The 48,838-nt window shown below is 64.9% G+C and carries 50 protein-coding genes and 1 riboswitch; of the genes, 19 read left to right on the forward strand and 31 right to left on the reverse strand.

Translation table 11 applies throughout. From position 1 onward, the window contains the following. Positions 1–63: 63 nt before the first annotated feature. The 5 genes from Q1L59_RS04355 to glnA all read right to left on the reverse strand — a co-directional run bounded on the left by Q1L59_RS04355 (position 64) and on the right by glnA (position 5,478). A complete protein-coding gene (locus tag Q1L59_RS04355) occupies positions 64–558 on the reverse strand; it encodes a toll/interleukin-1 receptor domain-containing protein (RefSeq protein WP_300328552.1) in 495 nt (164 codons plus the stop codon). 225 nt (positions 559–783) lie between these two features. Continuing rightward, a complete protein-coding gene (gene ntrC / locus Q1L59_RS04360) occupies positions 784–2,220 on the reverse strand; it encodes a nitrogen regulation protein NR(I) (protein WP_300328554.1) in 1,437 nt (478 codons plus the stop codon). A 66-nt stretch (positions 2,221–2,286) separates the two neighbouring features. Next, positions 2,287–3,357: a nitrogen regulation protein NR(II) gene (glnL, locus tag Q1L59_RS04365; RefSeq protein ID WP_300328557.1), complete on the reverse strand. Its 1,071-nt coding sequence runs from the start codon at positions 3,355–3,357 to the stop codon at positions 2,287–2,289. 19 nt (positions 3,358–3,376) lie between these two features. Then, positions 3,377–3,880 carry a DUF4124 domain-containing protein gene (locus tag Q1L59_RS04370; RefSeq protein ID WP_300328559.1) on the reverse strand — a complete coding sequence of 168 codons (504 nt, stop codon included), beginning with the start codon at positions 3,878–3,880 and terminating at the stop codon, positions 3,377–3,379. 182 nt (positions 3,881–4,062) lie between these two features. Beyond that, a complete protein-coding gene (gene glnA, locus Q1L59_RS04375; protein ID WP_300328562.1) occupies positions 4,063–5,478 on the reverse strand; it encodes a type I glutamate--ammonia ligase in 1,416 nt (471 codons plus the stop codon). Positions 5,479–5,769: 291 nt separating this feature from the next. On the opposite strand from glnA, the gene Q1L59_RS04380 reads away from it, so the two are divergent. The 3 genes from Q1L59_RS04380 to tpx all read left to right on the forward strand — a co-directional run bounded on the left by Q1L59_RS04380 (position 5,770) and on the right by tpx (position 8,112). Next, positions 5,770–6,219, forward strand: a complete 450-nt coding sequence (locus tag Q1L59_RS04380) for a rhodanese-like domain-containing protein (RefSeq protein WP_300328565.1) — start codon at positions 5,770–5,772, stop codon at positions 6,217–6,219. Between the two features lie 117 nt (positions 6,220–6,336). Next, positions 6,337–7,434, forward strand: a complete 1,098-nt coding sequence (gene nadA, locus Q1L59_RS04385; protein ID WP_300328568.1) for a quinolinate synthase NadA — start codon at positions 6,337–6,339, stop codon at positions 7,432–7,434. Positions 7,435–7,608: 174 nt separating this feature from the next. After that, the gene (gene tpx, locus Q1L59_RS04390) at positions 7,609–8,112 is read left to right on the forward strand and encodes a thiol peroxidase (protein ID WP_300328571.1); all 504 of its coding nucleotides are present in this window, start codon (positions 7,609–7,611) and stop codon (positions 8,110–8,112) included. Positions 8,113–8,185: 73 nt separating this feature from the next. Here tpx and Q1L59_RS04395 read toward each other — a convergent pair whose 3' ends face one another. Then, positions 8,186–9,106 (reverse strand): cobalamin-binding protein, encoded by a 921-nt coding sequence (locus tag Q1L59_RS04395; RefSeq protein ID WP_300328574.1) that lies wholly within the window; start codon positions 9,104–9,106, stop codon positions 8,186–8,188. Between the two features lie 209 nt (positions 9,107–9,315). Between Q1L59_RS04395 and Q1L59_RS04400 the strand changes: the two genes are divergently transcribed. Next, positions 9,316–10,797, forward strand: coding sequence for a cobyric acid synthase (locus tag Q1L59_RS04400; protein ID WP_300328577.1), 1,482 nt, complete (start codon positions 9,316–9,318; stop codon positions 10,795–10,797). A gap of 366 nt (positions 10,798–11,163) precedes the next feature. On the opposite strand, the gene cobU is transcribed toward Q1L59_RS04400, so the two are convergent. Both cobU and rpiA read right to left on the reverse strand, forming a co-directional pair. Then, positions 11,164–11,784, reverse strand: a complete 621-nt coding sequence (gene cobU, locus Q1L59_RS04405; RefSeq protein ID WP_300328580.1) for a bifunctional adenosylcobinamide kinase/adenosylcobinamide-phosphate guanylyltransferase — start codon at positions 11,782–11,784, stop codon at positions 11,164–11,166. 90 nt (positions 11,785–11,874) lie between these two features. Next, the gene (rpiA, locus tag Q1L59_RS04410; RefSeq protein WP_300328582.1) at positions 11,875–12,564 is read right to left on the reverse strand and encodes a ribose-5-phosphate isomerase RpiA; all 690 of its coding nucleotides are present in this window, start codon (positions 12,562–12,564) and stop codon (positions 11,875–11,877) included. A 375-nt stretch (positions 12,565–12,939) separates the two neighbouring features. Between rpiA and Q1L59_RS04415 the strand changes: the two genes are divergently transcribed. Genes Q1L59_RS04415 through Q1L59_RS04435 form a run of 5 tightly spaced genes read left to right on the forward strand, consistent with a single transcriptional unit; the run spans position 12,940 to position 18,100 of the window. After that, complete coding sequence (locus tag Q1L59_RS04415) at positions 12,940–14,388, forward strand: TolC family protein (RefSeq protein ID WP_300328585.1); 1,449 nt, start codon at positions 12,940–12,942, stop codon at positions 14,386–14,388. Beyond that, complete coding sequence (locus tag Q1L59_RS04420) at positions 14,385–15,602, forward strand: efflux RND transporter periplasmic adaptor subunit (protein WP_300328587.1); 1,218 nt, start codon at positions 14,385–14,387, stop codon at positions 15,600–15,602. The genes Q1L59_RS04415 and Q1L59_RS04420 overlap by 4 nt, the downstream gene beginning before the upstream one ends. Beyond that, the gene (locus Q1L59_RS04425) at positions 15,602–16,312 is read left to right on the forward strand and encodes an ABC transporter ATP-binding protein (RefSeq protein WP_300328590.1); all 711 of its coding nucleotides are present in this window, start codon (positions 15,602–15,604) and stop codon (positions 16,310–16,312) included. The genes Q1L59_RS04420 and Q1L59_RS04425 overlap by 1 nt, the downstream gene beginning before the upstream one ends. Continuing rightward, complete coding sequence (locus tag Q1L59_RS04430) at positions 16,306–17,526, forward strand: ABC transporter permease (protein ID WP_300328593.1); 1,221 nt, start codon at positions 16,306–16,308, stop codon at positions 17,524–17,526. Before Q1L59_RS04425 ends, Q1L59_RS04430 begins: the two co-directional genes overlap by 7 nt. A gap of 46 nt (positions 17,527–17,572) precedes the next feature. Then, entirely contained in the window at positions 17,573–18,100 is a 528-nt protein-coding gene (locus Q1L59_RS04435; protein WP_300328683.1) for a gamma carbonic anhydrase family protein, read from the forward strand. 19 nt (positions 18,101–18,119) lie between these two features. Here Q1L59_RS04435 and Q1L59_RS04440 read toward each other — a convergent pair whose 3' ends face one another. Together Q1L59_RS04440 and pyrE are read right to left on the reverse strand one after the other, a co-directional pair. Further along, positions 18,120–18,752: a hypothetical protein gene (locus Q1L59_RS04440; RefSeq protein ID WP_300328596.1), complete on the reverse strand. Its 633-nt coding sequence runs from the start codon at positions 18,750–18,752 to the stop codon at positions 18,120–18,122. A 1-nt stretch (position 18,753) separates the two neighbouring features. Further along, positions 18,754–19,392: an orotate phosphoribosyltransferase gene (gene pyrE, locus Q1L59_RS04445; RefSeq protein ID WP_300328599.1), complete on the reverse strand. Its 639-nt coding sequence runs from the start codon at positions 19,390–19,392 to the stop codon at positions 18,754–18,756. A 43-nt stretch (positions 19,393–19,435) separates the two neighbouring features. Between pyrE and Q1L59_RS04450 the strand changes: the two genes are divergently transcribed. From Q1L59_RS04450 to Q1L59_RS04465, 4 genes are all read left to right on the forward strand, one after another. After that, on the forward strand, positions 19,436–20,257 hold the full coding sequence (locus tag Q1L59_RS04450) for an exodeoxyribonuclease III (protein ID WP_300328602.1): 822 nt from the start codon (positions 19,436–19,438) through the stop codon (positions 20,255–20,257). 180 nt (positions 20,258–20,437) lie between these two features. After that, the gene (locus Q1L59_RS04455; RefSeq protein ID WP_300328605.1) at positions 20,438–20,758 is read left to right on the forward strand and encodes a DUF883 family protein; all 321 of its coding nucleotides are present in this window, start codon (positions 20,438–20,440) and stop codon (positions 20,756–20,758) included. Between the two features lie 13 nt (positions 20,759–20,771). After that, positions 20,772–21,185, forward strand: coding sequence for a phage holin family protein (locus Q1L59_RS04460; RefSeq protein ID WP_300328608.1), 414 nt, complete (start codon positions 20,772–20,774; stop codon positions 21,183–21,185). After that, the gene (locus Q1L59_RS04465) at positions 21,166–21,468 is read left to right on the forward strand and encodes a YqjK-like family protein (RefSeq protein WP_300328611.1); all 303 of its coding nucleotides are present in this window, start codon (positions 21,166–21,168) and stop codon (positions 21,466–21,468) included. Before Q1L59_RS04460 ends, Q1L59_RS04465 begins: the two co-directional genes overlap by 20 nt. A 116-nt stretch (positions 21,469–21,584) precedes the next feature. Here the strand turns inward: Q1L59_RS04465 and Q1L59_RS04470 are convergent, their stop codons facing one another. The 8 genes from Q1L59_RS04470 to Q1L59_RS04505 all read right to left on the reverse strand — a co-directional run bounded on the left by Q1L59_RS04470 (position 21,585) and on the right by Q1L59_RS04505 (position 29,152). Next, a complete protein-coding gene (locus tag Q1L59_RS04470) occupies positions 21,585–22,337 on the reverse strand; it encodes a uracil-DNA glycosylase family protein (RefSeq protein ID WP_300328614.1) in 753 nt (250 codons plus the stop codon). Continuing rightward, complete coding sequence (locus Q1L59_RS04475; RefSeq protein WP_300328617.1) at positions 22,304–23,563, reverse strand: AmpG family muropeptide MFS transporter; 1,260 nt, start codon at positions 23,561–23,563, stop codon at positions 22,304–22,306. The genes Q1L59_RS04470 and Q1L59_RS04475 overlap by 34 nt, the downstream gene beginning before the upstream one ends. After that, entirely contained in the window at positions 23,563–24,186 is a 624-nt protein-coding gene (metW, locus tag Q1L59_RS04480; protein ID WP_300328619.1) for a methionine biosynthesis protein MetW, read from the reverse strand. Before metW ends, Q1L59_RS04475 begins: the two co-directional genes overlap by 1 nt. Beyond that, positions 24,183–25,310, reverse strand: coding sequence for a homoserine O-acetyltransferase (locus Q1L59_RS04485; protein WP_300328622.1), 1,128 nt, complete (start codon positions 25,308–25,310; stop codon positions 24,183–24,185). Before Q1L59_RS04485 ends, metW begins: the two co-directional genes overlap by 4 nt. Positions 25,311–25,374: 64 nt before the next feature. Further along, a riboswitch (SAM riboswitch) is annotated at positions 25,375–25,453 on the reverse strand. 26 nt (positions 25,454–25,479) lie between these two features. Continuing rightward, a complete protein-coding gene (gene ptsP / locus Q1L59_RS04490; protein ID WP_300328624.1) occupies positions 25,480–27,228 on the reverse strand; it encodes a phosphoenolpyruvate--protein phosphotransferase in 1,749 nt (582 codons plus the stop codon). Positions 27,229–27,234: 6 nt separating this feature from the next. Then, on the reverse strand, positions 27,235–27,504 hold the full coding sequence (locus Q1L59_RS04495) for an HPr family phosphocarrier protein (protein ID WP_300328627.1): 270 nt from the start codon (positions 27,502–27,504) through the stop codon (positions 27,235–27,237). 25 nt (positions 27,505–27,529) lie between these two features. Then, positions 27,530–27,919 (reverse strand): PTS fructose transporter subunit IIA, encoded by a 390-nt coding sequence (locus Q1L59_RS04500; protein ID WP_300328629.1) that lies wholly within the window; start codon positions 27,917–27,919, stop codon positions 27,530–27,532. 78 nt (positions 27,920–27,997) lie between these two features. After that, complete coding sequence (locus Q1L59_RS04505; protein WP_300328632.1) at positions 27,998–29,152, reverse strand: FAD:protein FMN transferase; 1,155 nt, start codon at positions 29,150–29,152, stop codon at positions 27,998–28,000. Between the two features lie 261 nt (positions 29,153–29,413). On the opposite strand from Q1L59_RS04505, the gene Q1L59_RS04510 reads away from it, so the two are divergent. The 6 genes from Q1L59_RS04510 to Q1L59_RS04535 all read left to right on the forward strand — a co-directional run bounded on the left by Q1L59_RS04510 (position 29,414) and on the right by Q1L59_RS04535 (position 37,327). Then, positions 29,414–33,292, forward strand: coding sequence for a DUF3683 domain-containing protein (locus Q1L59_RS04510; protein WP_300328635.1), 3,879 nt, complete (start codon positions 29,414–29,416; stop codon positions 33,290–33,292). A 130-nt stretch (positions 33,293–33,422) separates the two neighbouring features. After that, a complete protein-coding gene (locus tag Q1L59_RS04515) occupies positions 33,423–33,869 on the forward strand; it encodes an HIT family protein (protein WP_300328639.1) in 447 nt (148 codons plus the stop codon). A gap of 48 nt (positions 33,870–33,917) precedes the next feature. Then, entirely contained in the window at positions 33,918–35,495 is a 1,578-nt protein-coding gene (locus Q1L59_RS04520) for a hypothetical protein (RefSeq protein ID WP_300328642.1), read from the forward strand. Positions 35,496–35,546: 51 nt separating this feature from the next. Next, positions 35,547–35,972 carry a DUF971 domain-containing protein gene (locus tag Q1L59_RS04525; protein WP_300328645.1) on the forward strand — a complete coding sequence of 142 codons (426 nt, stop codon included), beginning with the start codon at positions 35,547–35,549 and terminating at the stop codon, positions 35,970–35,972. 22 nt (positions 35,973–35,994) lie between these two features. Beyond that, positions 35,995–36,735, forward strand: coding sequence for a bifunctional demethylmenaquinone methyltransferase/2-methoxy-6-polyprenyl-1,4-benzoquinol methylase UbiE (gene ubiE, locus Q1L59_RS04530; protein ID WP_300328648.1), 741 nt, complete (start codon positions 35,995–35,997; stop codon positions 36,733–36,735). Then, positions 36,719–37,327 (forward strand): hypothetical protein, encoded by a 609-nt coding sequence (locus Q1L59_RS04535; protein ID WP_300328651.1) that lies wholly within the window; start codon positions 36,719–36,721, stop codon positions 37,325–37,327. Before ubiE ends, Q1L59_RS04535 begins: the two co-directional genes overlap by 17 nt. Positions 37,328–37,376: 49 nt before the next feature. Here the strand turns inward: Q1L59_RS04535 and Q1L59_RS04540 are convergent, their stop codons facing one another. The 13 genes from Q1L59_RS04540 to mnmG all read right to left on the reverse strand — a co-directional run bounded on the left by Q1L59_RS04540 (position 37,377) and on the right by mnmG (position 48,634). Next, positions 37,377–37,802: a F0F1 ATP synthase subunit epsilon gene (locus tag Q1L59_RS04540; RefSeq protein WP_300328653.1), complete on the reverse strand. Its 426-nt coding sequence runs from the start codon at positions 37,800–37,802 to the stop codon at positions 37,377–37,379. A gap of 68 nt (positions 37,803–37,870) precedes the next feature. Then, positions 37,871–39,271 carry a F0F1 ATP synthase subunit beta gene (atpD, locus tag Q1L59_RS04545; protein WP_300328656.1) on the reverse strand — a complete coding sequence of 467 codons (1,401 nt, stop codon included), beginning with the start codon at positions 39,269–39,271 and terminating at the stop codon, positions 37,871–37,873. A 37-nt stretch (positions 39,272–39,308) separates the two neighbouring features. After that, positions 39,309–40,172, reverse strand: coding sequence for a F0F1 ATP synthase subunit gamma (gene atpG, locus Q1L59_RS04550; RefSeq protein WP_300328659.1), 864 nt, complete (start codon positions 40,170–40,172; stop codon positions 39,309–39,311). An 18-nt stretch (positions 40,173–40,190) separates the two neighbouring features. Continuing rightward, positions 40,191–41,729, reverse strand: a complete 1,539-nt coding sequence (gene atpA, locus Q1L59_RS04555) for a F0F1 ATP synthase subunit alpha (RefSeq protein ID WP_300328661.1) — start codon at positions 41,727–41,729, stop codon at positions 40,191–40,193. 10 nt (positions 41,730–41,739) lie between these two features. After that, the gene (locus Q1L59_RS04560) at positions 41,740–42,276 is read right to left on the reverse strand and encodes a F0F1 ATP synthase subunit delta (RefSeq protein ID WP_300328664.1); all 537 of its coding nucleotides are present in this window, start codon (positions 42,274–42,276) and stop codon (positions 41,740–41,742) included. Positions 42,277–42,280: 4 nt separating this feature from the next. Further along, positions 42,281–42,751 (reverse strand): F0F1 ATP synthase subunit B, encoded by a 471-nt coding sequence (locus Q1L59_RS04565; protein WP_300328667.1) that lies wholly within the window; start codon positions 42,749–42,751, stop codon positions 42,281–42,283. 42 nt (positions 42,752–42,793) lie between these two features. Further along, positions 42,794–43,054, reverse strand: coding sequence for a F0F1 ATP synthase subunit C (gene atpE, locus Q1L59_RS04570; RefSeq protein ID WP_300328686.1), 261 nt, complete (start codon positions 43,052–43,054; stop codon positions 42,794–42,796). Positions 43,055–43,139: 85 nt separating this feature from the next. Then, entirely contained in the window at positions 43,140–43,913 is a 774-nt protein-coding gene (gene atpB / locus Q1L59_RS04575) for a F0F1 ATP synthase subunit A (protein WP_300328688.1), read from the reverse strand. A 14-nt stretch (positions 43,914–43,927) separates the two neighbouring features. After that, positions 43,928–44,413, reverse strand: coding sequence for an ATP synthase subunit I (locus tag Q1L59_RS04580; protein ID WP_300328670.1), 486 nt, complete (start codon positions 44,411–44,413; stop codon positions 43,928–43,930). Between the two features lie 19 nt (positions 44,414–44,432). Next, positions 44,433–45,272: a ParB/RepB/Spo0J family partition protein gene (locus tag Q1L59_RS04585; protein WP_300328673.1), complete on the reverse strand. Its 840-nt coding sequence runs from the start codon at positions 45,270–45,272 to the stop codon at positions 44,433–44,435. Continuing rightward, positions 45,269–46,081 carry an AAA family ATPase gene (locus Q1L59_RS04590; protein ID WP_300328677.1) on the reverse strand — a complete coding sequence of 271 codons (813 nt, stop codon included), beginning with the start codon at positions 46,079–46,081 and terminating at the stop codon, positions 45,269–45,271. The genes Q1L59_RS04585 and Q1L59_RS04590 overlap by 4 nt, the downstream gene beginning before the upstream one ends. Position 46,082: 1 nt before the next feature. Further along, a complete protein-coding gene (gene rsmG, locus Q1L59_RS04595; protein WP_300328680.1) occupies positions 46,083–46,730 on the reverse strand; it encodes a 16S rRNA (guanine(527)-N(7))-methyltransferase RsmG in 648 nt (215 codons plus the stop codon). Then, a complete protein-coding gene (mnmG, locus tag Q1L59_RS04600) occupies positions 46,730–48,634 on the reverse strand; it encodes a tRNA uridine-5-carboxymethylaminomethyl(34) synthesis enzyme MnmG (RefSeq protein ID WP_300328691.1) in 1,905 nt (634 codons plus the stop codon). The genes rsmG and mnmG overlap by 1 nt, the downstream gene beginning before the upstream one ends. Between the last annotated feature and the right edge of the window lie 204 nt (positions 48,635–48,838).

Here is a 48,838-nt window from a genome sequence, read left to right on the forward strand (position 1 = left end):
ACTTCTTCCTCGCGAAAAAGAGATTCAGTCATCGCCAGAAACCGTCCGTAGTTGACATTGTCATTATACCCTGCGTCCCACGTTCCCGGAGGGTAGGCTCGGGATTTTTTCACAGCCTCTCAGACTGTCCTGCAGATGCCGCGTGTGGCGCAGACTGTTGAGTCGCTTCAGTTTCACATTGAGTTCAGAAGATCTTCTTTCCCAGTGGTGAAGATAGCGAAGACGGTCGTCTGCGTTGTAAAGAGGTGTTCCCGACAAGACGACAGGATTCACCCGCGCGCGAAAACCCGCTTGATCATGTTTGGCAAATTGATCATAGATCTGGCACAGCTCGTACATGCAGTATTCCGACGTGAAGTACGCCTCGCTGAGCACCAGAACAATATGCCCGGCGGCGCCGATCTCGTCCATGAACTGGCGGATCGAGTCGCCGTATTTCATTTCCTTCCGGTCGTAGCGCGGTTTCATTCCGCGTGCGGCGCAAGCCTCAGCCAGCTTTTCGACCAGCGGCTTCTGCGCTTCCTCTTTCCACGCGTACGAAACATAGACGCTGACCATCGAAACCCTCCCCCGGATCTGTCGGCAAGTGCATGGGCGGGGTCCACGGGGCGGCGCCGGGCGGGCGGCAGCGCCAGCCGGGCGAGTTCGTGGGGAACCCGTTCACCGGGTCAAGTATCAGCGGTGGCCGCGCGCAAGTCAAACACGCGCCGCGCGGCTGGATCGGGCGCGCCGAAGACGGTGGACGCGGACACGGCGGACGTGCCGGCGGCGCCCGCCAGCGCCTCAGGGCGGCGGGCCGGTCTCGCGCTCGTCGCCGCTGGCCGCGCCGGGCGCTTCGAGCTTCAGTTCCTGAATTTTCCGGGTGATCGTGTTGCGGCCGATGCCGAGCGCCTGCGCGGCTTCGATGCGGCGGCCGCCGGTGCGCAGCAGCGCGCGGCTGATCAGGATGCCTTCGAAGGTCTGGATCAGCTTTTCGTGCACGTGACCGGCCTGCGCGGCGAGCAGGCGATCGACTTCGTCGGCGAGGGCGCCTTCCCAGTCGTTGGCGCGCGCGCCGGGGGCGACGGTCTCGCGCAGGTCGGGCGGCAGGTCGGCGAGTTCGACGAGTTGGCCGGGCGCCATCACGGTCAGCCAGTGGCAGAGGTTTTCGAGCTGGCGAACGTTGCCCGGGAAATCGAGCCCGCAGAGCTGGCGCAAGGCTCCTTCGGAGAAGCGCTTGGCTTCGACGCCGAGTTCCTGCGCGCTTTTCTGCAGGAAATGGCGGGCGAGCAGCGGAATGTCTTCGCGCCTTTCGCGCAGGCTGGGCAGGCGGACGCGGATGACGTTCAGGCGATGGAAGATGTCTTCGCGAAACAAGCCCTGGCGGACGCGTGCTTCGAGGTCCTGGTGCGTCGCGGCGATGATGCGGACGCGGGTTTTCAGCGGCGAGTGACCGCCGACGCGGTAGTAGTGGCCGTCGGAGAGGACGCGCAGCAGGCGCGTCTGCAGTTCGGCCGGCATGTCGCCGATTTCGTCGAGGAAGAGCGTTCCGCCTTCGGCCTGTTCGAATCGCCCCTGGCGCTGCGTCGCGGCGCCGGTGAACGCGCCGCGTTCGTGGCCGAAGAGTTCGGATTCGAGCAGGTCGCGCGGAATCGCCGCGGTGTTGATCGCGATGAACGGCTTGTCGGCGCGTGAGCTGTGGCGATGCACGGCGCGCGCGACGAGTTCCTTGCCCGAACCCGATTCGCCGGTGATCAGGACGGTGGCGTTCGACTGGCTGAGTCGGCCGATGGCGCGAAAGACTTCCTGCATCGCCGGCGCCTGGCCGAGGATCTCGGGCGTCAGTCCGGCTTCGCTCTCCGCACCAATCTGGTGCATACTCTCGCCGATCGCGCGCCGTATCAGTTCGATCGCCTGATCGACGTCGAAGGGTTTCGGCAGGTATTCAAAGGCGCCGCCCTGAAAAGCGGCGACCGCGCTGTCCAGATCGGAGTACGCGGTCATGATGATCACCGGCAGCGAGGGAAAGCGCTGGCGGAAGATCTGCAGCAGTTCGAGCCCCGACTGGCCGGGCATGCGGATGTCGGAAACAAGGACCTGCGGCGCGCCGCCGGCGTCGAGCTGGGCCAGCGCTTCACCCGCCGAGGCGAAGCTGCGGAAAGGGATCTTCTCGCGCGTGAGCGTTTTTTCGAGGACCCAGCGAATTGATTTGTCGTCGTCGACGATCCAGACGGGTTTCATGAATTCCTCAGGCAGCTTGACGATGGTCACTCAATTGACAAGCAAGAAGCCTGCCCGCTCACCGGATCAGGCCAGCGGCAGGCGGATCGTGAAGCGCGTGTGGCCCGGCCGGCTGCTGCAGTCTATCGTCCCCTGGTGCTGCTGGACGAAGCTCTGCGCCAGCGTCAGGCCGAGGCCGCTGCCGTCCGGGCGCCCGGAAACGAGCGGATAGAACATGCGTTCGCGGATGTCGTCGGGAATTCCCGGGCCGTTGTCCAGCACTTCGACGGCGATCGCCAGACGGTAGCGCCGCTTGGCCAGCGTGACCTGGCGCGCGACGCGCGTGCGCAGCGTGATCTGCCCGGGGGCGGGCGCTTCGCTCGCCGGCTGGCGGTCGATCGCCTGCGCGGCGTTGCGCACGATGTTGAGGAAGACCTGTATCAGTTGCTCGCGGTCGCCGACCAGGTCGGGCAGGCTGGTGTCGTAGTCGCGCTGCACGCGCAGCAGCGGAAACTCGGCGGTGAGCAGGCTGCGCACGCGTTCGAGGATTTCGTGGATATTCACCGGGCCCGGCTGCATCGGGCGATGCGGCGAGAGCAGGCGGCGCATCAGGTCCTGCAGGCGGTCGGCTTCCTTGATGATCACCTGCGTGTATTCGCGCAGCGCGGGATTGTTCAGTTCGTGTTCGAGCAACTGCGCGGCGCCGCGGATGCCGCCGAGCGGGTTCTTGATTTCGTGTACCAGATTGCTGATCAGCTCGCGGTTGGCGTGTTGCTGTTCGGCCAGGCGCTCTTCGCGCGTCGCGCGCAGTTGCTGGTCGATCGGCCACAGTTCGACGAGCAGGCGGACGTCGGCGGCATCGACCGGGTTGACTGCGCAGTTGACCGGCAGGACTTCGCCGTCGGCCAGGCGCAGTTCGATGTTCTCGCCGGTATAGCCCCAGCCCTGACCCAGCACCTTGTCGAAGGCGCCGAGCAGTGCCGGCGGACACCCCATGAAAGCGGCCAGCGGCAGGTCGGCGAAGACCTTGCCGCTGATCCCGAGCAGGTTTTCGGCCGCCGGGTTGAGGTAGCGGATCGCCAGGCGCTCGTCGAGCAGGACGACGGCCGACGAGAGCAGGTCGAGTCCACCGAAGGCGCTGGCTGCCGGCTCAGTCATCGTGCGGCGGCGGGCGCATTCAGCGCAGATTGGCGATCTCCTTGCGGATCGCTTCGATGTTGCGCTCGTGCAGGGCGACCTTGTCCTTGTAGGCCTGCAGGCGTTCCTGCACCTTGGCGCCGTTGATCGCGCCGCCCTGCACGCGCTCGCTGGGGAGGACGACTTCCTGCTGCGCGGCGAGTTCCTTTTTCGCCTGCTCGGCGTTCTTCTGCTCGCCGGCGAGTTCGTTTTCGAGAATCCGCCGGCGGTCGCCGTCGCGCGACTTCTGCGTCTTGTCGTCGACCTTCGGGAAATCGGCCGGCGTTGCCGTTGCGGCCTTCGGCGCGCCCGGCTTGGCCGGCGCTTTCGGCGGCGGTGCGACGTTGATCGGTTCGAGAACGATCTTCCGACAGTTCTTGGTCGGAACGTTCGAGTAGAGAACCCGCCCGTCGACGTCGGCGCACTTGAAGATGTCCTGCGCGTCTGCCGGTGCTGCCGCCAGCCAGAGCAGGGCAGTCGAAAGACACAGGGCTTGCGGTTTCATCATCGTTCTCCTCGGTCGCCGCCGTCCGGCCAGTGCGCAGGTACCGGGATGCTGGCACGCGCACGCCGGCCGTCAAGTGTATTGGATCACGGCAGCCGATACAAACGCCGGAGAACGGCGCCCGGCAGACAAAAAAAAGACGGGCCGTAGCCCGTCTTTTCCCTTGCCCTGACGCCAGGCGCTCAGCAACTGTAGTACAGATCGAACTCGACCGGGTGCGTCGTCATCCGGATGCGGTTGACTTCGTCCATCTTCAGCTCGAGGTAGGCATCGACCCAGTCGTCCGAGAAGACGCCGCCGCGGGTGAGGAACTCGCGGTCCTTGTTGAGCGCGGCAAGCGCCTCTTCCAGGCTGGCGCAGACGGTCGGGATCTTGGCGTCCTCCTCCGGCGGCAGGTCGTAGAGGTTCTTGTCGGCCGGCTCGCCCGGATGAATCCGGTTCTGGATGCCGTCGAGACCCGCCATCAGCAGCGCCGCGAAGCACAGGTAGGGATTCGCCAAGGGGTCCGGGAAGCGCGTCTCGATCCGCCGCGCCTTGTCGGAAGCGACGTGCGGGACGCGGATCGAGGCCGAGCGGTTCTTCGCCGAGTAGGCCAGCTTGACCGGCGCTTCGTAGTGCGGTACCAGACGCTTGTACGAGTTCGTTCCCGGGTTGGTGATTGCGTTCAAGGCCTTCGCGTGCTTGACGATGCCGCCGATGTAGAAGAGCGCGAGTTCCGACAGGCCGGCGTAACCGTTGCCGGCGAACAGGTTCTTGCCGTCCTTCCAGATCGACTGATGCACGTGCATTCCCGAGCCGTTGTCGCCAACGATGGGCTTGGGCATGAAGGTGGCCGTCTTGCCGTACTGATGGGCGACGTTATGCACGACGTACTTCAGCATCTGCGTCCAGTCGGCCCGCTTGACCAGCGTGTTGAACAGCGTGCCGATTTCACACTGACCGGCGGTCGCCACTTCGTGGTGGTGCACTTCGACCGGGACGCCGATCTGTTCGAGCGTGAGGACCATCGCCGAGCGCAGGTCGTGCAGGCTGTCGACTGGCGGGACCGGGAAGTAGCCGCCCTTGATGCCGGGACGGTGGCCGGTGCCGCCCTCGCCTTCGCCCTTTTCGCCGTTCGTCCAGGCGGCTTCCTGCGAGTAGATCTTCAGGCTGCAGCCCGACATGTCGACGCTCCAGGCGACCGAATCGAAGATGAAGAACTCGGGTTCCGGGCCAAAGTACGCGGTGTCGCCGATGCCGCTCGACTTCAGATAGGCTTCGGCGCGTTTGGCGATCGAACGCGGGTCGCGATCGTAGCCGCGCCCGTCGGCCGGGTCGACGACATCGCAGGTAATGACCACCGTCGTTTCGTCGAAGAAGGGGTCGACGTAGGCGGTGCTCGGGTCCGGCATCAGTTGCATGTCGGAGGCCTGAATTCCTTTCCAGCCGGCGATCGACGATCCGTCAAAGGCGTGACCGTTTTCGAACTTGTCTTCGTTGAACGCGCTCACCGGAACGGTCACGTGCTGTTCCTTGCCGCGGGTATCGGTGAAGCGGAAGTCGACGAACTTCGCTTCGCTTTCCTTGACCATCTTGATCACGTCTTGCGGGCTTGCCATTGCAGAATCTCCAGAGCAGTTGCCGGGGTGCCGGCGAAAGTATAAAAGGTAGCTTGCGCTCGGGTACTAGCAGAAAACATGCCAGTCCCTGCATTGCTGATCGAGCATTGTGCCACAAGGGCATCGCGCCAACCGGCTGTTTTTTCCGCACCATGGCGGTGCATACGCGGGCAGCCACGCACCCTGGCGGTGCGCGGCGCGCCCCGCCTTCGTGCCGCCGGAAACGTCGGCCGGCAAGTGCTTTATACTGCTGTTTTTGCCTTCCAATCGACGGGGTACGCGCCGGGCACCATGGGAAAACTGACCGATCTGCTGCAACTGGCTCGCGCGCGCGGGCACGACCTTGGCCTCCCCTACGCCGGTGCGCTGACGCCGCTGGAAGCCTACGATGTCTGGCAACTGGCGCCCGGCGCCCGCCTGATCGATGTCCGCACGCACGCTGAATGGGATTGGGTCGGACGCATCCCGGGCGCCGTCGAAATCGAGTGGATGAGCTACCCCGACAATCGGCTGAACATTCACTTCCTTGCCCAGGTCGAACAGCAGGTGGATCGCGAGGCCTTGCTGATGTTCATCTGCCGCAGCGGCGTGCGCTCGCACCATGCGGCGGCGCTGGTCAGCGAGGCAAGGCAGCGCGAGTGCTACAACGTGCTGGAGGGCTTCGAGGGCAACAAGGACGCGCGCGGCCAGCGCGGCAAGGTCGGCGGCTGGCGCCACGCCGGCCTGCCCTGGCAGAGCTGAAGGCTCGGCCGCCGCCAGCGAATCGCCGCACCGGCGCCGGACAGCACTCGTCGCCGAGTTTCTTGCCCGGCGCAAACGCTCAGACTCTTTTTCGCTCCCGTTTCGGATCTCGCCCCCATGCAAACTGCGACCATCAGCTTCGACAAGTTCAACCCGTTGCAAGACGACGAGTGCCATGCGCGGATTCGTGCCGCGCGCGCGCGCCTCGCCGAGCAGGCTGTGCTGCTCTGCCACCACTATCAGCGCGCCGACGTCTACCAGTACGCCGACCTGACCGGCGACTCGCTCAAGCTGTCGCGCCTCGCCTCGCAGACCGACGCGCGCTACATCGTCTTCTGCGGCGTGCATTTCATGGCCGAGGTGGCCGACATCATGTCGCGCCCGGAGCAGTTGGCGATCCTGCCCGATCTGGCCGCCGGCTGCTCGATGGCCGACATGGCTAATCTGGCCAAGGTCGAACGTTGCTGGCGCGAACTCGGCGAGGTGCTCGAGGTCGAGCAGCAGGTGACGCCGGTGACCTACATCAATTCGGCGGCCGATCTGAAGGCCTTCTGCGGCGAGCGCGGCGGCATCGTCTGCACCTCGTCGAATGCGGGAAGCATTGCCGCCTGGGCCTTTGCGCAGCGCCCGAAGATCCTGTTCTTTCCCGATCAGCACCTGGGCCGGTGGACCGGCCACCAGATGGGGATTCCGCTCGACGAAATGGTCGTCTGGGATCCCGACCTCGAACTCGGCGGCCTGAGCGCCGAGCAGATTCGCCACGCCCGCCTGCTGCTCTGGAAGGGGCACTGCTCGGTGCATCAGATGTTTCAGCCGGCCCACATCCTGCGCTTCCGCAACGAACACCCGGACGGCCTGGTGATCTCGCATCCGGAATGCAGCTTCGAGGTCTGCCGGCAGTCGGACTTCGTCGGCTCGACCGAGCACATCGTGCGCACGATCAAGCAGGCGGCGCCGAATACGCGCTGGCTGGTCGGCACCGAGTTGAATCTGGTCAACCGGCTCGCCGAGGAGGTGCGCGCCGAGGGCAAGATCGTCCGGTTCATGGCGCCGACCGTCTGCATGTGCTCGACGATGCAGCGCATCGACCCGCAGCATCTGGCGTGGACGCTGGAGAACCTGGCCGACGGCAATGTCGTCAATCAGATCAGCGTCGCCGCGCACGAGCGCGCTGCCGCCAAGCTGGCGCTCGACCGCATGCTTGCCATCTCCTGATCGGTCTCGCCGGCCAACCACCGGCCACGCCGAAAGCGGTGAACTTTCCCGGCGAGCGATTGACCAAGAACTGCCCGGCGCGTGTCGCCGTCGGCGTCGTTGCCCCAGCCAGACGATCGTAAAGCGTCCCGAACCGTCCGACCCATCGCATCCCAACCCACGAAGGAATAGCCCATGACCCGCACTGTCACCCTCGGCGGCAACGCCGTCCCCGTCGCCGGCGATTTTCCGCAGCCCGGCCAGGCCGCGCCAGCCTTCTCGCTCGTCGGCCGCACGCTGGCCGCGACGACGCTCGCCGACTTCGCCGGCAAGCGCAAGATCCTGAACATCTTCCCGAGCATCGACACGCCGACCTGCGCCACTTCGGTGCGCAAGTTCAACCAGGCGGCGAGCAGCCTGGCGAACACCGTCGTGCTCTGCATTTCGGCCGACCTGCCTTTCGCCCAGGGACGTTTCTGCGCGGCCGAAGGTCTGGAAAACGTGCACACGCTGTCGACGCTGCGCGGGCGTGAGTTTCTGCGCGACTACGGCGTCGAACTGGCCGACGGACCGCTCGCCGGGCTGGCGGCACGCGCCGTCGTCGTCCTCGACGAAACCGACCGCGTGCTGCACAGCCAACTGGTCGGTGAGATCAAGGACGAACCCGATTACGACGCGGCGCTGCGCGCGCTCGCCTGAGCGCCGGGCACGAACCGCTGGCCGCCGCGCCGGCGGTTACCGCCCGCCGCCGCGCTGAAGCCCGGCGGCCGACTCAGCGGCGGCGCTGGCGCGCCTGTTCGAGATGCCGGCAGAGTTGCTCGGCGCCTTCGAGCAGGCGCGGCGTGTGGCGCTGGATCAGGTCGGGCGGAACGAAGAACAGGTTGTCGCGCTGCACCGCGGTGATGCGCGGCCATTTCTTCCAGTCGTCTAGCCATTCCGGACGCGCCTCGCCCATGCCGCTGGCGACGATCGCCTCCGGGTTGCTGGCGATCACCGCTTCGACCGTGACGCTCGCCGCCATCGCTTCCAGCGTGCCGAAAACGTTCTCGCCGCCGCACAGGTGAATGGCGTCCGAGATGATCTGACTGCGGCCGACGGTCATCAACGGCTGCTTCCAGATCTGGTAGAAGGTGCGCACACTTGCTTTGCCCGAATACTGCGTCCGCAGTGCGGCAAGCCGCTGGCGGAAGCGCTGCGCGGTGACGCTCGCCACGCCCTGCGTGCCGGCAAGCGTGCCCAGACGCTCGATCTCGCTGGCCACGTCTTCGATGCGGTTCGGCTGCGAGACGTAGAGCGTGTAGCCTAGCCCGTGCAGCTTGTCGAGATTGGCCGTCGCGTTGCCCGACTGCCAGCCGACGACGAGGTCGGGCTTGAGCGCCGCCACGGCTTCCAGATCGAGCCGTGCATAGCTGCCGACGCGCGCGATCTTCTTCGCCGCTTCCGGGTAATTGCTGTAATCGACCGTGCCGACGATCCGTTCGCCAGCGCCAGCGGCGAACAGCGTCTCGGTCAGGTGCGGCGCCAGACTGACGATACGCTGCGCCGGCTGCGCCAGCCTGACCGTCTGGCCGAGGTCGTCGCGCACACTGACTTCGGCGCCGGCAGCGGTCGCCGCTGCGCAGCCGAGCAGCGCGAGCGCGCGCAGGACGCTGCGGCACAGCCAGCGGCTGCGCGGTGTTGCTTTACCGATCATGCGGTTCCTTGGGCAAGCGGTGAAGACGATCGTGGCCGGTGCGGATGCGCCGGGCGGGCCGGGCAGGCCGCCGGCCAGGGCCGGAACGCCCGATCGGCGACGCGCCGACGGATTTTAGCGCGCCGCAGCGGCCGGCGCCGGAACGAAGCGGCCGCCGCGTGCGAGAATGCGGCCTCCGACGCTTGTGCCGATCCCGCGAACGCCACTCCATGGCAACACCAAGCTCCCCGCCTGCCGGTACACCGGCGCTGATGGTCCAGGGCTGCACTTCCGACGCCGGCAAGAGCACGCTGGTTGCCGCGCTGTGCCGCATCCTGAAACGCCGCGGCGTGCGCGTCGCGCCGTTCAAGCCGCAGAACATGGCGCTCAATTCGGCGGTCACCGTCGACGGCGGCGAGATCGGCCGCGCCCAGGCGCTGCAGGCGCTCGCCGCCGGTCTGCCGCCGCATAGCGACTTCAACCCGGTGCTGCTCAAGCCGAACAGCGACCGGCAGGCGCAGGTGATCATCCACGGCAAGGCGCTCGACAGTCTGGACGCGATCGCCTACCACGAGTACAAGCCGCGCGCGCTCGCCGCGGTGCTCGAATCGTACCAGCGCTTGTGCGCGCAGTACGCCTGCGTGCTGATCGAGGGCGCGGGCAGCCCGGCCGAAATCAACCTGCGCGACCGCGACATCGCCAACATGGGCTTCGCCGAGGTCGTCGACTGCCCGGTGATCCTGATCGCCGACATCGATCGCGGCGGCGTCTTCGCGCACCTCGTCGGCACGCTGGAACTGCTCTCGCCCTCCGAACAGGCGCGCATCCGGGGATTTGTCATCAATCGTTTCCGCGGCGACATCCGCCTGCTCGAATCCGGGCTCGACTGGCTCGAGCAGCGCACCGGCAAGCCGGTGCTCGGCGTTCTGCCCTACCTGCACGGGCTCTACCTGGACGCCGAGGACGCGCTGCCGCGCGCCGAGACGGCCAAGGCGGCGGCCCGCCTGCAGGCGATCGCACCGGCCTTCCCGCGCATCGCCAACCACAACGACCTCGACCCGCTGCGCTTCCACTCGGCGGTCGATTTCCGCTTCGTCGGCCCGGGCGAGACGCCGCCAGCCGCCGACCTGATCGTCCTCCCGGGATCGAAGGCGGTGCAGGCCGACCTCGCCTGGCTGCGCGCGAACGGCTGGGAAGCGGCGATCCGCCGCCACTTGCGCTACGCCGGCCGCTTGATCGCCATCTGCGGCGGCTACCAGATGCTCGGCCGTCACCTGCACGACCCGCTGGGAATCGAGGGCGAGCCGGGCAGCGCCGCCGGTCTGGGCCTGCTCGACTGCACGACGACGCTGGCCAGTGAGAAGCAACTGAAGAACGTCGTCGGAACGCTGAACCTGCCCGGCCGGCCGGCCGTCCGCGGCTACGAGATACACATGGGCGTGACCACCGGTCCGGCGCTGGCGCGCCCGGCTGCGACGCTGGCCGGCGCAGCCGACGGCGCGCTTTCCGAAGACGGCCAGATCCTGGCCACCTACTGCCACGGACTGTTCGACGAACCGGCAGCGCTGGCCGCACTGTTGCGCTGGGCGGGCGCGCCGGCAGACGCCGCCCCCTTCGACGCCGCGGCACGCCGCGAAGCCGACCTCGACCGGCTGGCCGACGCCGTCGAGCAGGCGTTCCGATGGGAGAAGCTGGCCGGTCTGCTCCCCTGAGCGCTGGCGGATCGTTCGCTGCGGCAGGGCGAACGGCGCAACGACACCTGAGGCGGGGCAACCGAGCATGGCAGCGCGTAGGCAGATGCCGAATCAAACCCGGAGGGAATGGTGCGCCGGATCTGGATTTGCTGCTCAGCGCCAGGCATCGGGCGCGACGAGTGCGAGGCTTGGCCAAGCTGAAGAGCGTGAGGCAGGACGACAGGTGGCTCGGGGCCAACGCCGGCGCCTCGTCGTTGCGGCGCGACCTTCGAAGGCTGCTTGGCAGCGCGTCGGCGGCCTCGCCTTTCAGCCTGCACGCAGGATTCCTGCCGCCCGGATGATGTCGCCGGCCCTTGCGCCGCAGGCAGTGGCGCGGCGAAGCATTCACCAGCCCTGAGCCGCGCCCACAGCCGGAGGCGGCGAGGCCGGCGAGTCGCCGGCGTCCGGCAAGTCCTTGAGGACGAGCGGCAGTCCGGCAGCAACCAGGATGACGCGCTGGCAGACTTGCGCGACGCGCTGATTGAGCCGGCCCTGCTCGTCGGCGAAGCAGCGGGCCAGCGGATGCAGCGGAACAATTCCCCAGCCGACCTCGTTCGAGACCAGCGTCACCCGCCCGGGCAGCCCGCGCAGGGCAGCGATCAAGGCGGCGGTGGCGCCGGTCAGCAGCGGGCAGTCGATCGCCTCGCCGGCTTCGGCCTGGATCGCCGCGCGACCGGCGAAGAGCAGGTTGGAGAGCCAGAGCGTCAGGCAATCGACGATCAGGCAGACGTCATCCGCCGCCTGTGCGCGCAGGGCGGCCGGTAGTTCAAGCGGCGCCTCGACCAGCGCCCAGTCGGCCGGCCGCCGCGCGCGGTGAGCGGCGACGCGGCGCGCCATTTCGTCGTCGCGCGCTTCCGCGGTCGCGACATAGACGACGCGCAGGCCACTGCCCTGCGCTTCGCGTGCACGCTCTTCGGCCAGCGCACTCTTGCCCGAACGCGCACCGCCGATGATCAGTTCGTTCATTCGGGTCGTGCTCGCCGTCGACGGCCTTGACAGTGGCTCGCCGAGCACCCAGGCCAGGTGATGCTGATTCGCAGGCGCGCCCGGGCGCACTCAGCGAGCATGACGCTGCACGCCAGCGGGCCCGGCGAGCAGCAGGAGGTCGGCGCCGCGCTGGGCAAACAGCCCGTTGGCGACGACGCCGGCGATCTGGTTGATCGTCACTTCAAGCCGCACCGGATCGGCGATCACCAAACCATGCACGTCGAGGATCAGATTACCGTTGTCGGTCAGGTCACCGGCGCGCAGCTTGGGCGTCCCGCCGAGCTTCGCCAGCTCGCGCGCGACGTGCGCACGCGCCATCGGAATCACTTCGACCGGCAAAGGGAAACTTCCGAGTACGGCAACGCGCTTCGAGGCATCGCAAACGCAGACGAAGGTGTCGGCCACTGCGGCGACGATCTTTTCGCGCGTCAGCGCGCCACCGCCGCCCTTGATCATGGCCAGGCCGGCGTCGATCTCGTCGGCGCCATCGACATAGATCGGCAACGGCAGGTCGCGCTCGACGACCTCGTTCAGTTCGAGCACCGGGATCGCCTGCGCAACCAGGCGTGCGCGCGTTGCTTCCGAACTCGCCACCGCGCCACCCAGGCGGTCGCGGATGCTGGCCAGCGCGTCGATGAAGAAGTTCGCCGTCGAACCGGTGCCGACGCCGAGAATGGCGCCCGCCGGCAGATTTTCGGCGACATGGTCGCGTGCCGCCTCGGCAACCGCCCGCTTGAGTTCGTCCTGCGTCTTGCTCATGGCAAAGTCCCAAAGTCCCAAAAAAGGTCCCAAAGTGCCGAAGGCGTTGTCCTGACAGCGCGCTCGCGCCGGATCAGCGACTGGCGGGCCAGGCATCGCACTGTGCCGGCCGGCCACCGGATCACGGACGCTTGTCGACCACGCTGGCGGTGACGGCCGCCAGGCGCGCCGACGGTGAACACCGGGCAAGCCGATCGTAGCACGATCGCCGGCAGGCCGTCGCCGGCCGTGCGCCAGTGCCAGGCGAGCGGCTGCCGGCCCGCCGCGCGAAGCGCCGGGTCGCCCGCCGAGCTGTTGCAGATTGTTTCGCCGGCGGGGTTTGGCCGGCCCCGGCGCGGCGCTCGCTCGCCGCGAGCTTGGCTATACTAACGGGTCATGGCCAAGACCACCTCCCGTCGCACGGCGCTGCCGCCCGGCACGATTCTCCGCTTCTGCCTCGCGCTACTCGCCGTCGTTGCCGCGGCTGGGGCGGTGAGCGACGAGACGAGCGACCCCTTTGCCACCGGCAAGCTCGTTCCGGCGCGTCCGGGCTTTTCCGCCGGCAGCCCGGCGGACGGCAGCCAGCAGCCTTGTCCGCTACCCGCCGCCAACACGCGCTACGGCGCGCTCGAGGTGGTCGACCTGGCGCTGTGCCGCAATCCGGGAACGCGCGAGGTGTGGGCCAGCGCGCGCGTCGCGGCGGAACAGGTCGGCTTGGCGCAGGCCGATTTCCTGCCGGCGGTCGACGGCGGGCTGAGCATCGGACGGCAGACAAGCAATGGGCGCAACGTGTCGACGCGGGCTGCTTCACTCACGCTGTCCTGGTTGCTGTTCGACTTCGGCGCCCGCTCGGCCAAGCTCGAAGGCGCCCGCCAATTGCTTGCCGCCGCTGCGGCCTCGCTCGACTCGACCGTGCAAGGCGTCTTCTTCGCCGCGCTGCGGGCCTATTACGGCGCCCAGGCGGCGCGCGCCGCGCTCGCCGCAGCGCTCGAATCGGAAAGGGCGAGTCGCGCCAGCCTGTCGGCGGCGGAAGTGCGCTACCAGGTGGGCAGCGGCACACCGGCTGACCGCCTGCAGGCGCAGACCGCGTGGTCGCAGGCGACGCTCAACCGGATCAAGGCGGAAGGCGCCCTGCGCAACGCCTACGGCCGGCTGGCCAACGTCATGGGGCTGGACGCGCACAGCAGCCTGACGCTCGACGAGATCGCGCTGACCCCGCCGGCGTTGAGCTTTGAAAACGATGTCGCAGCGCTGATCGCCGAAGCGCGCCGCAATCGCCCGGACCTGCAGGCGGCGGAAGCCGAGCTGCGCGCCGCACAGGCAAACGTCGATTACGCGCGCGCGGCGGGCCGACCGACGATAGCTCTGCACGCCGGTCCGAGCTGGCAGGAGGTCGACGGCCTGAGCAGCCGTAGCACCACGCTCGGCCTGAGCTTGACGCTGCCGATCTTTACCGGTTATGCCTCGACTTACGGTGTGCGCAGCGCGCAGGCGAAAAGCGAGGTGCAGGCCGCCCGCCGTGAGGGAATCCGGCAGCAGGTGGCGCTTGACGTCTGGGAAGCGTATCAGGCGCTGGCCACCGCGACGCAGACCGTGCGCACGGCAGCCGATCTGCTGGCCAGCGCCGAACAATCCGAACGCGTCGCTGCCGGCCGCTACCAGGCCGGTGTCGGCAATATCCTCGACCTGCTCAATGCGCAAAGTGCGCTGGCCAACGCTCGCCTGCAGCGCATCCAGGCGATGCTCGACTGGCACGTTTCGCGCGCCGCGCTGGCGCACGCGATCGGCACGCTGGACCATCGCCTGCTCGCTGCGCAAAGCTCTGGAGCCTTTGACCGCCCATGAACCCCGCGCGTCGCAAATCGCTTTTCGTCGTCGGACTCGGCCTGCTCGCGGCCGGCGGCGCGTATTGGTACCAACAGAATGAAACGCAGTCGGCCGAGCAGCGCTACAAGCTGCAGGCGGTCGAAAAGGGCGACATCACGCAGACCGTTTCGGCCAACGGAACGCTCAACCCGGTCGTCCTGGTCAATGTCGGCACGCAGGTTTCGGGAACGGTAACCAAACTCTACGTCGACTTCAACGACGAGGTTCGCCAGGGTCAGGCCTTGCTCGAACTGGACGATTCGCTGCTCGCCGCGCAAGCCCGCCAGAGCGCGGCCAACGTGCACAACGTGAGCGCCGCGCTCGATCTGGCGCGCGCCAACGAAACGCGCATGAAGGCGCTCTTCGCGCAGGAATACGTGTCGCGGCAGGAGCTGGAACAGGCGGTGCAGGCGCGCCGCTCGGCCGAGGCGCAACTCGCGCAGGCGAAAGCGGCAGCCGACAAGGATCAGGTCAACCTGCGCTATACGACGATCCGCTCGCCGGTTTCCGGGGTCGTCGTCGACCGCGTCGTCGACCTCGGACAGACGGTCGCCGCCAGTCTGCAGACGCCGACGCTGATCAAGATCGCCCAGGATCTCTCGGAAATGCGCATCGATTCGAGTTTTGCCGAAGCCGACATCGGCAAGATCCGGGAAGGCCAGAAAGTGCGCTTCACTGTCGATGCCTTCCCCAATCGCAATTTCCAGGGCGAAGTGCAGCAGATCCGCCTGAATCCAACGATGCAGCAGAACGTCGTGACGTATAACGTGCGCGTTTCGCTGTCCAACCCCGAGCACATCCTGCTGCCCGGTATGACCGCCTACGTCAGCATCGGCGTCGCCAGGCGCGACGATGTGCTGCTCGTTCCGAACGCCGCGCTGCGTTTCAAGCCGGCCGAGGGAAGCATCCCGGGCGAGCGTCCGGGCAACGCGCCACCGCCCGCCGCGCGCGCGCCGGCTGACGGTGGCGGCGAGGCGAAAGGCAAAGGCAGGAAACGCGATACGGCCAGCGGCACGGTCTATGTCATCGAGCGCAATGAGCTGAAACCGGTCAGCGTGCAACTGGGAATCACCGACAATCGCAACACCGAGCTGGTCGGCGGCGAGCTGAAGGAAGGCGACCGGCTGGTCGTCGGCGAGAACCTGCCGACGACCAGCGGCAAGCCGAGCAGCGTCGGGATGAGGCTGTTCTGATGACCGAGCCGGCCATCCGGGTGGTCGGGCTGGGCAAGTCCTACGCCACGGCAGCGGGCGACTTCCCGGCGCTGAAGGGGGTCGACCTGGCGATCGCCGCCGGCGAGTTCGTTGCCATCATGGGCCCTTCGGGCTCGGGCAAGTCGACCTTCATGAATCTGCTCGGCTGCCTCGACACGGCGAGCTGCGGCGACTATTTCCTGACCGGTCGCAACGTTGCCCGACTGACCGGCGACGAACTCGCTGCCGTGCGCAACCAGACGATCGGTTTCGTTTTCCAGGGCTTCAATCTGCTGCCGCGGATGAGCCTGGAAGACAACGTCGCCTTGCCGCTGGTCTACGCCGGCGCCGAGCGCGCCGCCCGGCGCGCCGCTGCCCGCCAGCAACTGGCGCGCGTCGGTCTGGCCGATTATGCCGCCTCGCTGCCCAGCCGGATCTCGGGCGGTCAGCAGCAACGCGTGGCAATCGCGCGCGCCCTGGTCAACTCACCGCGCCTGCTCCTGGCCGACGAACCCACCGGCAACCTGGACAGCCACACCAGCGAGGAGATCATGCGGATCTTCTGCGACCTCAACCGCGAAGGAATCACCGTCGTCCTCGTCACGCACGAGAACGACATCGCCGCTTTCGCCCAGCGTCAGGTACGCTTCCGCGACGGACTGATCGTCAGCGACGCGCCGACGCCACGCACCGCCGACGCCGCATGCTGAGCGCGATGCTTGGCGAAGCCTGGCATGCGATGGGCGCCAACCGCATGCGCACGGCGCTGACGATGCTCGGCATGGTGATCGGCGTCGGCTCGGTCGTGCTCATGATGGCCATCGGTCAGGGCGCGCAGTACGCCGTTGCGCAGACGATCAGCACGATGGGGAGCAATCTCTACATCGTGATTTCCGGCTCGACGAGCACCGGCGGCGTGCGCAGCGGCGGGGGTGGCGGTCCGACGCTGACCGTCGCCGACGCCGAGGCAATCGCCACGCTCGACGGCGTGCTCAACGTCGCACCGGTGCATCAGGGGACGCAACAGATCGTCCATGGTCCGAACAACTGGAGCTCGACGGTGGTCGGGACGACGCCCCCTTACCTCGAGGCGCGCGCGTGGACGATCACCGACGGCTACCCCTTCGGCGAATCCGACGTGCGCTCGGCAACGCGCGTCGCGCTGATCGGACAGACCGCGGCGACCAACCTCTTCGGCGCCGAAGATCCGCTCGGCCAGACGATCCGCATCCGGCAGAGCCCGTTCCTGGTCATCGGCGTGCTCGGCAAGAAGGGTCAGAATCTGGATGGACGCGATCAGGACGATACCGTGATCATTCCGCTGACCACCGCCCAGCGCAAGGTGTTCGGCAATCCTTTCCCGGGCGCCGTGCGCCTGATCATGGTCCAGGCCAATTCGCCGGAAAGCATGCCGGCGGTCGAAACCAGCGTGACGGCGCTGCTGCGCCAGCGTCATCGGCTGCGCGACGGACAGGACAATGACTTCTTCCTGCGCAATCTGGCCGCCGCCGCCGACTCGGCAGCCGAAACGACGCGCGTCATGTCGGTCCTGCTCGGCGCGATCGCTTCGGTCTCGCTGCTCGTTGGCGGCATCGGCATCATGAACATCATGCTCGTCTCGGTCACCGAGCGAACGCGCGAGATCGGCATCCGGCTGGCAATCGGCGCGCGCCGCAAGGACATCCTCAGCCAGTTCCTGCTCGAAGCGCTGATGATTTCGGTCGCCGGCTGCCTGATCGGTCTGGTCCTCGGGCTGGGCGGCGCCCTGCTGGTCAATTCGCTGACCAACATGGCGATCGTCGTTTCCGGTGCTGCGGTCCTCGTCGCTTTCGGCGTGGCTGCCGGCATCGGAATCTTTTTCGGCTATTATCCGGCCCACCGCGCAGCCGCGCTCGACCCGATCGAAGCGCTGCGCCACCAATGAACCCCGGCCGCGCCCGAGCGCGCGCCAAATGAACGAGGTGCAAGCCATGCCCTGCTACTCACTCGGCGCACGTCGCCCGCAGATCGATCCGCACAGCTGGATCGCCCCCAACGCCACGGTGATTGGCGATGTCCGCCTGGCGCGCAACGCGTCGATCTGGTGGAGCGTCACTGCACGCGGCGACAATGACCCGATCAGCATCGGCGAAAACAGCAATATTCAGGATAATTGCGTGCTGCATACCGACGAAGGTGTGCCGATGACGATCGGCCGCAACGTCACCGTCGGGCATCTGGTGATGCTGCACGGTTGTACGGTCGGCGACGGATCGCTGATCGGCATCGGCTCGGTGCTGCTCAACCGCGTGGTCATTGGTCGCGGTTCGATCGTCGGCGCCAATACGCTGATCCCGGAAGGGAAGGAGTTTCCCGACCACTGCCTGATCGTCGGCTCGCCGGGCAAAATCGTGCGCCAGCTCGCGCCGGACGAAGTCGCCCGCCTGCAGCACAGCGCCGATCACTACGTCGCCAACTGGCAACGCTATCTGCGCGAATTGAGCGTCGCGAGCAACTGAGGCGCCTTGCCGGGCACGCTCAGGGGCGTGCCGATGGCGGGCGCTTCGACAACTCGACGTAGCGGCGCAGGTCGTCGTCGTATTTCTTGCGCACGCTTTCCCTGTCCTTCTTCTTCGATTCGATCACCGACTGCTGGGCACCGATCTCGTAGTCGGCGTCACGCAGACCTTTGGCCACATCGGCCGGCAGTTCCCGCCCCTTGTAGAACTCGGCCTCGTCCTCGAAGCGCTTGCGCTTGCGACGGATGTCGACGATGCGTTCCTCGGCGGCCTGGATCGCGGCAACGAGGTCGCGGTCGGCGCGGCTGCGCATCGCTTCGATGTCCTTCTCGCTGCCATACGTGTTGAGCAGCGCCTGGTCCTTACGCTTCTGTTCGTTAGCCAGGCGCTCGTGTTCCTTGCGCCGCTGTTCCTCGGCCGCTCTCTGCGCCTTCTGCTCGACGGTCAGCGGCGCTTCGACGACGCGCGCCGTCGAACCGGACTCGCCCAGTTCGCGGTAGGCCCGCCCATAGCAGGCAGTCGGCAGAATGTCACCGCACACCTGTCGGCCAGAGCCATCCGCGCAGCAGAAAATGCGCGGGCCTGCATCGCTCGTGCTGGCGAGGAGCATGCCGAGCAGCAGGAGGCAGCGTGCGCGTAGCGAAATGGTCATCTCAGGCAACGCCATACGTGCGCCGATAGCGCGCGACCGCGTCTTCGTTTGGCCGAAAGTCGGGACTCTGCCGAAGAAAACGCAGCAGGTCGTCGAGCGTCGCCACGGCAATCACCGGCATGCCGTAGAGCCGCTGCACTTCCTGTACAGCGGAGAGTTCGCCGCTGCCCCGTTCCATGCGGTCGAGTGCGATGACCACGCCTGCGGGCGTTGCGCCGGCGGCACGAATCAGTTCGACCGACTCGCGCACCGATGTGCCGGCGCTGATCACATCGTCGACGATCAACACACGGCCGGCCAGCGGCGCACCGACGATGCTGCCGCCTTCGCCATGATCCTTGGCTTCCTTGCGGTTGAACGAGAATGGCAGATCGCGCCCGCGCCGCGCCAGCTCGACCGCGAGTACAGCGACCAGCGGTATTCCCTTGTACGCCGGGCCAAAGAGCGCATCGACGGGAATTCCGCTCGCTTCGATTGCCTGGGCGTAAAATCCGGCAAGCTTGTCCAACGCCGCGCCGCGGTTGAACAGGCCGGCGTTGAAAAAATAGGGCGACAAGCGCCCCGCCTTGGTCCTGAATTCGCCAAAGCGCAGCACCTGTTGCCTAACCGAAAACTCGATGAATTCCTGATGGAAGTCCATAAATCTTTTCTACACTCGATGCTGCCAAACATCCTGCGCTGCAATGTTACGCATCATTAGCTTAAACCTCAACGGCATTCGTTCTGCATGCCGCAAGGGCTTCCTGGCCTGGGCCGAGGACAGTGGAGCAGACCTTATCTGCTTGCAGGAACTGAAAGCACAGCCGGACGACCTGGTCGGCCAGATAAAGCCTGTTGATGGAATGCACGCCTACTACCACTGCGCCACGAAGAAAGGATACAGCGGCGTTGGCCTCTGGTGCCGTGACAAACCAGACAAACTGTCCAATTTTCTCGGCGACGAAGAGTTCGACGGCGAAGGCCGTTACCTGCGCGCCGACTTCGGCCCGCTCTCGGTCGTGTCGCTCTATCAGCCTTCCGGTTCGAGCTCCGAAGCCCGCCAGGCCGCCAAGTACCGCTTCATGGCGCTGATCTACCCGCAACTCGTCGAACTCGCAGCGAGCGGGCGCGACGTGCTGATCTGCGGCGACTGGAACATTGCTCATCAGGAAATCGATCTCAGGAACTGGCGGAGCAACCGCAACAACTCCGGCTTCCTGCCCGAAGAACGCGCCTGGTTTGGCCGTCTGCTGAACGAAGCCGGCTGGCACGACGTCTACCGCGAACTCTATCCGGAAAAGGGGGCCGAGGGCTATACTTGGTGGTCGAATCGGGGGCAGGCGTGGGCGCGGAACGTCGGCTGGCGGATCGACTACCAACTGGCGACCCGCGGGATTGCCGCCACCGCCCGCCGGGCCGAGGTATTCAAGGAAATGCGCTTCAGTGACCACGCACCGCTGATCATCGATTACGCTTACCCGCCACTGCCGGCGTCGGCGGCCGGCGAGCCGCCGACAACCGGCTGACGAATGGCACCGGCCAGCCCGCAGCGTAAAGAATCTGAGGCATTCGCACGCGCCTCCCGTTTGCGCATTGATTCCCGCCGACGATTTCTATAATCTGAGCGCTGTACCGACGAATTCTGCCTTACACGCGAGCCTTGCACGCAGCCGTCCGTTCCAACCCTTCTCTCTACGAGGTCACCCATGTCCGAAGTTACTGAACTTTCCACCGCCAGCAAACAAAAGCTTGTCTCCGACATGAAGGTCGTGGTCGCCGATGCCGAGGAAATCCTGCGCGCCACTGCCGGCGTCGCCGGTGAGAAGATGGGCGACTTGCGCGAGCGCATCGGCGAACGGCTGCGCGATGCCAAGATCCGGCTGGCCGACGCGGAAGCTGCGCTGGTCGACCGCACCAAGGCAGCCGCCCGCGCCACCGACGACTACGTGCACGAGAACCCATGGCGCGCCGTCGGCATTGCGGCCGGCATCGGGCTGCTGCTCGGCGTAATCATCGGCCGCCGCTAGGCATCTGCCGGCGATGAGCAACGCTCCCGGCGATGCGCGCAGAGGTCTGCTTTCGGCCACCCGGAACGGCGTTGCGACACTGCTGTCGGCCGGGCGCACGCGCCTCGAACTTCTCGGCAATGAAATCCGCGAGGAGAAGCTGCGCGCCGTCCGTCTGCTGCTGCTTTCGCAGCTCGTCGCTTTCTGCCTGATGGTCGGCACGATCGTCGCGGTCGCTCTGTGCGTCATCGTCTTCTGGGACGACCGGGTGCTCGTCCTGGCTTCGTTCATTGGAGTCTTCTTCGTGCTCGGCGGCGCTGCCGCACTCCTTCTTTGGCACAAGCTGCACCAACCAAGCGCCATCTTCGCGGCAAGCATCGGCGAGCTCGACGAAGACCTGCGGCAGATCAACAGCGAAGGCGGCCAAGGTGCGGCAGGAACGCATTGAGCTGCTGATCGAGCGCGGCCGCCTGCTCGAGCGGATCAGCATGCAGCGCGCGCAACTGTCGCGCGACGTAGAGCCGATCAGCGGCAGCCTGCAAACGGCCGACAGCATCGTCGCCGGGCTGCGCAACGCCACCGGCTACCTCAAGGAACACCCGCACGTGGTGGGGGCGACGGTCGCTGTTCTCGTCGTCCTCAGACCGCAGCGCGTCTGGCGCTGGAGCAAACGCGCCTTCTTCGCCTGGCGCACCTGGCACCTGCTGCGGCAGAAGATCGCGGCGCTCTGAAGCAGCCCGCCGCGATCGGCGACGACCTCCCGTCGGGCAGCGTCAAGGTCGCCGCCCACCTGCTGCGCCGCGCGCACCGGCTGGCCGCGAGCCAGGCCTGACCGCCCCTGCCCCTGTTATCCAGCAGGGCACCCGGACGAACCCCAGACGCCAAGCGCGGCCAGCTGCCCAGCCGCGGCACTCGCCCAGCCCTGATTGGCGAGCGGGCTGGCCGGACTCGGGTGCAGCACGCGTCCGACGCGCACGCCGGTCGCGCTGAGCGCGGCGCGCGCGCGCGCTTCGGCAAACGCGCCAACGCCGATCACCCAGGCCGGCTGCAGGATCGCCGCCAGCGCCTGCAGATGCGCGTCGCAGGCGGCGTGCAGCGGCTCGGCCTCACGCGCCGGAAGCTTGTCCGGCGTCAGGTTCCGCCCACCGTCGAAAAAGGCCAGCGGGCAATAGTTGGCCACGAAGTGCTCGGCAAAGAAAGCCTCGGGGCTGCCGAAGCGCTCGCGAAACAGCCCCCACAGGCGCCGCCCGCTGACTTCCGACCGCTGGCAGGCAAAGCCTTCGACCGGTCGCCTGGGGTTCTCGGCAAGGGGTTTGCCGACGCCCGTCTCGATCCCCAGCCAATCGCGCACCGCGGCAACCTCACCAAAAGGCACACCGGTTTGCACCATGCCGAAAGGTCCCGGGTTCATGCCGAGAAAGATCACGCGTTTACGGCTCGCCGCATAACGCCGCAGGTAGGTCTCGTGTGCCTGCCAGGCGTAGCTCAACGGATCGTAGACATGGCTGACCGGCGGCGCAAAGGACAATTGCGCGAGCCGCGCTGACAAGTCGCGGGCCGCTGCGCTCAGACTTTCAGCGATGGCGCAGCTTCGTTCCATGGGGCCACCTTGAACAGCAGAAGCATGCCCGGCGCGGCGAGCGTGAAGCACAGAATGAAGAAGCTGACCCAGCCCATCTCTTCGACGAGCGCGCCGGCGCTGGCGTTGATGAAGGTGCGCGGAACCGCCGCCAGGCTGGTGAACAGGGCAAACTGCGTCCCCGTGAACGCCGGGTTGGTCGCCCGCGCGATGAACGCGGTGAAGGCCGCCGTACCGAGGCCAACGCCCAGGTATTCGGCAGCGATCACGCTCGCCAGGGACGCCCGAGCGAAAACGTCGATCACCGGCTGCACGCCGCGCCAGGCGAGCCAGGCAAAACCGAGGATGGTAAACATCTGGACGAAACCGAACAGCCAGAGCGCACGGTTGATCCCCAGGCGAACCATCCACAGGCCGCCGAGCAGCCCGCCGATGACCGCCGGCCAGAGGCCCGCGTGTTTGGCGATCACGCCGATGTCGGTCTTGCTGTAGCCGAGATCAAGATAAAACGGCGTCGAGAGCGCCGTCGCCAACGAATCGCCGAGTTTGTAGAGGAAGATGAAAGCGAGCACCAGCAAGGCGCCGAGCCAGCCCTTGCGCCCGATGAACTCCTGAAAGGGCTCGACTACCGCCTGGCGCAGCGTCTTCGGGGCGCCGGGTGCTGCCGGTTCGGGAACGACGAGAACCATCGCCATTCCCGGCAGCATGAAAGCGGCGGTGATCCAGAAAACCAGCGGCCACGGCAGCAAGTCGGCGAGGATCAGCGAGAGCGATCCGGGAACGAGCCCGGCGACCCGGTACGCGTTCACATGCACCGAGTTGCCCAGGCCGAGTTCCTGCTCGCTGAGAATCTCGCGCCGGAACGCGTCGAGCGCAATGTCCTGCGTCGCCGACAGGAAGGCCAGGATAACCGACAGCCAGATGACCGGCTGCAGATCGGCGCCCGGCGAGAATCCACCCAGCCAGCCGATCGCCAGCAGCAAACCGACTTGCGACAACAGCATCCAGCCGCGCCGCCGCCCCAACGGCAGGTGATAGCGATCGAGCAGCGGGGCCCAGAGGAACTTCCAGGTGTAAGGAAACTGGATCAGCGCGAAGAAACCGATCGTCTTCAGATCGACACCCTCGCTGCGCAACCAGGCGGGCAGCAGGTTGAGCACGAGGTAGAGCGGCAGACCCGAGCTGAAGCCGGTGAACACGCAGATGAGCATCTGCCGGGTGAACAGCAGGCGCAGCCAGTCCGGCATCAGACCGGGCGTCCGAGGCGGTAGAAGGCGAGACTGCCGTTCAGATTGGGGTCGTCAAAGACGGTGCGCCCAGACTCGTCGAGCGCCAGACGCTCACGAATCTCGATACCCAGACGGTGGCACAGGCGCTCGAAATCGACGATCGTGAAGAAGCGTACGTTCGGCGTATCGAACCAGTCGTACGGCAGGTCCTCGGAAACCGGCATGTGTCCTTGGGCGATCGCCTGGCGGTTGGCACGATAGGCGAAGTTCGGAAAGCTGACCACCGCTTCGGCGGCGACGCGCAGCATCTCGGTGAGAATTCGCTCGGTGGCGTGCATCGTCTGCAGCGCCTGCGAAATGATGACATGGTCGAACGACTGGTCCTCAAAACCGGACAGACCGCACTCGATGTCCATCTGGATGACGTCGACACCGTTGCGGATGCAGCCGAGAACGCTTTCACGATCGATTTCGACGCCGTAGCCGGCGACATCGCGCGTCTCGCCAAGGTAGCGCAGCAGCCGGCCGTCGCCGCAGCCGAGGTCGAGAACACGCTCGCCCGGCGGAATCCAGTTGGCGATGACGGCGAAGTCGAAGCGTTCCCGCTGCTCCGCCTTGAGCTTTCTCTCGTACTCGGTCATACGACAATGTTCTCCAGATAAGCGCGCACGAGTGCGTGGTAATGCGGGTCGTCGAGGAGAAACGAGTCGTGTCCGGCATCGCACTCGATCTCCGCATAGACGACGTGCCGCCGGTTGTGCAGCAGGGCAAAGACGATTTCGCGCGAGCGCGCCGGCGCGAAGCGCCAGTCGGTGGAGAAACTGGCGACGAAGAAGCTCGCCTTGGCCGGCACCAGCGCTGCCGCCAGATTGCCCTCGCAGGCAAAGGCGGGATCAAAGTAATCGAGCGCCTTGGTGGTCATCAGGTAGGTGTTGGCGTCGAAGTAGCTGGCGAACTTGTTGCCCTGGTAGCGCAGGTAGGACTCGATCTCGAAATCGACGTCGTAGCTGAACTTGTGCTCGCCGTGACGCAGTTGGCGGCCAAACTTCTCGGCCATCTGGCTATCCGAGAGGTATGTGATGTGGCCGACCATGCGCGCCAAGCGCAAACCGCGGCTGGGAACGACGCCATGCTCGGCGTAGTTGCCGCCATGGAAATCGGGATCGGAAGTGATCGCCTGGCGCGCCACTTCGTTGAAAGCGATGTTCTGCGCCGACAGCTTGGGCGCCGACGCAATGACCATTGCATGCCTGACGCGCTGCGGGAACTGCAGCGACCAGGCGAGCGCCTGCATGCCGCCGAGGCTGCCACCGATTACCGCCGCCCAGGTTTCGATCGCCAGATGATCGGCCAGTCTGGCCTGCGCGGCGACCCAGTCCTCGACAGTGACGAGCGGAAAGTCGGCACCGTAGCGCTTGCCGGTCTCCGGGTTGGCCGAGAGCGGGCCAGTCGAACCGTAGCAACCACCGAGATTGTTGACCCCGACGACGAAGAACTTGCGCGTGTCGAGCGGCTTGCCGGGACCGACGAGGTTGTCCCACCAGCCGACGTTCTCCGCATCGTCGGCGTAGATGCCGGCTACGTGGTGACTGCCGGAAAGGGCATGGCAAACGAGAACCGCGTTCGAACGCTCGGCGTTGAGCGTCCCGTAGGTTTCGTAAACGAGGTCGAAGCACGGCAGCCGGGCACCCGACTTGAGCGCCAGGGGCAGGCTGAAATGCGCTCGTTGCGGCGCTACGACACCGACTGATGACTCTGATGGCATTGCTGTGGAGGGGCGAGCAAAGACGGACAAGATCCAAGAAAAAAACCCAGTCGGCCAAGGCAGCGGACTGGGTTTTCCACCCGCTTTAGCCGTATTTGTAGGGCGCCCGCAAGCTGATCGTTCAAATCGGCGCCAAGGCCGCGGAAGTTACTCGCAGCCAGCGAAAAAGTCAATTCAGTGCGTTCAATTTCTCCAGTTGCTCGCGGATCCTGGCCGGTTCCTCGTAACGCAACATGCGCCGGACGATCGGCGCCAGCTCGCTGCAATTGCTCTGCATGATCCGCTGTTTGACCGACAGAATCTGTGCCGGGTGCATCGAAAACTGGCGCAGCCCCATGCCGAGCAACAAGCGCGTCAGGTTCGGGTCGCCAGCCAGTTCGCCGCAGATCGACACCGGAATGCTGACCTTCTCGGCGCTGGCGATGGTGTGCGCAATCAGCATCAGCACGGCGGGATGCAGCGGGTCGTAGAGGTGCGACACCTGCTCGTCGCTGCGGTCGATCGCCAGCGTATATTGGATCAGGTCGTTCGTGCCGATCGAGAGAAAATTCAGGCGGCGCAGAAAGAGGTTGACGGCCAGTGCCGCAGCCGGAATCTCGATCATCGCGCCGACCGCGATCGCTTCGTCAAAGCCTACGCGCTCGGCGCGCAAGCTGGCCTTGGCGCGCTCGATCGCGAGCAGCGTCTGGTCGATCTCATACGCCTGCGAGAGCATCGGGATGAGCAACTTGATCTTGCCGTACTTGGACGCACGCAAGATCGCGCGCAACTGCGTGTGAAACATCTTGGGCTCGGCGAGCGACAGGCGAATCGCGCGCAGGCCGAGTGCCGGGTTGCTCTGCATGCGGTCGCCCTGCACTTTCTCCGGGTGCAGATCCTTGTCGTAGCCGAGGTCGAAGGTGCGGATCGTCACCGGCCGTCCCGCCATTCCCTTGACCACCGTGCGGTAGGCTTCAAACTGCTCTTCCTCGGTTGGCATGTCGCCGCGATCGAGAAAGATGAACTCGGTACGGAACAGACCAATCCCCTCGGCGCCGCCGTCGAGCGCGTTGGCCACGTCGCCCGGCAGTTCGATGTTGGCGTGCAGATCGATGTCGACGCCGTCGAGCGTGGACGATAGCGCCGTTTTCAGCCGCCTGAGCTTGCTGCGCTCGAGTTCGATCTGACTCTTGCGCAAGCGATATTCGTCGAGCACACGCGGATCGGGGTTGACAATCAACACCCCGCGCGTACCGTCGACGATGAGGACTTCATCGTCACGAATCAGTTGCCGTGCAATGAGCAGCCCGAGCACGGCCGGAATGCGCAGGCTGCGGGCGAGAATCGCCGTGTGCGAGGTGGCGCCGCCGACATCGGTGACGAAGGCGGCGAAGCGATGCTCCTTGTAAGCGATCACGTCGGCCGGCGACAGGTCGTGCGCAACGACGATCAGATTCTCTTCCTTGACGCCCTTGCCGGTGCGCAGGGCCATCCGACCGGGTTGACCGACGAGTTCCTTGATCACTCTTTCGACGACTTGGCGAACATCGTAGCTGCGTTCGCGCAGGTACTGGTCATCGAAGCGCTCGAACTGCGCGACGAGCGTCTCCATCTGCTGCACCAAGGCCCATTCCGCATTGCACCGCCGCTCGCGAATCAACTGCTTGGGCGTTTCGGCGAGTTCCGGATCGGCGAGGATCATCGTGTGCAGATCGATGAACGCGCCGAACTCGGCCGGCGTGTTCTGGACTCGCCCCTTGAGCGCGGCGAATTCCTCGCGCACGCGCGCCACCGCCGCATCGAAACGGGCAACCTCCTTGTCGATCAGGCGCGGCGCGATGACCAGGTGCGACACTTCGAGCGTTGCATGCGACATCAGGTGCGCCCGACCGATTGCGATTCCGCCGGAAACCGCCAGCCCATGCAGCGTAAAACTCATGATCGACTACTCCGCCTCGCCGAACCGAGCCGCGATCAGTTCAAGGATCGCGTCGTTCGCCGCCTGCTCGTCAGCGCCGTCGGTCTCGACGACGACCGTTGACCCCTTGCCGGCGGCCAACATCATCACCCCCATGATGCTCTTCGCGTTGATTCGCCGCGCCCCCTTCTCCATCCACACCTCGCTGCTGAAGCGGCCGGCCAGTTGAGTCAGCTTCGCCGAAGCGCGCGCGTGCAGACCGAGCTTGTTGATGATTGCGGTTTCCGCTCGTACCATCGAACACTCCTTTTCTTATCTTTCGTCATCCGACCGGCAGCTTGACGACGCCATCCCGAGCGCCGCTGACGGCCTTCTGCAGCATGGTTTCCATCCCCTTCTCGCGGTAGGTGAGCGCGCGTAACAGCATCGGCAGGTTGACCCCGGAAACGCCTTCGACATGCCCGGGTTCAAGCAGCTTCAGCGCCAGATTGGCAGGCGTGGCACCAAAAACGTCGGTCATCAGCAGAACGCCTTCTCCCCCATCGACCTCTTTCATCAACGTGCGCGCCAAGGGCAGCATGTCGAGCGGGTCATCCTGTGCCGCGACGCCAAGCTGTGCGATCAGCGGCGGCCGCTTGTTGAGGACATGACAGACGTTCTGGATCAGGCTTTCGCCGAATGACCCATGCGTAATCAGTAGTATGCCAATCATCACTCCCACCCATCGCGATAGCCCGTCATTCTAAGTGATTCCCGCCTGCTCGGCAGCACTGCTGAGGCTGTCAGCAGATCAGCGGACGACGGCCAGTTCCGCCGGCGGGCCACCGACAAAACTGAGCCGTTGTTGCATGGCCGCACTGAGCTCAACGGCACCCCGGGAATCGACCCGCAGAACGTGCTCGACGGCAAGTCGCCGCGCCAGTTCCGGCCACTCAGAGCCGACAATGAAGAGCGGTTTCGAGGCGACATCGGACAAGGTGCCGGCGGCGCGGCGCGCGGTGATCAGCACGCAGAGCGCCTGTGTATGCCTCACCGGCTCACCGCTACGGGGATCGAGCAGATGACTGTAGCGCCGGCCGTCGACCTCGAAGTAGCGCTGATAGTCACCCGAAGTCCCCACCGCCTCGCCATCGTCCAACGCGATCGTCGCCAGCGCACCCGGTCGCCGCGGATGCTGCAGGCCGACGCGCCAACGTTCGCCGTTCTTGCTGCCGAGCGCCAGCACGTTGCCGCCGATGTTGATCAGCGCATGCCGCACGCCGTGCGCCTTGAGGATCGCGGCCGCACGGTCGAGGGCAAAGCCCTTCAGGTAGCCGCCCAGATCGATCGCCAGCGCGCGCTTGCTGCTGCTCGCCTGCTGACCACCCGCCCCACTCACGATCTCCAGGTCGGCAAGGCTAGGCCGCGCTGCCCGCCAGGCCGCCACGGCCGCCGGCGCGGGGAGTGCTACCGGCAGTTCGTCGGCGTGAAAGCCCCAAAGCTCGACCAGCCGCCCTATCCCCGGATCGAACAGCCAGTCGCCGGCTTGCGCCAGGCGCCGGGCGTCGGCCAGGACGGCAGCCATCTCCGGGCTGATCGGCTGGCGCTGCCCAGCGGCAAGCGCCGCGTTCAACGCGCTCAGTTCGGAGGGCTGCCAGGCGTGGTAGACCCGATGCAGGCGATCGAATTCGCGCAGGACAGCCGCCGCCGCCGGGCGTGCTTCGGCCTCGCTCAGGCCGGCAATCAGGACTTCGACGCGCGTGCCAAAAACAAAGGCTTCCTGCTGCTGCAGTGGCGCCCGGCTGCACCCGACGAGGACGCCGCAAACGACGACGATCAGCCAGGCCAGGGCGCCGCCGAGTACGCCCGAGGCGCGCCTGCAGGGCGCGTGCGGCAGCCAGGCAGCCGGCGCTGCGGCGGCGCACTGGTCGATGGCTGATCGCGCTGGGCAATCACGGGTCGGCATCGGAGCGAACGATCGGGGCACTGTTTCGGTGAGAGTCATCGCCCAAGCAGCAAGCATGCCATGGCCGAGCAAACGATTGAAAGCCGGATACCTGGCGATCTGCGGCGCCCGGTACGCCGGCGCCAACGAGCCGACGGTGTAAAGATTTCCGACAGCCGGAAGCGCGAGGTAGCGAGCAAAGCGCGGGCCGTCGGCGCAGCGCCCAGCCGCGCACCTGCGCAGCGAGTAGAATTCGCCTTTTTCCGGCGACGGAGAGCTGCGATGCAAGCACGGCTGCGCGAGATCCCCTACAACTATACTTCGCTTTCTGATCGGGAGATCGTCATTCGATTGCTCGGCAAGGACAAGTGGGACTTGCTCGAACAGTTGCGCGCCGAGCGCGTCACCGGTCGCTCGGCGCGTATGCTCTACGAGGTGTTGGGCGACATCTGGGCGGTACAGCGCAACCCCTATCTCGAAGACGACCTGCTGGCCAACCGTGAGCGGCGCTTGGCGCTGGTCGACGCCTTGCGCCACCGCTTGCGCGAGATCGAGAAGCGTCGCCAGGGCAACGACAAGGTAAGCGAACTCCTGCTCGCCGCCAGCGCGGCGGTTGATTCCTTCACCGAACACTTCGGCAAGACGGCCGCGTTGCGCAATCGGGTCAGGCGAACGCTAAGCCGCCATACGCGGCGCGACAACATTGCTTTCGACGGACTGGCGCGCGTCAGCCACGTCACCGATGCGACCGACTGGCGGATCGAATACCCCTTCGTCGTTCTCTACCCCGACGATGAAGCGGAGCTCGCGCCGCTCGTGCGCGGATGCATCGAACTGGGTCTGACGATCATTCCGCGCGGCGGCGGTACCGGCTACACGGGCGGGGCGATTCCGCTGACGCCGCTCGCCGCCGTGATCAATACCGAGAAGCTGATCAACCTCGGCCCGGTCGAGGAAGTCGTGCTGCCCGGTTGCGCGCGCCCCTGGGCGACGATCAGAACCGGCGCCGGCGTCGTAACCGCGCGCGTAGCCGAGGCCGCGGCAAGCGCCGGACGCGTTTTCGCGGTCGACCCCACGTCGGCAGAAGCCTCGTGCATTGGCGGCAATATCGCGATGAACGCCGGCGGCAAGAAAGCGGTGCTCTGGGGTACGGCGCTTGACAACCTCGCCTGGTGGAAGATGGTCGACCCGAGCGGGCACGAAATGGAAGTCACCCGCCTTGATCACAACTTCGGCAGGATTCACGAACAGGCTATCGCGCGTTTCGAAATCCGGCGCTGGCGCAAGGATGGCAAGACCTTGTACCGACCGCCCGAGATCCTGGCGATTCCCGGTCATACCTTCCGCAAGGCAGGCCTCGGCAAGGACGTGACGGACAAGTTTCTGGCCGGCTTGCCGGGTGTCCAGAAGGAGGGAACGGACGGCCTGATCGTCGCTGCGCGCTGGATCCTGCATCAGATGCCGGCGCATACGCGCACGGTCTGTCTGGAATTTTTCGGACAGGTGCGTGAAGCGGTGCCGGCCATCGTCGAGATCACCGACTACTTCAAGGCCGGCGCTCCCGGCCGGCTTGCCGGCGTCCAACTGGCCGGGCTGGAGCATCTCGACGAGCGCTATCTGCGCGCCATCGGCTACGCGACGAAAGCGAAGCGCCGGGCGGAGACGGCCGGACGACCGAAAATGGTGCTCATCGGCGATCTGGTCGCTAACGACGAGGATGCGGTCATGCAGGCGGCGTCGGCCGTGGTGCGCATGGGCAACCTGCGCGCTGCCGAAGGCTTCATCGCGGTCGATGCGGAAACGCGCCGGAAGTTCTGGCTCGATCGCTCGCGCACGGCGGCCATCTCGCGCCATACCAACGCCTTCAAGCTGAACGAGGACGTCGTCATCCCGCTGCCGCGTATGGGAGAGTACTGCGACGGGATCGAGCGGATCAACATCGAGCTTTCGTTGCGCAACAAGCTCGACCTGTGTGCCGCTCTGCGCCAGTTTCTGGCCGGCGACCTGCCGCTCAACCGGGGTGACGCCGACCTCGACAAGGAGGTGCTGATCGGCGACCGACGCACGGCAGCGCTCGAACTGCTGGCGAGCGTGAGCCGGCGCTGGTCGTGGCTGCTGAGCCACCTGGATCTGCCGCTGAGCGAGGCTGAACCCCGGTTTGCGTCGCTCGGCGTGCGCGCCGGGCCACTGCGCAACCGGGCCGAGCAGCCGACGCTCTTCCACCGGTTGCAGGATTATTCGGTGCGTGCATCGTGGAAGAGCGAGCTCAAGGAACAACTGGCCGACATTTTCGACGGCCTGGTCTATCAGCCGGTGCTCCAGCGGATCGCGGCGATCCACCACGAGGTCCTGCGCCGGCGCCTTTTCGTTGCCTTGCACATGCACGCCGGCGACGGCAACGTGCACACCAACATTCCGGTGAACTCGGACGACTACCAGATGCTGCAAACCGCCTACGGCGTCGTCGAGCGCATCATGCGGCTGGCCAGCGCGCTCGACGGCGTGGTCTCCGGCGAGCACGGCATCGGCATCACGAAGCTCGAGTTCCTCAGCCACGAAGCGATCGAGGCCTTCCGCGCGTACAAGACGCAGGTCGATCCGCACGGTCACTTCAACCAGGGCAAGCTGCTGCCCGGCGCCGACCTGACGTCGGCCTACACACCGTCGTTTTCGCTCCTCGGTACCGAATCGCTGATCATGGAGCAATCGGAAATCGGCAACATTTCCGCCCTGGTCAAGGACTGCCTACGCTGCGGCAAGTGCAAGCCGGTCTGCTCGACGCACGTTCCGCGGGCCAATCTGCTTTACTCGCCGCGCAACAAGATTCTTGCCACTTCGCTGCTGATCGAAGCCTTCCTCTACGAGGAGCAGACGCGGCGTGGCGTATCGCTGCGCCATTTCGAAGAGTTCGGCGATGTCGCCGATCACTGCACGATCTGCCACAAGTGCCTGACCCCCTGCCCGGTCGATATCGATTTCGGCAGCGTTTCGGTGCACATGCGCAACCTGCTGCGCGAGCAGGGGAAGAAACGCTTCGTTCCGGCGAAAGCCGCCGCGATGGCGTTTCTGACGATGAAGGACCCGGCGACGATCAGGCTGGTCCGCCGCCTGATGATCGGACTGGGTTACCGCATCCAGCGCCAGGCAAGCCGGCTGGCCCGGTCGCTGCATCTGGTCCAGCGTCAAACCCGCCAGCCCCCGTCGACGGTCGGTCCACCCGCCCTGCGCAGCCAGGTGATCCATTTCATCAACAAGCCGCTGCCCGGGCGACTGGTCGCGCGCACCGCACGCGCACTGCTCGATATCGAAGACGAGAAGACGGTCGCCGTCATCCGCGACCCACTGAAAGCAAGCGCGCCGGATTACGACGGCGAGGCGGTCTTCTATTTTCCCGGCTGCGGCTCCGAGCGCCTCTTCTCGCAGGTCGCCCTGGCCAGCCAGGCGATGCTCTATTCGATCGGCGTGCAGACCGTATTGCCGCCGGGCTATCTGTGTTGCGGCTACCCGCAAACGGCGGCCGGCGAGGCCAACCAGGGGCAGACGATCACCACCGACAACCGGGTGCTCTTCCACCGCGTCGCCAACACGCTGAACTACCTCGACATCCGGACCGTCATCGTCTCCTGCGGAACGTGCATGGACCAGCTTGAGAAATACCACTTCGAGAAGATCTTCCCCGGCTGCCGCCTGCTCGACATCCACGAGTATCTGCTGGAGAAAGGTGTCAAGCTGCCGGCGATCGACGAGGTCCGCTATCTGTACCACGACCCGTGCCACGTCCCAATGCGCACCCAGCCCGGAATCAAGGTGGCCAATGCCTTGCTCGCTGGGCCGCCGGTAAGCCTTTGTGAGCGCTGCTGCGGAGAGTCCGGCACACTCTCGGTCACCCGTCCCGACGTGTCAACCCAGGTTCGCTTCCGCAAACAGGAGGAGATCGAAAAGGGTGCTGGAAAACTGCGCGGAGACGGCTTCTCGGGTAAGATCAAGCTGCTTACCTCGTGCCCTTCGTGTCTGCAGGGCCTGTCGCGCTTCAACCAGGACACCGACACCGAGGCCGACTACCTGGTCGTCGAGATGGCCCGCCGCCTGCTCGGCGCCGATTGGTTGATGAGCTACGTCAGGCAGGCCAACAGCGGCGGAATCGAACGAGTGCTGCTTTAGGCCGTGCGGAACCCGCGAGTCGCCGCTTTGTGATCTAGTTCCTCGCCCGTGCCTGACCGGCAGGCTATCTTCTGACCCAACAAGGCGCGTCATCGCCGGGCAACAGATGGTCAGCAGGAGTCGAGGAATCATGCAGCACAAAGTTGAGACTTGCGAGTTGTGCAATTGTCCCGGCGGTGAGGTCGTCTGGGAAAGTGCACTTTGCCGCGTCGTGACGGTCGAAGAAGCCGACTACCCGGGTTTCTGCCGCGTCATCCTGCAGCGGCACGTGCGCGAAATGAGCGACTTGCATCCGGCAGAGAGGGGCCAGTTGATGAACGTCGTGTGCGCCGTGGAAACCGCCGTTCGCCACCTTTGCCAGCCCGACAAGATCAATCTCGCCAGCCTGGGAAATCTGACGCCACATCTGCATTGGCACGTCATTCCCCGTTGGTGCGACGACAGACACTTCCCCAATCCCATTTGGGGCAGCGTCCAGCGCATCGTCGCGCCAAAGCGGAAGCCGGTCGATGGGCGTGAAATCGGCGAACAGATCATCAGCGCGCTGCGCCACGTGCAGCGCAGCGGAACATCATAACCAGGCGAGCGAGAAATGTGCGCAGCCCTAGCCAAGAGCGTAGTAACGATGAGAATTCCTGACCTGGATACCGGCTACCGAATCCTTTCCCGCCTGCCACTCGCCAACTCCGAACAGGCTGAACGTGATATCGGGCAGTTCCTCGATAGCCTGCTGCATGCCCCGCCGACGGCCGAGGTCTACCTGCAGTTGCTGGAGCAGACGAGAATCTCGCTCTGTTTCATCGAAGACGCGCTGGCCAGGCGCTTCGCAGACCGTGCGCTGCCGCTCGGCGAAGCCGAGGAAAAAGCGTTTCATCAGGTGGTTGCGACCTGGCGAAAGGTAACGCATTCCTACGCGCACTGCGCGCAGTTGTTCACGCCCGACGATAGCGAGGCTTACCAGGCGAAGCTGGCGCTGATCCTGCACCGATGTATCTACTACACCGGAATGGCAATCATCGAACATCATCGCGCCCGCCGGCAGGTGGCGGCCGGGCTTTGGCTGGACCTGCACGGCTACTACGCCAGTGCTGAGGAATGGAACGTTGCCAGCCTCCCGGTGCCGGATGCACTCGATCCTCTGGGACGCAGCACGCACTGTACGGCCGCCTATGTCAGCGTGCTCCTGCTCGACGTTGCCCACCCACAGGTTCTCTCCTTCGCCGAAGTGAACCTGATCCGGCGCTGGGCAAACAACTGGTCGGCATTGGCTGAATTGCATCCGATTGATTCGCGACAACCACCGATGCACTTTGTCGTCGATCTAATGCAGGATTGCAGCCTGCAGGTGCCCAGCGAGGACGGCCGGCTGGAAAACGCACGTCGCCTCGACACCTCGCGCCTGATCGTCCAGATCAATGAACTGCGATCGCAGTTGCGCAAAGGGATCACCCCGGTTCAACTCGCTCTCGGCGACGACTGCACGGCCGTCGAATGCCATCGCCTGCTCAAGCGTCTATCGCGCTTCTGGCTGTTGATGCAGGTTCCGCGCAAATACCGGCGACAAAAGGCCTCCGGCGCGACCAAGGTATGTACCGGTTTTGCCGGAATACATTACTGTCTCTCGGGCAAGGGTTTCGCTCAGCCGGAGAGCGCCAGCGTCTATTCTCGCAAGGAATTCGAAGCGCTCTTCGCTTTCCGCCACCAGCTTGACCCGGGGCAACAGTTTTCCGCCAACCATCATGCCCAGATCGGTTTCGCCATCGACCGCTGGGATGTCCTCGACCAGTGCGCCAACGGCTACCGCCTGTTACGCTCGAGCGCGGGCAGACGAATCGAAGCCGGCCAGTTGCTGGCAGTCAGCCCGCCGGAAAGCAACATGTACCTGCTCGCCCACGTTGTCTGGGTCATGCAGGAGGAAGAGGGGGGGCTGACCGCAGGCATCGCGACGATGCCGGGCAAGCCGGAAGCCATCGCCGCCCGCCTTCTACCCCACGTCTCGGGACAGGAAAATCCCTACAGCCGCGCCTTTGTTCTGCCGTCCGTGCCGACCGTCGGCGTCGACCGAACGCTGATCCTTCCCAAAGGCTGGTATTCTCCCGAACGCTTGGTCGAGGTTTATGTCAACGGCAGTTGGCGGGTCAAGATGTTGCGCCTGGTCGGCGATGGAGCCGACTTCGACCGCGTCACCTTCCTGATCGTCTGAACGCGTCCATTTGCGCTATAGTGGCGGATCGACCGCTGCTTGGGGACGTTCATGGCTGGCCTAGACGAGACGACACCGTATCCGACCGAAATCAAACTCCGGCAAAAATCGCGCCTCCTTGAATTGAGCTTCGAGGACGGCGCGCATTTCGAGTTGACGCACGAGTTCTTGCGCGTGTTCACGCCGTCTGCCGAAGCGCGCGGGCATGCGCCCGGGCAAGAGGTGCTGCAGGTCGGCAAGCGCGAAGTCTTCATTGAACGCCTGGAAACCGTCGGCAACTACGCGATCCGCCCGGTCTTCTCGGATGGCCACGACAGCGGTCTGTACTCCTGGGATCTGCTTTACGGCTTGGGGAAGCAGCGCGACAAGCTCTGGCAAGCCTACCTCGAGCGCTTGCAGCGGGCGGGAGCCAGCCGTGACGCACTGCCCGAGACAGCAGCACGCCCATCGCAGCACGCCGGGTGCGGCAAGCATTGAGCACTTGCGACGAGGCGGGCGCATGAGCGGGAGCAACACGACACACTTCGGATTTCAGCAGGTTGCCGAGGAGGAGAAGGCGCAGCGCGTTGCCGACGTCTTTGATTCGGTGGCTCAGCGCTACGACCTGATGAACGATCTCATGTCGGGCGGCCTGCACCGCGTGTGGAAGGCCTTTGCCATTGCCAAGAGCGGCGTGCGGGCCGGCTGGCGGGTGCTCGATGTGGCCGGCGGAACCGGCGACCTTGCGCTCGCCTTTGCCCGGCGGGTTGGCCGCGAGGGTCAAGCCTGGCTGACCGACATCAACAACGCGATGCTCACGCGCGGCCGCGACCGGCTTTGCGACCGCGGCTATATCGTGCCGGTCGCCCAGTGTGACGCCGAGAAGCTACCTTTTCCGAACGAATACTTTGACTGCGTGACGGTCGCTTTTGGCCTGCGCAACATGACGCACAAGGAGCTTGCGCTGAGCGAGATGCGGCGCGTCCTGCGTCCCGGCGGGCGCCTGCTGGTGCTCGAGTTTTCACAGGTCTGGGCGCCGCTGGCGCCCGCCTACGACTACTACTCGTTCAAGCTGATTCCCCGTCTGGGCAAACTCGTCACCGATGACGAGGAGAGCTATCGCTACCTGGCCGAGTCGATTCGCGTCCATCCCGATCAGGAAACGCTGAAACGATTGATGGAAGAAGCCGGCCTCGAGTCGGTCGAGTACTTCAATCTCGCCATGGGCGTCGTTGCTTTGCACCGTGGCTTCCGCTTCTGAAATGCTGCTCCGGGCTTTGCTCGCCTTCGCCAACCATGTGCTGGCGAGCGAGGACTGGGCAACAAGCCGCCTCGCCCGCTTCGCCGGACAAAGCGTAGCGATCGGCTTTGGCAGCGTCTCGCTGGCGGTGACGATCGGTGCCGACGGCTTGCTCGCCGCCGGCCTGGCCGATCCACTGTCGCCAGCCACCGTGACGCTGACGCTGCCGGATGACGCGCCAGTCCGTTGGCTGACCGATCGCGCCGCGCTGCTCGCCAGCGCGCAGATCGCCGGCCCCGCCGACCTGGCGGAGACGCTGAACTTCGTCATGCGCCACCTGCGCTGGGACGTCGAGTCCGATCTCTCTCTGCTATTTGGCGATATCGTCGGCCGGCGCACGGCGCAAATCATCGGAGCGCTCGGCCAATGGCAGGCGAATGCGAGGCAGCGCTCGCTAAGCAGCCTTGGCGAGTATCTCAGCGAGGAAAGCGGCGTGCTCGCGACACGCCGGGAGGTAGAGCGCTTTTGCGTGAGTGTAGACGCTCTGGCCGACGACTGCCGGCGCCTTGAAAGCAGGCTGCAGCGCGTCGAATCGGCCAGACCAGCTTACTGAAGCGCGCGCGGCGGTTTGCGCTGCCGGGGCGATTCCAGCCCCGAGATTCCTACTGGTGCCGCGTGCGCAGCTTCTTGATCGCCTGCAGTTGTGCCACCGCCTGCGCCAGTTCGGCTTCCGCGGTCGCCAGATCGATGTCCGCCGCGCGATCGCGCAGCGCTTCCTCAGCCCGCTTCTTGGCTTCCGTCGCTTTGGCTTCGTCAAGATCATGCGCGCGAATCGCCGTATCGGCGAGCACGGTGATCAGCGCCGGTTGCACTTCGAGCATACCGCCGGAAACATAAACCAGCTCGTACTCGTCGCGATCAGGCACCTTGAGACGAACTGTGCCCGGCTTGATCCGTGTCAGGAGCGGCGTGTGCCGCGGATAGATCCCGAGTTCGCCCGCTTCGCCAGGGAAAACGGCGAAATCGGTCTGCCCGGAAAAAATCAGTTCCTCGGCGCTCACGACGTCAACATGTACTCTGATTGACATGGTATTTTTCCTTGTTGCATCGGCGCCGCACCATGCGAGGTGCGGCGCCGACAATCACGGATGCCGGTTTAGAGCTTCTTGGCCTTCTCGAAGACTTCCTCGATTCCGCCGACCATGTAGAACGCCTGCTCGGGAATGCTGTCGCACTCGCCATCGACGATCATCTTGAAGCCCTTGATCGTGTCCTTGAGCGGAACGTACTTGCCCGGCGATCCGGTAAACACTTCGGCGACGTTGAAGGGCTGCGAGAGGAAACGCTGGATCTTGCGCGCCCGATAAACGGCCAGCTTGTCTTCCGGCGACAATTCGTCCATCCCCAGAATGGCGATGATGTCGCGCAACTCCTTGTACTTCTGCAAGGTCATCTGCACCGCGCGAGCGACCGTATAGTGCTCTTCGCCGACGATCTGCGGGTCGAGCTGGCGCGAGGTCGAGTCAAGCGGATCGACTGCCGGGTAGATGCCAAGCGAGGCAATATCGCGCGACAGAACGACGGTCGAGTCGAGGTGCAGGAAGGTCGTTGCCGGAGAGGGGTCGGTAAGGTCGTCAGCCGGGACATAGACCGCCTGAATTGAAGTGATCGAGCCCACCTTGGTCGAGGTGATGCGCTCCTGCAAGCGGCCCATTTCCTCGGCGAGCGTTGGCTGGTAACCAACGGCCGATGGCATCCGGCCGAGCAGCGCGGAAACTTCGGTACCGGCCAGCGTGTAGCGGTAGATGTTGTCGACAAAGAAGAGGATGTCGCGGCCGTCGTCACGGAAACGCTCAGCCATCGTGAGTCCGGTCAAGGCAACGCGCAACCGGTTGCCGGGCGGCTCGTTCATCTGCCCAAAGACCATCGCCACCTTGTCGAGAACGTTCGACTCCTTCATCTCGTGGTAGAAGTCGTTGCCCTCGCGAGTCCGCTCGCCGACGCCGGCGAACACCGAGAGGCCCGAGTGCTGCTTGGCGATGTTGTTGATCAACTCCATCATGTTGACCGTCTTGCCCACCCCGGCACCACCGAACAGGCCCACCTTGCCGCCCTTGGCAAACGGGCAAACCAGGTCGATGACCTTGATCCCGGTCTCGAGCAAGTCGACCGAAGGCGACAATTCGTCGAACTTTGGCGCCAACTGGTGGATTTCGCGCCGTTCTTCGGTCGCAATCGGGCCGGCTTCGTCAATCGGCCGCCCGAGAACGTTCATGATGCGGCCGATCGTCGCATTGCCGACCGGGACCGAAATACCCGCACCCGTGTTATTCACTTTCATCCCGCGGCGCAGACCATCGGACGAGCCCATGGCGATCGTGCGCACGATGCCATCGCCCAATTGCTGCTGCACTTCGAACATCAGGTCGGCCTCGCACATCTCCGACTCCTCTGCCTTGTCGAGCAGAAGCGCGTCGTAGATGCGGGGCATTGCGTCACGCGGGAACTGGATATCCACCACAGCGCCGATACATTGAACAATGTTTCCTTGACTCATCGTCGTACCCCTAATTTATGAACTAACTATGCCGTGGTCAGACCGCCGCTGCGCCGCCGACGATTTCCGAAAGCTCTTTCGTGATCGATGCCTGGCGCGCCTTGTTGTACACCAGCTTGAGTTCGCTGATCACGTTCTTCGCGTTGTCCGAGGCCGATTTCATCGCCACCATGCGCGCACTTTGCTCGGACGCCATGTTTTCAGCCACCGCCTGGTAGATCATCGCTTCGACATAACGCACCAGAAGATCGTCAATGACGGCCTGCGCGTCGGGCTCGTAAAGGTAGTCCCAGCGGTTGCCTTCGCCGCCGACCAGGTCGCCCGACAGGGGCAAGACCTGGTAGAGCGTCGGCTCCTGCTTCATCGTATTGATGAACCGCGTGAACGCCATGTAGAGGACATCGATCTCGCCGCGCACATAGGCGTCGAGCTGTACCTTGACCGGTCCGATCAGCTTTTCGAGGTGCGGCGTATCGCCCAGACCGACCAGATGCGAAACGACGTTGGCACCCGCTCGCTGCATGAAGCCCAAACCTTTGTTGCCGATCGCCGTTACATTGAGCTTCTTGCCTTCGGCGTCCCACTCGCGCATCTTGGCCAGCGCCAAGCGCAGCACGTTGGTGTTCAGGCCACCGCACAGGCCCTTGTCGGAGGTCACCGTGATCAAGCCGACCGTCTTGATCACCGGGCGGACGGTAAGGAAGGGGTGACGGTAGTCGGTCAGGGCGTGCGACAGATTTCCGGCTACCTGCCGGATCTTTTCGCCGTAGGGTCGGGCCGCTCGCATGCGATCCTGCGCCTTGCGCATTTTCGAGGCGGCGACCATTTCCATCGCCTTGGTGATCTTGCGCGTACTCTCGACGCTCTTGATCTTGTTGCGGATTTCCTTGCCGCTAGGCATGGCAATCTCCTCGATCGATCAGGCCAGCGTGGCCTTGAACTCCTCGATCGCCTTGGTGAGCTTTTGCTCAGCGTCAGCGTCAAGATCCTTGGACGTTTCGATCTTCGCGATCAGGTCGGCGTGTTTCTGCTTGATGTAGCCGTGCATCTGCTTCTCGATGGCGAGTGCCTTGCGCACGTCGAGATCGTCGAAATAGCCTTTGTTGACCGCGTGCAGCGTGATCGCCATCTCAGAAATCGACAGCGGCGAGTACTGCGGCTGCTTCATCAGTTCGGTCACCAGGCGCCCGCGGTCGAGCTGCTTGCGGGTTGCTTCGTCGAGGTCGGAAGCGAACTGGGCGAAGGCAGCGAGTTCGCGGAACTGCGCCAGCGCCAAGCGCACGCCACCACCAAGCTTCTTGATGACCTTGGTCTGCGCCGCACCACCCACGCGCGAAACCGAGATACCGGCGTCGATGGCCGGGCGAACACCTGCATTGAAGAGGTCGGTGTCAAGGAAGATCTGGCCGTCGGTAATCGAAATGACGTTCGTCGGAACGAAGGCAGAGACGTCGCCCGCCTGCGTCTCGATGACCGGCAGCGCAGTGAGCGAACCGGTCTTGCCTTTGACTTCGCCGTTGGTGAACTTCTCGACCCATTCGGCGGAAACTCGGGCAGCACGTTCGAGCAGACGCGAATGCAAATAGAACACGTCCCCCGGATACGCTTCGCGCCCCGGCGGACGGCGCAGGAGCAGCGAGACTTGGCGGTAGGCCCACGCCTGCTTGGTCAGGTCGTCATAGATGATCAGCGCATCCTGCCCACGGTCGCGGAAGTATTCGCCCATCGTGCAACCCGAATAGGGCGCGATGTACTGCAGCGCAGCCGATTCGGATGAGGTCGCGGCAACCACGATCGTATAGGCCATCGCGCCGTTCTCTTCGAGCCTGCGTACGACGTTGGCAACCGTAGATGCCTTCTGACCGACGGCGACATAGATGCAGATCAGGTTCTGGCCCTTCTGGTTGATGATCGTGTCGACCGCAACGGCCGTCTTGCCGGTCTGCCGGTCGCCGATGATCAGTTCGCGCTGGCCGCGCCCGATCGGCACCATCGCGTCGATCGACTTCAGGCCGGTCTGCACCGGCTGCGCAACCGACTTGCGCCAGATGACCCCCGGCGCGACTTTCTCGATCTTGTCGGTGAGTTTGTTGTTGACTGGGCCCTTGCCGTCGATTGGCTGGCCCAGCGAGTTGACCACCCGGCCGAGCAGTTCCGGACCAACGGGGACTTCCAGGATGCGACCGGTCGTCTTTACCGTGTCGCCTTCGCTGATCTCGTCATACTCACCGAGTACGACTGCGCCCACCGAGTCGCGGTCGAGGTTCAGGGCCATGCCGAAGGTATTGCCCGGAAATTCGAGCATTTCGCCTTGCATGACGTCGGTCAGGCCATAGATGCGGCAGATCCCGTCAGTCACCGAAACGACGGTCCCCTGGGTGCGCAAATCGGAACTGATCGTCAGATTGTCGATCTTGCTCTTGATCAGTTCGCTGATTTCGGAAGGATTCAACTGCATGGAATTTCTCCTAGTTCTTGAGCGCCAAGCTCAGGCTCTCCAGTTTTCCGCGTACGGAGGTATCGAGAACCTGGTCGCCGACCACAATCTTGACGCCGCCGATCAGCGATTGATCGACGACCACTTCGGCTGTCAGCCGGGTCTTGAAGCGCGTTTCCAGATCCGCGATCAACGCCTTGCGCTGCCCCTCGTCGAGCGGGAACGCACTATAGATCGTCGCTTCCTTGACGCCTTCCTGGGTCGCCTTGAGGGCCTCGAAAAGGCCCGCGATTTCGGGTAAGGCCGAGAGCCGCTCGTTGGCGGCGAGCACGTCGATCAGATTGGCTTCACTACTTCCCAGCGCCTGACCAATCAGCGACTTGAAGAGCGCACTCTTCTGCACGGCCGACAGTTCGGGATTACCGATGCACGAGCGCATCCGTTCGTCCCGGGCAATCGAGGAAAGGAGCGAAAGCCGCTCGGACCAAACCCCCAGCGCGTTGTTTTCCTGCGCGACGCGGAATACCGCCTCGGCGTAGGGGCGCGCGATGGTGACGAGTTCAGCCATGGTGTCAGAGTTCCTGCTTGAGCGCGACCAGCATCTGGGCATGCGCCTTGGCGTCGACTTCGCGCTTCAGGATGCGCTCGGCACCGGCCACGGCGAGATCGGCGACGCGATTGCGCAGCTCAGCCTTGGCGTGCTCCGCCTGTTGAGCGATCTCGGCTTTCGCGGCAGCAACCACCTTGTCGGCTTCGATCTTGGCTGCCCCTTTCGCCTCTTCGATCATCTGTGCGGCGCGCCTTTCGGCCGCGCCAACGATCTCTGCCGCCTTCGCTTTTGCTTCGCGCAGTGCGTCGGCAGATTTCTTCCCAGCCAGTTCCAGATCGTGCTTACCACGTTCGCCGGCAGCCAGCCCTTCGGCGATCAGCTTCTGGCGATCGGCGATCGCTTTCTGCACCGGCGGCCAGACGTATTTCATCGTGATCCAGATGAAGACGCCGAACCAGATCGCCTCGCCAAGCAACGTTGCGTTGATGTTCACGCTAACCTCCTGTTACAAGAGTTGAAGCGAAGGAAGAAGCGATCAACCGGCCTTGACAACGGCGATGAAGGGGTTGGCAAAGAGCATGAAGAGCGCGATACCGACGCCGATCATCGTCACCGCGTCGAGCAGACCGGCGACGATGAACATCTTGACCTGCAGCGTCGGGATCATTTCTGGCTGACGGGCAGCACCTTCCAGGAAGCGGCCACCGAGGAGACCAAAACCGATAGCGGTACCGAGTGCACCCGCACCGATCAAAATAGCAACGGCGATGGCGGTGTTACCAAGCAATGTGGACAGGGCTTCCATTAGTTTCTCCTAATAAAACATGCTAAATGGGTTAAACAAGGACAACGTGAACCAAACTGGTGACCGGATGGCGCAATCAGCCGTGCGACTCGCTGGCCATCGACAGATAGACGATGGTCAACATCATGAACACGAACGCCTGCAGGGTGATGATCAGGATGTGGAAAAGAGCCCACGGCAAAGCCAGCGGCAACTGCCACAAACCCATCAGCGCGATGAGAATGAAGACCATTTCGCCGGCGTACATGTTGCCGAACAGACGCAGCGAGAGCGAGATCGGCTTGGCGATGTCTTCAATGATCCGGAAAAGAAGGTTCAGCGGGGCGAGTTTGGCGCCGAAGGGTACGGTGAAGACTTCATGCAGGAAGCCGCCGACACCCTTCACCTTGACGTTCATCACCATCATGACGACAAACACGGTCAGCGCGGCAGCGAACGTGAGGTTGGGATCGGTCGTCGGCACTGCCTTGAAGTAATGCACGCCGGCAAAACCAAGGAGGAGCGGCAGGAAATCGACCGGGATCAGGTCCATCGCGTTCATCAGGAAAATCCAGACGAAGATCGTGATGGCCATCGGCGTGACCAGCGGGCTCTTGCCGTGATAGGTATCCTTGACCTGCTGGTCGACGAAGGAGAGGACCATTTCGACCGTCGCCTGCAATTTCCCGGGAACCCCGGAAGTCGCCCTGGCGGCAAGCTTGGCCATGCCGACAAAGGCCAGCAGCCCGAGCAGCCCCGAGACAATCAGCGTATCGAGGTGAAACGTCCAGAAGCCGTGCCCGACTGTCAGATTGGTCAGGTGGTGGACAATATACTCACTGGTCGTCAGCGCTCCGCCCGAAGCCATAATTTCCCCCTGTTCGCCTAGCGCTGCCGCAGCAGCGCGATCCAATAAACAACGATTGTCGCTGCATACGCGAGGAAGAAGGGCAAGGGGACCAGCGCGGCATAAGCAGTGAACACCAGGGAAAAGAGCAGCAGCGTGACGGCGAACTTGTAACCTTCGCCCAGCACCTGTGCGTTGAGTGCCCTTCTCGCGTCGACAGCCACCCTCGCTGAGCGTAATGCCCGCCAGGCGTAGGCCAGTGCACTTGCGATTGCGATGCCGCCACCCAGCACAGCAGACACAGCTGCGTTCATCCCCAGAGTAAGTCCCGCCACCAACCCAGCGAGCAACGTTACCAGCAACTGGCTGCGCAAAACCCAACGAACTTGAGGATGCACGGCCAGTTCCTCCAAAACGTTAGCAGCATAACAGACTCGCATAGCGGACGCAAACCGCACATGCAAAAAAGTTTCGATTCCTTGTTGTAGCGCGCCTTTCAGGCACTCCGGACGAGCTTGCGACAAGCCGATATGGTGCGACGCGTCAAGCGCGCAGACGCTGCATGATTCCCTCAAGCTGATCGAGGTCGGCGAACTCGATGAGCAGCTTGCCGGCCCCCCGCCGGTTGGCGCGAATGGCGACCTGAGCACCGAGCAGGTCGGACAGTTCCTCCTGCAGGCGCAGCACGTCGCGGTCCGGCTTGCTCGGCGCCGCCTCTTTCGGCGGGCGTAGCGCATACTGCACGAGACGCTCGGTCTCGCGTACCGACAAACCCTTGAGCACGACGCGTTGCGCCAATTGCACCTGCAAGGCACCGGCGAGCGGCAGCAGCGCACGCGCATGGCCCATGTCGAGTTCGCCGGCCATCAGCAATTCCTGCACCGGCGGCGCCAACTGGAGCAGGCGCAACAGGTTGGAAGCGGCCGGACGAGAGCGCCCGACGGCGTCCGCCGCCTCCTGATGAGTCATCGAGAATTCGTCAATCAGGCGCTGCAGGCCGAGCGCCTCTTCCAGCGGGTTGAGGTCCTCGCGCTGGATGTTCTCGATCAGCGCCATGGCCAGCGCCGCTTCGTCCGGGATGTCGCGGATCAGCGTGGACACCTCGCTCAGACCGGCCATCTGCGCCGCCCGCCAGCGGCGTTCGCCGGCGATGATCTCGTAGCGATCCTCGTTCAGCGGACGAACGAGAATCGGTTGCATCAGGCCCTGCACGCGAATCGAGGCGGCCAGCTCTTCGAGCGAGTTGGCGTCCATGCGGGTGCGTGGCTGGTATTTGCCGGGCTGGATGCTGTCTACCGGCAGCGTTCGCTGCTGCTCCCTGTTCTGCGCCTCGTTGCCGGCGAGCAGGGCGTCGAGACCACGCCCCAGACCCTTCAGTTTCATGCCTCAGCTCCTGATTGCTGCCGCTGGTCGGTCGCCACCGGGCGGTTCGCCGAGCGCCGTTCGAGGATCTCCTGCGCCAGCAGCAGATACGCCTGGGCGCCCTTCGAAGCGCGATCGAAAGCGATCGCCGGCTTGCCGTACGACGGCGCCTCAGCCAGTCGCACGTTGCGCGGAATGATCGACCGATAGACCTTGCTTCCAAAATGCCCTTCCAGTTCGCGCGACACCTGCTGGGTCAAGGTCGAACGCGGATCGAACATCGTGCGCAGCAGCCCCTCGATTTCAAGCACCGGGTTCAGATTGGCACGAATCCTCTTGAGCGTTGCGACCAGGTCGGTCAAGCCTTCCAAAGCGTAGTACTCGCACTGCATCGGAATCATCACCGTATCGGCTGCGACCAGCCCATTCACTGTCAGCATGTTGAGCGCCGGCGGACAGTCGAGGAGAATGTAGTCGTATTCGCTGCGAACCGCGCCGAGAGCATCGCGCAGGCGATACTCGCGCTGCTTGAGCTCGATCAGATCGACTTCCGCACCTGCCAAGTCGCGATTCGCCGGCAGCACGGTGAAAGCGAATGCCGTCTGCACGCGCGTTTCCGCCACGGTCGAGCGGCCAATCAGGACTTGATAGACGGTCGGCATGGCCGCTCGCTTGCCGACGCCGCAACCGGTGGTCGCGTTACCCTGCGGGTCAAGATCGACGAGCAGCACGCGCTGGCCCAATTCGGCCAGGCAGGCGGACAGGTTGACCGCGGTCGTCGTCTTGCCGACGCCGCCCTTCTGGTTGGTTACCGCAAGAATCTTCGTCAAATTACCTCTCCCCCTCTTGCCCGGCGCGCCGACTGGCCAGCACGACCAGGTGCCGCTCGCCAGCAACGCCCGGGACGACCAGGCGATGGACCGCCTCGACGTGCACGTCGGCCGCCAAATGCGCCATTTCCTCAGTCGGCCGCACGCCCTTCATCGCCAGCCAACGGCCGCCATCGGCCAGCAGGTGATGCGAGGCAGTGACGAATTCGGCGAGCGTCGAAAAAGCACGTGCGGTAATCGTGGTGAAACCGGCTGCCGGCCGGTAGTCCTCGACACGGCCGCAGTGTACGGCAATATTGGTCAAATCCAGCTCGATTGCCGCCTGTTTCAGGAACGCCGCCTTCTTCGCGCTGGCGTCGAGCAGCACTGCGCGCAGATCCGGCCGGAAGATCGCCAACGGCAAGCCAGGCATGCCGCCGCCGCTGCCTACATCGAGCAGCGTCGGCCCGACCAGGTGCGGCAGGATGGCGAGCGAATCGAGCAGATGCTGACTGATCGCCGGCGCCACCTGATGCACCGCGGTCAGGCGGTACGTCCGGTTCCACTTGGCGAGCAGATCAAGGTAGGCGAGCAGCTTCGCTGCGACCCCGGGCGCCGGTTCGAGACCGAGCCGCGCCAGGCCGTTCGCGAGTTGCTCGGCTGGCTGCATCAGGCCGCACCGCCGGCGCGCTGACGCGCGCGTTCGCCCTCGCCGCGCTTGAGATGCACGAGCAGGATGGCAACCGCTGCCGGCGTCACTCCCTGAATGCGCGAGGCCTGCCCCAAGGTCTGCGGCCGCTGCGTCGCGAGCTTCTGCTGCACCTCGCGCGACAGACCGCTGATCGCGGCAAAGTCGAAGTCGTCGGGAAAAAGCGCGTCTTCATGCGCCAGCGCCTTCGCCACTTCGCTCTGCTGGCGCTCGATGTAACCCTGGTACTTGGCCTGAATCTCGACCTGCTCGATCACCGCCTCGCTCAGCCCGAGCTCGCCCGGGCACACGCCGATGAGTTGCGCGTACCCCACCTCCGGCCGCCGGAGCAGGTCGTACAGGCAGTACTCACGTTCCAGCGGCTTGCCGAAAAGCCTCACCGCGTCCGCCTCGACCAGGCTGCGCGGCGACAGCCAGGTCGACTTCAGCCGTTCCTGCGCCCGCGCGATCGCCTCCTGTTTCTCACTGAACGCCTGCCAGCGCTGGTCATCGACCAGACCCAGGCGGCGCCCGACGCCGGTCAGCCGCGCGTCCGCGTTGTCCTCGCGCAGCGAAAGGCGATACTCGGCGCGGCTGGTGAACATCCGGTACGGCTCCGACACGCCGCGCGTGATCAGATCGTCGACGAGAACGCCGAGATAAGCCTCGTCGCGCCGCGGCGTCCACGCTTCCTCCTCACGGACCAGGCGCGCCGCGTTCGTCCCGGCAAGCAGTCCCTGCGCCGCTGCCTCCTCGTAGCCGGTCGTACCGTTGATCTGCCCGGCGAAGAAGAGCCCGCCGATCACCTTCGTCTCGAGCGAAGCCTTCAAGCCGCGCGGATCGAAGTAGTCGTACTCAATGGCATAGCCCGGACGCAGAATATGACAATTGCCGAGACCGTCGATCGAGCGCACGATCGCCAGTTGCACATCGAAGGGCAGGCTCGTCGAAATCCCGTTGGGATAGATCTCGTGGGTCGTCAGCCCCTCCGGTTCGAGGAAGATCTGGTGGCTGTCCTTGCCCGCGAAGCGGTGGATCTTGTCCTCGATCGAAGGGCAGTAGCGCGGCCCGACGCCTTCGATGACCCCGGTATACATCGGCGAGCGATCGAGGTTGGCGCGAATGATGTCGTGCGTCTGCCGATTCGTGCTGGTGATCCAGCACGGCACCTGGCGTGGATGTCGGCCGGCATCGCCGAGAAAAGAAAACACCGGCAGCGGATCGTCCGAATGCTGCTCGGCGAGGCGCGCAAAGTCGATCGTCCTGCCGTCCAGGCGTGGCGGCGTGCCGGTCTTCAGCCGACCGACCGGCAACTGCAATTCGCGCAGGCGCGCCGCCAGCGAAACCGCCGGCGGATCGCCCATCCGCCCGCCCGTGTAGTTCGCCAACCCGACGTGGATCAGCCCGTTGAGGAAGGTCCCGGCGGTGAGGACGACCGCCCGCGCCGAAAAGCGGATGCCGAGTTGGGTGACCACCCCGGCCACCTGATCACCGTCGAGAATCAGGTCGTCGCAGGCCTGGGCAAAAATCGTCAGCCTGGCCTCTTCCTCAAGCCGGCGACGAATCGCCTGCCGATAGAGAACGCGGTCGGCCTGCGCGCGCGTCGCTCGCACCGCCGGCCCCTTGCTCGAATTGAGCATGCGGAACTGAATCCCCGCCTCGTCGCAGGCCGCCGCCATCGCGCCGCCCAGAGCATCGATCTCCTTCACCAGATGCCCTTTGCCGATGCCGCCGATCGACGGATTGCAGCTCATCGCGCCGAGCGTCTCCAGATTGTGCGTCAAGAGCAGCGTCTTGCTCCCGATGCGCGCCGCAGCCAGCGCCGCCTCGGTACCGGCATGCCCGCCACCGACCACGATGACATCGAAACGCTCTGGAAAAAGCATCATTGGCGCAGTCTCTTGCGGCGAAGGAAGCAGCGAAAAAGCCAGTGATTCTACGTCAGTTCGCGGCACGGGGACAGGCCAGGGTGCAATCGAAAGTGCGACTGGCGCCGGGGTGGTCGGCATTGGCCTTCGGCACTAGACAAATGAGCGGAGGTGAGGTAAATAGCGATGGGTGACTTTAACCTGGAGCGAAACCCATGGCAG

This window comes from Accumulibacter sp. (assembly GCF_029255125.1).
Classification (GTDB): Bacteria; Pseudomonadota; Gammaproteobacteria; order Burkholderiales; family Rhodocyclaceae; genus Accumulibacter.

Excerpts from the sequence above, each read along its gene's own strand:
- Q1L59_RS04355 (WP_300328552.1), bottom strand. The coding sequence starts at position 558 with ATGGTCAGCGTCTATGTTTCGTACGCGTGGAAAGAGGAAGCGCAGAAG.
- ntrC (WP_300328554.1), bottom strand. The coding sequence starts at position 2,220 with ATGAAACCCGTCTGGATCGTCGACGACGACAAATCAATTCGCTGGGTC.
- glnL (WP_300328557.1), bottom strand. The coding sequence starts at position 3,357 with ATGACTGAGCCGGCAGCCAGCGCCTTCGGTGGACTCGACCTGCTCTCG.
- Q1L59_RS04370 (WP_300328559.1), bottom strand. The coding sequence starts at position 3,880 with ATGAAACCGCAAGCCCTGTGTCTTTCGACTGCCCTGCTCTGGCTGGCG.
- glnA (WP_300328562.1), bottom strand. The coding sequence starts at position 5,478 with ATGGCAAGCCCGCAAGACGTGATCAAGATGGTCAAGGAAAGCGAAGCG.
- Q1L59_RS04380 (WP_300328565.1), top strand. The coding sequence starts at position 5,770 with ATGGGAAAACTGACCGATCTGCTGCAACTGGCTCGCGCGCGCGGGCAC.
- nadA (WP_300328568.1), top strand. The coding sequence starts at position 6,337 with ATGCAAACTGCGACCATCAGCTTCGACAAGTTCAACCCGTTGCAAGAC.
- tpx (WP_300328571.1), top strand. The coding sequence starts at position 7,609 with ATGACCCGCACTGTCACCCTCGGCGGCAACGCCGTCCCCGTCGCCGGC.
- Q1L59_RS04395 (WP_300328574.1), bottom strand. The coding sequence starts at position 9,106 with ATGATCGGTAAAGCAACACCGCGCAGCCGCTGGCTGTGCCGCAGCGTC.
- Q1L59_RS04400 (WP_300328577.1), top strand. The coding sequence starts at position 9,316 with ATGGCAACACCAAGCTCCCCGCCTGCCGGTACACCGGCGCTGATGGTC.
- cobU (WP_300328580.1), bottom strand. The coding sequence starts at position 11,784 with ATGAACGAACTGATCATCGGCGGTGCGCGTTCGGGCAAGAGTGCGCTG.
- rpiA (WP_300328582.1), bottom strand. The coding sequence starts at position 12,564 with ATGAGCAAGACGCAGGACGAACTCAAGCGGGCGGTTGCCGAGGCGGCA.
- Q1L59_RS04415 (WP_300328585.1), top strand. The coding sequence starts at position 12,940 with ATGGCCAAGACCACCTCCCGTCGCACGGCGCTGCCGCCCGGCACGATT.
- Q1L59_RS04420 (WP_300328587.1), top strand. The coding sequence starts at position 14,385 with ATGAACCCCGCGCGTCGCAAATCGCTTTTCGTCGTCGGACTCGGCCTG.
- Q1L59_RS04425 (WP_300328590.1), top strand. The coding sequence starts at position 15,602 with ATGACCGAGCCGGCCATCCGGGTGGTCGGGCTGGGCAAGTCCTACGCC.
- Q1L59_RS04430 (WP_300328593.1), top strand. The coding sequence starts at position 16,306 with ATGCTGAGCGCGATGCTTGGCGAAGCCTGGCATGCGATGGGCGCCAAC.
- Q1L59_RS04435 (WP_300328683.1), top strand. The coding sequence starts at position 17,573 with ATGCCCTGCTACTCACTCGGCGCACGTCGCCCGCAGATCGATCCGCAC.
- Q1L59_RS04440 (WP_300328596.1), bottom strand. The coding sequence starts at position 18,752 with ATGACCATTTCGCTACGCGCACGCTGCCTCCTGCTGCTCGGCATGCTC.
- pyrE (WP_300328599.1), bottom strand. The coding sequence starts at position 19,392 with ATGGACTTCCATCAGGAATTCATCGAGTTTTCGGTTAGGCAACAGGTG.
- Q1L59_RS04450 (WP_300328602.1), top strand. The coding sequence starts at position 19,436 with ATGTTACGCATCATTAGCTTAAACCTCAACGGCATTCGTTCTGCATGC.
- Q1L59_RS04455 (WP_300328605.1), top strand. The coding sequence starts at position 20,438 with ATGTCCGAAGTTACTGAACTTTCCACCGCCAGCAAACAAAAGCTTGTC.
- Q1L59_RS04460 (WP_300328608.1), top strand. The coding sequence starts at position 20,772 with ATGAGCAACGCTCCCGGCGATGCGCGCAGAGGTCTGCTTTCGGCCACC.
- Q1L59_RS04470 (WP_300328614.1), bottom strand. The coding sequence starts at position 22,337 with ATGGAACGAAGCTGCGCCATCGCTGAAAGTCTGAGCGCAGCGGCCCGC.
- Q1L59_RS04475 (WP_300328617.1), bottom strand. The coding sequence starts at position 23,563 with ATGCCGGACTGGCTGCGCCTGCTGTTCACCCGGCAGATGCTCATCTGC.
- metW (WP_300328619.1), bottom strand. The coding sequence starts at position 24,186 with ATGACCGAGTACGAGAGAAAGCTCAAGGCGGAGCAGCGGGAACGCTTC.
- Q1L59_RS04485 (WP_300328622.1), bottom strand. The coding sequence starts at position 25,310 with ATGCCATCAGAGTCATCAGTCGGTGTCGTAGCGCCGCAACGAGCGCAT.
- ptsP (WP_300328624.1), bottom strand. The coding sequence starts at position 27,228 with ATGAGTTTTACGCTGCATGGGCTGGCGGTTTCCGGCGGAATCGCAATC.
- Q1L59_RS04495 (WP_300328627.1), bottom strand. The coding sequence starts at position 27,504 with ATGGTACGAGCGGAAACCGCAATCATCAACAAGCTCGGTCTGCACGCG.
- Q1L59_RS04500 (WP_300328629.1), bottom strand. The coding sequence starts at position 27,919 with ATGATTGGCATACTACTGATTACGCATGGGTCATTCGGCGAAAGCCTG.
- Q1L59_RS04505 (WP_300328632.1), bottom strand. The coding sequence starts at position 29,152 with ATGCCGACCCGTGATTGCCCAGCGCGATCAGCCATCGACCAGTGCGCC.
- Q1L59_RS04510 (WP_300328635.1), top strand. The coding sequence starts at position 29,414 with ATGCAAGCACGGCTGCGCGAGATCCCCTACAACTATACTTCGCTTTCT.
- Q1L59_RS04515 (WP_300328639.1), top strand. The coding sequence starts at position 33,423 with ATGCAGCACAAAGTTGAGACTTGCGAGTTGTGCAATTGTCCCGGCGGT.
- Q1L59_RS04520 (WP_300328642.1), top strand. The coding sequence starts at position 33,918 with ATGAGAATTCCTGACCTGGATACCGGCTACCGAATCCTTTCCCGCCTG.
- Q1L59_RS04525 (WP_300328645.1), top strand. The coding sequence starts at position 35,547 with ATGGCTGGCCTAGACGAGACGACACCGTATCCGACCGAAATCAAACTC.
- ubiE (WP_300328648.1), top strand. The coding sequence starts at position 35,995 with ATGAGCGGGAGCAACACGACACACTTCGGATTTCAGCAGGTTGCCGAG.
- Q1L59_RS04540 (WP_300328653.1), bottom strand. The coding sequence starts at position 37,802 with ATGTCAATCAGAGTACATGTTGACGTCGTGAGCGCCGAGGAACTGATT.
- atpD (WP_300328656.1), bottom strand. The coding sequence starts at position 39,271 with ATGAGTCAAGGAAACATTGTTCAATGTATCGGCGCTGTGGTGGATATC.
- atpG (WP_300328659.1), bottom strand. The coding sequence starts at position 40,172 with ATGCCTAGCGGCAAGGAAATCCGCAACAAGATCAAGAGCGTCGAGAGT.
- atpA (WP_300328661.1), bottom strand. The coding sequence starts at position 41,729 with ATGCAGTTGAATCCTTCCGAAATCAGCGAACTGATCAAGAGCAAGATC.
- Q1L59_RS04560 (WP_300328664.1), bottom strand. The coding sequence starts at position 42,276 with ATGGCTGAACTCGTCACCATCGCGCGCCCCTACGCCGAGGCGGTATTC.
- Q1L59_RS04585 (WP_300328673.1), bottom strand. The coding sequence starts at position 45,272 with ATGAAACTGAAGGGTCTGGGGCGTGGTCTCGACGCCCTGCTCGCCGGC.
- rsmG (WP_300328680.1), bottom strand. The coding sequence starts at position 46,730 with ATGCAGCCAGCCGAGCAACTCGCGAACGGCCTGGCGCGGCTCGGTCTC.
- mnmG (WP_300328691.1), bottom strand. The coding sequence starts at position 48,634 with ATGCTTTTTCCAGAGCGTTTCGATGTCATCGTGGTCGGTGGCGGGCAT.